The following is a 57,671-nucleotide window of genomic DNA, read 5'->3' on the forward strand; positions in this document are numbered from 1 at the left end:
TGGTTGGTGCAACCTCTAACACTTGGGTGATGCCTGCTGCTATATATCTCCCTCAATCTCCTTACCCACCAAAAGCAAACGCCCCGCACTTGGCGGGGCGTTTGTGCATGACGTATTCGTTCTTACGGGTTCACTGTCTGCGTGGCATGTGCGCCGTTGGCGACAGCAACCGCTGCGCTCGGGCGGCTGGAGGTTGCAAACGGAGTGTTCTGAATGCTCTTCAGGCTTCCGTTATGCGAGTCCAGTTGCAGACCGCTGGTGGTGTTGTCGAGGAAGTTCGCCGTGAACATGTACTTGCCCAGAGCTGGCTCGATGGTGATGCTCTGGGGGCCGGTGCCAACCGAGGTGGAACTGGAGGCTGCCGATCCGGTCAGGGCGCCGGTCGCCTGGTCAATGACAAAGGCCGAGACGTTATTGGCGCTATAGTTGGCGACGTACAGATAGTAGCCACGAGGATCGACCGTCGCCGCCAGAGGACGAAGACCGGTGGACCAGGGGCTGGAGGAGATCAGAGCCGGCACGCCGGTGGAGCCCAGCGTATAGCCGATCACCTGGCTGGAGTCGCGATCCGTTACGTACAGGAAGCGGGAACGCGGATCTTCTACGATGGCGCTTGCAGTCACACCGGAGTAGTAGCCGGAGGTAAAGGTCGTCGAGTTGTTACCCAGTGTCGTACCGGGGAGTGTTGTAAGTGCTCCGTTTGCGTCGTGCGAGAAGCCAAGCAGGTTCTTGCTGTTCGCATTGCCGTCCTGCTCTACGACGTAGACGAAGTTGTTATACGTGCTGGTCACGACACCGACCGGGTTGTTGCCGATCTTGACAGTCAGCGAAGGCTGCGCCGTGAGCGAGCCGTCCGTATCGGAAGTGATCTTGAAGACCGAGATGCTGCCCGGGCCAACGCTGGCCGGCGAGTAGCCGCTCTGATAGGTATTCAGAACATAGACGAACTTGTTGTCGGGCGTAACGCTCAACGCAACCGGGTAGGTTCCGCCGATGGCATCGTAGGAGTTCTGACCGTAGAGCTTGCCGTCCGTGCCAACCGCGTACTCCACGATCTTGGAGTCGTCACGATGCACAACGTAGACAAACTTGCCGTTTGAAGTGGCGGCAATGGCGACCGGGTTGCGGAAGCCGGTGTCGACCGGCGAGGTCGGCATCTGCACCAGAGCGCCGACCTGATAGTCGACCTCATAGGCGTTGATCAGTCCAGTGCTCGATCCGGAAGAGGCGACGTAGAGAAACGCGACGACGTAGTCGCGGCTGCAGGCGGTGATGCCCAGGCCCATGCCAAGAGATACGACAGTGGCCAGCGCGTTGCGGCCGAACTTACTCCACTTCATGCGTTTTCCCATCTTCCGGGAGCCGTTGGAGCTCCCGTCCTGCCCTTCCTGAAATTGCGTGCTGTAAGAAGAAATATTCTGCATGGCCAGATCGATTACCTCACGTTGCCGCTAGCGACGAGGCAGGTCGGATTACCAACGGTCGGGAACGTCGAACCACGGGTAAGACCTGACAACTGGCCTGTGTTCTGGTTGATGATAAAGCCCGAAACCGTGGAGTCGTTACGGTTCGAGGTGTACACATACTGGTTCGACGGATCCTGCAGCATGCAGACCGGGCCGGAGCCGACCGGATACGGATTGCTGGTATCAGCCAGGCGGGCCAGACGGCCCTGCGTATCGATCGTGAAAGCCGAGATGGTGCTGGAGACGTTCTGCACGTTCGAGGTGCCCTGGTTCAGGACGTAGAGGAACTTGCCCTTGCTATCAACCAGCGTCCAGACCGGCGTGGTTGCCGGCGACAGGTTGGCGAAAGGGCTGCCGGTGACCGGCTGCAATGCTCCGCTGCTGACCGTATAGGCATAGATCTGATTGTTGGTGACGTCGGTCAGGTAGACGTAGGTGCCGTTGCTGGTAATGGAGGAGATATTGGTACCTGGAGCGGCAAGCTGCGTCGTGCTGTTTGCAACCAGGGTGAGCTGACCGTTGGTGCTGTTCTGCTGGTAGGTCGTGATGCTGGGACCAATGGACGTCGAGTCGCCGCCGTTCAGCGTGAAGAGATAACCCGAGGAGAAGAACTTCATCATCGTCGGATTCTTGCCGACCGGGAAATAGGTAAGCTGCTGGCCGTTGCAGGCGTTTGTCGTGCACTTCGTCTGCTGGTTCTGCACCAGGGTAAGACGGCCGGTGTCGGCGGCGATGCTAAACACAGTAATGGCGCCTACCGGGTTCGGATTCGCCGCGGTGACCACATACTGGCTGCTGTCATTCTGGTTCGAGAGAGCATCGAGAACGTAAAGGTAGTTTCCGGACGAATCCATCTGTGCCCAGATGGGATTCGTTCCCTGGCTCGACTGGCTGAGCTGATAGCTCAGTACGCCGTCTCCACCAACGGAGTAGATCGAAATCGTACCGGCTGTCCCGGTGTTGGCAACCGGCGCGCCATTCTTGTCGTAGGTCGGGGCAATGCCCTTATTCACGACGTAGACCCAGCGGCCACCGGGACGAACCACGATCGAAACCGGGTTGGTACCGCCGGAGCTGAACGGTGCGTGCACGACCTTCGTCAGGTTTCCGGTGAAGTTGTCGATCTTGAAACCGTCAACCTGGTTATACTGCGTGCCCAGAACCCACATAAAACCTACGGTGCCACCGCCGCAGGCGGTCATACCGCTGATCAGTGCCAGTGACACTACACAAGCCAGCATCAGCCGGCCAGACAGACTCAACTTCATGCGCTTCCTTTTACCTCAAGAGCCCGTCCGGCGAAGCTTGCTGCCGTTCAGGCCGTCCAATCTGTGGGTTCTTTTCCTCGCTCCATTGTAAAAGGGCGGGGTACTTTGTGCCACCGGGAGTGGCTCGTTTGACGGAAAGAAAAAGCCCGGCGTTAGCCGGGCTTTTGGTGATTTCAGCAGCGAACTACCAGACGCGGCAGGCATTGACCGGCATCATGGGCTGACCCTTCCTGCACCCGAATGCCTTCCCGAACTCCTCGAAGTTCTGCACACTGCCGTTGACGCGCCACTGGCCGCTGGAATGCGGATCAGTCTTCGCCCGCAGGCGGGCGGTCGCTTCGCGGGTGTTTTCGCACCATACCTGAGCAAAACCGATGAAGTAGCGCTGCTGGGGCGTGTAGCCGTCCACCTGCTTTGACGCCGCATCGCCGCCCTGCTGCGCCAGAACGCTCATCAGCGCCGCATATGCAATCCGCAGGCCGCCGTTGTCTGCCGTGTTCTCACCCAGCGTCAGCTTGCCGTTCAGGTTCTGTCCGGGAGCGACCTCGAAGCCGTCATACTCCTTTACCTCGCAGTCGGTGCGGGCCTCGAATTTCTTGCGATCTTCATCGGTCCACCAGGAGCGCACATCGCCCTGTGCATCGAACTGGCTGCCTTCGTCGTCGAAGCCGTGCGTCATCTCGTGCCCGATCACAACGCCGATGCCGCCGAAGTTCACGGCAGGATCGATCTTCGCGTCGAAGAACGGCGGCTGCAGGATGCCGGCAGGGAAGTTGATGTCATTCTGTGCCGGGTTGTAGTAGGCGTTGACGGTGGGCGGCGTCATCAGCCACTCACGCTCATCGACAGGCTTGCCAATCTTGTCCAGATCGCGGCGATCGGTAAACGCCGCCGAACGGGCGAGGTTGCCGACCAGATCGTTCCGCTTCGTCTCCAGCTTCGAGTAGTCGCGCCAGTTCTCCGGATAGCCGATCTTGCGGCGGAAGGCATCGAGCTTCTTCTGCGCCTCTGCCTTGGTGGCCTCGCTCATCCAGTCCAGACCCTTGATGTCTTCTCCGAGAGACTTCTCCAGGGCGTCGACCAGCTTCTCCATGCTGTCCTTGGAGGAGGGCGGGAAGTACTGCTTCACCCAATCCTGTCCGACGGCCTCTCCAAGCGCGCGGTCTGTCATCGAGGTACAACGCTTCCAGCGCGGTGTCTGCTCTTTCTGGCCGGTAAGGGTTGCGCCGAAGAAGTTGAAGTTCTCCGCGGCGATGGGCTCGTTGAGATTGGCTGCATAACGGTGCAGCACATGCCAACGCATATAGCTCTTCAGCGCGGCGAGATTCTCGGCGGAGAGCTGCTGGTTCATGGACTTGAAGAAGTCCGGCGTCGCCACATTCAGGGTCGGAAGATCGCCCTCTTTCTTCGCCGCCAGGTAGACCTTCCAGTCGAAGCCCGGTGTCAGATCCTGGAGCTGCGCGATAGTCATGATGTGGTAGACATTGTTGGGATTGCGGCGGTCTACACGTGACATGGAGCCCTGCGCCAGCGCGGTCTCCACCGCGAGCACGGCTTTTGCTTCGGTAGCGGCCTGCTCGGGTGTATCGCCAACGAGTGCGAACATCTTCTTCACATGCTCCAGGTACTGCTCCCGGATCTTGGTCATGCGCTCATCGTTCTGCAGATAGTAGTCGCGGTCCGGCAGCGCGAGACCGGCCTGATCAACCTCGCCGATGACCTTTGAGGCGTCTTTCTGATCCTGATCGGAGCCGAAACCGAAGAAGAAGCCCTGCGCGTACTTGTCTTCCATCATGCCCATAAAGGAGGCGAACTTTTTCGGATCGTTGAAGGCGGCAATGGCCTTGAACTGGGCGTCGAGAGGGGTATAGCCGAGCTTATCGGCCAGCGGCTTGTCCATACAGGCCGCGAAGAAGTCGCCATATTTCTTTGCGAGTGGCGTCTTGGGCGAGTCGGCGGCAGCCTTCAGCTGCTGATAGAGCAGATAGTTATTGCGCTCTGCCAGCTCGTTGAAACGGCCCCAACGGCTCTGGTCGGCTGGGATCGGATTGTTCTTCTTCCAGTTGCCGCAAGCGTACTGATAGAAGTCCGTGCAAGGATCGGCGGTCTTGTCGATTCCCGAAAGATCGAAGCTGACAGGTTGTTTGGGCTCAGCAGTGGGGGCAGAAACCTGCGCAATAGCCGGAAGGCTGCCAAGCAGCAGCGCCGGCGCCAGAAAGGAAAGACGCATGGGGACTCCTCTAGGAAAACTGATTCCTAGAGAATACGCCTCAGTTGCGGTGCGGGTTCCCGAAAAGCGGGTCCTTCGTTTTGCTCAGCGATGACAGTGTGAGCAAGAAAGATGTATTGAGCGCTGAAGGCGCGTTCCATACCAGCCTGGGGCAACGCCCCAGGTTTTGGCGCCCACAAGAAGTTAAAGGGCTGAAGGCCCGCCCTATATTAACGGTCTTCAATCCGACCGTATTGTTCGATAGGCTACGTCGCATTCACGAACCATTTCGCTTGTGACGATTGGGGATTATAGATCGGGCCTTTCAGCCCTCTGACCGTTTTCCTATCTCCCTACCTGGGGCGTTGCCCCAGGCTGGTATGGAACGCGCCTTCAGCGCTTGATTCTTCGCATCTAGAAGACCCGCAAGTGGATCGTCAGGTACTTCTTCGGGTCGCTGCGGATGGTGTTGATCAAGCTGTTGGAGCTGGTCAACAGCGTATTCAGGTTGTTATAAGCGGCATCATCTTTCACGAGCTTGCCTGCCGTTCCCTTACCCTCATCGATGCCGGTGATCAGGTCATCCAGGCGAGTGACGGTATTGTTCAGCTTCTGCGCAAAGGCGGGATCTTTCAGCAGGAGGCCCAGGCCGCCCTTACCCGCATCCGCGTCTCCGAGAATGGAGTTCGCGTGCGCCAGGGTGGAGTTCAGGTTGTTATAGAGCGCATCGTCTTTCAGCAGCTTGCCTGCGCTGCCCTTGCCCGCGTCGAGCTCTGATGTGATGTGGTCGAGCTTGGCGACAGTGGTGTTGAGGTGGTTGTATATTTCATCGTCCTTCAACAGCTTGCCCATGGAGCCCTTTCCATTGTTCAGGTTCTCCGACAGACGCTGCAGCTCCGCAACGGTATTGTTCGCCCGGACATAGAGTGAGTCGTCATAGATCAGCTGGCCGATAGCGCCCTTGCCGCTGGCGATGGTGTCGACGATGCGGTCAAGCTTGGCAAGGATTACGTTCAGGCTCTCGATCGTTCCCTGGCTGGATTTGACGACATCCTGCAGGTTGGGCGTATCGAGGGTTTTCAAGACATCTCCGTCCTGCAACTGCGGTCCGGTCGCAACCTGGCTGTTGAGATCGATGACCGTGTCGCCAAGAACACCGACAGTGGAGAGTGCAGCCGTGGTGTCCTTATGCAACAGGGACTGATACTTGGCATCGAGCCTCAGGCTGGCTTCCACAGGCATGAGCTTGCGCGTGGGATCGTCCACGACCCGCACACCGGTCACATTTCCGATGGTGACGCCCTGCAGGGTGACCGGCGCTCCCACCTTCAGGCCGGCGGAGTTATCGAAGTAGACGCGTGCTGTGAGCTTTTTGGAGAAGATGCTGGCGCCCTGCGCACTGGTGAGCAGGAAGATGAGGGCGATCAACAGCGTGAGCGAGATCAGAACAATCACGCCGACTTTCAACTGCGACCAACGCACTTCCTGCTGGCTGGGCATATCTCTCCTTGAATTAGATGACCGCTCGTCTTTCGTGTTCTATACGGAGAATTAGACCATGCGGGGATCAGGTTTCCTTTTATGCGATGCCCTTCATCTGCTAAAGGTTTCAAAATCAGCAACCTGGACCCTCCACGATCACCGTGGCAAGGGCCATCCCGCGGGTATGCGTTAACGAGAGATGAGCTGCGGCGACTCCCATGGCTGTCGCCCGCTCGGCGGCCCGGCCGGTGAAATGAATCGTCGGCCGTTCGCCCGGTTGCCGGCGGACCTCGATCTCCTGCCAACTGATGCCGCGACTGATTCCGGTGCCCAGAGCCTTTGCTGCCGCTTCCTTCGCCGCAAAGCGGGCGGCAAAGCTCTCTTCCGAGGCTTTTTTGCGGAGACAGTAGGCGATTTCGCCAGGAGTGAAGATCCGGTGAAGGAAGCGATCGCCAAAACGGGCGATGCTGTCCCGTATCCGGTCAATCTCTGCCATGTCCGTGCCGATACCCAGAATCACCTTTCCATTCTGACACCCAGGGCGTGCCTTCGTAACCAAGAGTAACTATTCGACTGACCGGTGGTCTGATGACTTCGCGATGCAAGCCGATGAACCGGCAAGAGGTAATTGCTTTCCATGCGAGCGATTCATAGCTACACATACGAAGACCAGGGGCGTTTGGTGGTGAACCTGGCGCGCGCAATTCGAAAGAGCGGCGGCCAACTGTTGCGGGAAGAACCGTTGAGCGAACATGCCTTTGGCATGGAGCTGGAACTGCCGTTGAATTGCATCATCGACCTGTACGGTGAACTGGTGCGTTCCGGCCTGGAGTTTTCACGCTCAGGACAGTCAGCGCTCGCCGAGCTGTGCACCGTGCAGCGCCATGTCCGTCCCCGGCAGGCTCGTGACCTGGTGCACCTCCGCCTCGAAGTGAGCCTGCTGCAAGGCATCAGTCTGGAGTCGCTGCTTGCAACCAGCGGCCCTGCTGCCTGACATCACAGGCTCAGGAGTTGGATGGCGCACCCTGGAGCCTGTACACTGACCGAGGTGCCGCCCATCATTCAAGCGCAGAACCTCGGCAAGACGTACCGCTCTGGCAAACTGGAAGTCCCGGCTCTTCGGAATGTGAACTTCTCGGTAGAGCGTGGTGAGTTCGTTGCCATCGTGGGTCCTTCCGGATCTGGAAAAAGCACGTTGTTCTATCTGCTGGGCGGGTTGACGCAGGCGACGCATGGCTCCATCAAGATCGATGGAGTCGACTTCGCTCACCTTTCCGACTCCGAACGTACGAAGCTTCGGCGGTGCCACATCGGGTTTATCTTTCAGCGGTTCAACCTGCTGCCGACGCTCTCCGCGCTCGGTAACATTGAACTGGCCTACGATATCGCTGGACTGAAAGCCCCGATGGATCGTCATCTGCTGGATCATCTTTCGGAGATGCTGAACATCAAGGGACGCCTTGAGCATCGTCCGAATGAACTATCAGGTGGCGAGCAGCAGCGCGTTGCCATCGCTCGCGCTCTGATCACGCGGCCCTCCATCGTGTTGGCCGATGAGCCGACCGGCAATCTGGATACGAAGAACTCCGATGCTGTACTGGCCATGCTGCGCCAGTCCTCGAAGGAGATGAACCAGACCGTGATGATGATTACCCACAACCCCGAAGCCGCCCAGATCGCCGACCGGGTGATCACGGTGCGCGATGGCGAAGTGGTGGCGATCGATGCCGGCCGCAGTGCCACAGAGATCGTGCATAACGCCTATTAGTTGATTGGTTGAATTGTTGAATGGTTGAATAGTGCCTTTGGCGATGTACGCCGACGAATCTTCCTCGGCACACCATTCAACTATTCAACCGCTTTACCAAAGCACCCCATCGATCGGCCGTTCCAGGGCCGGGATCTCTTTTTCGGCCAGCATCTGGCGGAGATTTACTTCGATGGTGCGGCAGATAGCCGTGAGCGGGATATCGAAGATGCTGTTGCTGAAGGGGTCTTCGAGATCGGTTCCGATCTGGTTCAACGCCAGGAAGATGAGGCCCACGCCGGTTGAGCCAAAGGGCGTCCACCAGCCCAGGTTCGCGACCATGGCGATCGGCAGCAGCAGGCAGTAGAGATGCACGAAGATCCGCGGGAAGTAGTCGTACTGGCGCGGCATGGGCGTGTTCTTAATGCGCTCTGATCCGCCCTGGGCATCGCACAGGCGGCTGAGCGTGTCGTCCATGTTGGCCCACTGGCGCTCGTTGATCCAGCCATTCTCATAGGCCTCTGTGACCAGCAGGCCGATGCGCTTCTGAATCTCGAGTGCGACATTCTTTTCATGCTTGAGCAGCAGAATCTCTTCCTGAGGGAGAATGTCTTTCAGCTCCCACCACGGTTCGAGACCACGCAGCTGCTGACGCAGACAGTTGACCCACGCGATCTGTAGCAACACAATGCGTCGCTGCAGATACTGCACGTTCTGTACATCCTCTTCGGTAACGGGGCGTATGGCGGTAACGGCCTGCCGCGCGAGCGTGCGGGAGTTGTTCACAATCGAGCCCCAGAGCGTCCGCGCCTCCCACCAGCGTCCATAGGAGGAGTTGTTGCGGAAGCCGACGATCACGCCGATGGCTGAACCGAGCAGGCTAAGGGGGATCGCTGGTTGCGCGATCCACCGCAGATGCATGACCTTGAAGGCCACCACCACAATCACATCGAAGCCGAAGAGCAGCGCCAGAGGCAGACCGACGTACTTTGCCATCTGGCGCAGCGGTGGATGATTGATCGTGATCAAACGGCCACTCCAACCGTGGATTCGAACTTGTTCTTCTGGTCGTCGTAGATGCGTACATCGCCCCGGGCAATGTCATAGACCCAGCCGCCGACCGTAAGCTCGCCACGCGCCATGGCGCCGGCTACCGAGGGATGGGTCTTCGCATGGGTCATCTGCATGAGCACGTTCTGTTCCGTCAGGTCGAAGAGCATGTCGGGTCCCGCAGCAATCTCGCGGGTTACGCTTAGCGCCGCTTCGGCATTGCGCAGCCAACGGCGCACGGTGGGCATCTTCTCGGTCGACTCCGGCTTCAGCAGAGCCTTCATCGCGCCGCAGTCGGAGTGTCCGCAGATCACAAGGTGCTTTACCTTCAGGGCCGAGACCGCGTACTCAATCACAGACGAGACGCCGCCGATCATTTCGCCATAGGGGGGCACAAGATTACCGATATTGCGTGTGACAAAGATCTCGCCGGGCCCTGACTGCGTGATCAGCTCGGGATCGATACGCGAGTCAGCGCAGGTGATGATGAGCGTGTGCGGCTCCTGCGGTTTGCTGACGGCCTCCAGATAGGCTTCGCGACGCTCAGGGTAAATCTCGGTTTGAAAACGGTGAATGCCTTGCCTCAGATGCTCGCGGACGTCCATGAATACTCCTTTGGATATAGGGACAGTTTGGGCTTCCCCATCTTAACTGATGGATATTTCAAGAACTTAGAGAATTGCGGAAATGGTTTCAGGAACTACGCGAGGATGCCACAGGCCGGGTGCCCATATCTGCGAAGCAGATGTGGGAGTATCGGGCGAACTTGTTCGGTGGGGTGATTTATCGGGGTCCCCAGCGAACTTGTTCTCTGGGGTGATTTATCGAGCGAAGCTCGATCTGGTGGGAGCCGAGGGCTTCAAGCCCTCGGTCTATCGGCTCAACATGGAAATGGGCTTTAGCCCTGGGCCTTTTTCCGTTAAACAAAGAAGGCCCAGGGCTAAAAACCCATCTACTTTTACGCCTTTATCAGCGGGCTGAACACCCCATCCAGCAAAGCTGGTTGGGGACTCCGCTGCTCCCACCGGTCTCAACGAAGAGCGAGGGAAAGCAAATCCCCTATGGAGTGCGCTTACGGTAGTAGGTGCCTGCGGCGAAGAAGGTGACTGAAAGCAGAAGGCTTACGAGGGCATGCAGCCGCGAGCGGCTGTAGATCGCCAGCCAGGCGTTCCCCAGCCATACTGCGCAACCGATATACCAGATGCTCACCATCCATGGCCGCATAGTAGTGAGACGCACACGCCGTCCGCCGCGTTTTCGGACCTTGTTTTACACTGGACCTGGACTATTTCCAAGAAAAATCGCACATTTGCGAGGGAGCCTGAGCAGTTCATGTCACAGCGCACGTTCAGCATCATCAAGCCCGACGCCGTCCGTAAGGGATACGCCGGCGCCATCCTGGCCGAGATCGAGAAGGCCGGTTTCAAGATTGTTTCCATCAAGAAGATCTCGATCTCGAAGACACAGGCCGAGGGCTTCTACTACGTCCATAAGGAGCGCCCATTCTTCGGTTCTCTGACGGACTTCATGAGCTCGGGTTCCATCATCCCGATGGTGCTGGAGAAGGACAACGCGATCGCCGACCTGCGCAAGCTGATGGGAGCCACCAACCCGGCAAATGCCGAAGAGGGCACCATCCGCAAGAAGTTCGCAGGTTCGATCGAAGAGAACGCGATCCATGGATCCGACGGGGAAGAGACGGCCGCCTTTGAGATCGGCTACTTCTTCGCCGGCCTCGAGCTGGCCTAAATAGATTTTTAGAATCCGCTGAAAAAGGGCGCTTCCCTCGAGGTAGGCGCCCTTTTGGCTCTGCGCAAAGCTTTTCGGATTCGGAGAAGCCCATTTTTTATTGAGCAAGAAAGATCTGTTTAGCGCTGAAGGCGCGTTCTATACCGGCCTGGGGCAACGCCCCAGGTACCGAGATAGGGAAACAGCAAGAGGGCTGAAGGCCCGATCTATAATCCCCAATCGTCATAAGCGGAAATGGTTCGTGAAACCGTTGTACATCATGGGATGATACGGTCGGATTGAAGGCTGTTATATAGAGCGGGCCTTCAGCCCTTTAACATCATGTCGGTATAAAACCTGGGGCGTTGCCCCAGGCTGGTATAGAGCGCGCCTTCAGCGCTTTTTCAGTGGACTTAATTTCACGTTTATGCCCCCAAAAAGATTGGGCTTTTCCGATTGCGCTAAGGCACTACTGAAACATCCGCAAATCAATACCATCAGCCATCATCTGATATCCCTCATCCCCGGGATGCAGATGGTCGCCACTATCAGCCTTCTTCAAAAACTTCGACGGCGCCGCCGGATCGCGGACGATCTTATCGAAATCAATAACACCGTCGAAGACCTTACTGTTGCGGATCCATTCGTTGACGGTCTGGCGATCCTTCTCGCCTTCGGCATTGAAATAGGCTGCACCCTCGTAAGGAGTCAACGTAGCTCCGTAGACCTTGATCTGTTTTGCGTGGGCACGATCGACCAGCGTCTTCAAGCCATCAATGATCTGCTGTGCCGTGACCGCCTCTTCGCCGGGCTGCGTGCCGGGGCGCGCGAAGTAGGTGCGGCCGATATCGTTGATGCTCTCCAGGATCACGAGGTACTTCACGCCCGGAGCGGAGAGAACGTCGCGCTCGAAGCGGTCGAGCGCCTTCGGACCTGCGGCGTCGTGCAGAATGCGATTGCCGCTGATGCCCTCATTGAGGATGCTGAGATATTTGGTTTTCTTGTTCGTCGTCAACCGCGCTGCCAGAAGATCGGGCCAGCGGTGATTGCTGTTGAGCGACATGCGCGCGCCGTCGGTGATGGAGTCGCCGAAGGTGACAATCGCGGCGGACCGCTTATCCGTTGCGGGCACCAGAATGTTCTTCAGGAAGATCCAGTTGCGAATCTCCTTCGGCTCCGGAAGATCGACGACCATGGTGTGGTCGCCTGGAACCACATATGCGCTCTGGTTTGCCAGCGGATGCTCGGTCAGGGTCGTAATCGTCTGGGCCGGCACCTCCAGGCTGATGGAGAGATCCGAGAAGATGGGCAGCTTGAGCCTGATGTCGTCGCTGGTGGCAAACTGGCCCGGTGCAATAGTGACGCTGGGCGAGCCGGAAAAAGTGACCGGCTGCGCCGTGCCGTCGACGATCGTATCGCCGCTTGAAAAGAAGGCCACCGATGCCGCGGAGATGGTCAACGGCTCCGTGCCAAACTCGTTGGTCAACGAGAGACGAAATGTTTCACCGCCCTGGCTGATGTGAACCGTCTGGCGGATTGTCATCGGAGCGGAGCCCAGTGCGGTTTCATTCTTCACCGAGACGGGGGATGCGGCCCAGGTGCCGATCCAGCGGTCTTCCGCTTGTGCCACACCCGCGGTGCACCCAAACGCCAAAGCAAACAGCCAGAGGAGCGTGATCTTTTTCTGTATGAAACGCATTGGCTAAACTATAACGAGTTCGCGTGAATCCTATGCCTTCCCTGAATCCATTCCGCTTGAAACCGTCGCTTGTGGCCCGCATCTGGGGGCGTACTGACCTCACACCGTGGTACACCGATCGGCCCGCCGAAAAGATTGGCGAGTCATGGTTGACTGGTGAACAGTGCGCGGTGGAGGGTGGTACCCATGCAGGTCAAACCCTGCGTGAGCTCAGTGCCGCATACCCGCAGGAGCTTCTGGGCGAGAGCAAAGCTCTCGGCGAGTTTCCGCTGCTGCTGAAGCTGCTGTTTCCGGATGACAAGCTCAGCGTGCAGGTGCATCCGAACGACGAGCAGGCCGCGAAGAGGAACAGCCAGGGAAAGACCGAGTGCTGGTACGTCCTTGCCGCCGAGCCGGGAGCGACCGTCGCTCTGGGCTTCAAGGATCCCAAGGTCTCCATCGAACAGGTGCGGGAGGCGATTGAGCAGGAAAGGCTCGAAGACCTGTTGCACTTTGAGCCGGTGAGCGTAGGCGATCTGGTGTACGTGGACGCCAACACCGTTCACGCTATTGGGCCGGGAGTCACCTTGCTGGAGGTCCAGCAGACCTCCGACATCACCTATCGTCTGTATGACTACGGCCGTCCGCGTGAGCTTCATCTTGAAGAAGGACTGGCGGTGATGAAGGCTGCGACGGCAGCGGGGAAGCGTGCTCCGGTTCAAAAAGACGGCTTCACACGATTGGTCGAAGAGCGCTACTTCAGCGTCGATCGCGTAGAACTTGCCGCCGGAGCAACGCTGGATGTGGCGGCGCCCGGAAAGCCACAGTGCCTGGTACTGCTGTCGGGAGAAGCTACGTTGACCTCTGCAGGTGACGATGCGCTTGAGCTGACGCCGGCTGCGGCAGTCGTGATTCCCGCTGCCGCGAAGCAGGCAGTACTCAAAGCAGGCAGCGATTGCGTGGTTGTGCGCGCGATCGTCTAGCACGACAACAAGCGCTGAAGGCGCGCCCTATACCAGCCTGGGGCAACGCCCCAGGTATCGGTGCCCGCAAGATGTTAAAGGGCTGAAGGCCCGCTCAATAATTCTGCAGTGAAGGCAGATTTGCGCTGGTGCGTGAACGGGGTCAGCCATGACCTTTGGCTACGGCTGACCGTCTCGAAAAGAGGTTTGCTTTCCTTTACTCGATGGAACTCTTCCGCTATTTGGCATGAGGATTATAGATCGGGCTTTCAGCCCTCTTCTGCTTTGGCTATCTGATACCTGGGGCGTTGCCCCAGGCTGATATAGAACGCGCCTTCAGCGCTTCTTATCCCCGCTGCTCCCACCAATTTCGACCTGCTCTGGATCGCCGCGGATCCATCGAATTTATCCATACGCCTGGGTAACGTTGCCCGGCCCTTCCGACAATGCCGATTGACACGTGGGTTTTTTCGCGCGTAGGATGCGTCCGGTTTCCGGGTATCGGCTGCATGGTTATCGTTCTGGCTTGACGGCCAGAGGGAGTTCTGGAACCCACATTTCAGGGCCAATCTTGGCTCGCAGAGTGTTTCCCGGCGCCTCCATAACAGGTGACCTGTTGCGTGTTACGAGGAACCGGGAAACTGAATGGTAAACCCCAAGGTGCGCCGACAACGTTCGGCGCACCTCCTTTTTCACACTCCACGGAAATGCGGTCTTGACACCCGATTTGTGGCATGCGTAGGATGCCGTTCGCCTTCAAAAAAGGAGGCAAACGGTCGCGAATTGATTCGTCTCAATACGATTCGCTCCGCTGGAATGGTTTTACGCGGCTAAGGCCGCATTACGGCTAAGGCCGCATTACGGCTACGGCCGCATTACGGAAGATGGGGGTGCCATGCAGCTATCAGGTAAATCGGCTTCGCGGAGTTACCGGCGAGGTCTGTTCTCGTGGTGAGCGGCAGGCAGCCTTAAAACGCAGCAAAAAGTAAAAGAAAAACCCTTCACAACGATTTTTTGGTTGTGATATAAGCCCGCAGTCAAAACGAACCGAGATTTTTCTGTAGCGAAGGCATAGGCCTTGCAAGCAAGGCCGGAAGAAGAGTTCTCGATTCGGGGCGACGTCAATGAGGAAGTAGGCGCTAAATTTGAGGCGTCTCAATTAGTAGCAGTCAGGGTCTTCAGGCCCTACGTAAGAAATGATTTTGGAGGCTAACCATGATCAAACACAGCAAGCCAACAGCTTCTGCTGGCAGCGGAACGAACGCTGTTTTGCGGAAGCCGTTCTTATCTTCCAGGGGTATTACCAGCGCCACCAGGCGATCGCTGCTCGGTGTAATGCTCGCCGCAGCTCCTCTCTTCGTCCTCAACATCGCTTCGCCGGCGGCTTTCGGTCAGGCCAGCTCCAGCTCCGATGCAGCCGGTAAGGTGACGGATGCCACTGGCGCCGCCATTCCGGGAGCGACGATCCACCTGATCAACAACGGTACGGGAGTTGAACGTACAACGACCTCGAATAACGAGGGCGATTGGTCCATCCCCAACGTTCCGCCCGCCAACTACAAGATTCGCGTTGAGAAACAGGGTTTCAAGGCCGCACAGATTCCCTCGCTCGACATCGAAATCGGCAAGACTGCAAATGGTTCGGTCGTTCTGAGCGTGGGTGAAGTCACAGATACGGTCGAAGTCAGCACGCTGCCTCCGCAACTGCAGACCCAGGAAGCGACCGTCGGCCAGGTGATCGATCAGAAGCAGATCAACGATCTCCCGCTGAATGGCCGTAACGTGCTGCAGCTCGCAACCTTGGCTCCGGGCGTTTCGCCGCCGCAGAGCGGCCAGACGGGCCAGCCTGCACAGACAGGTACCCAGACGAGCAGCCGTCAACTCTACATTGCCGTCGACGGCGGACGTGCTTCGTCGACAAACTATGTGCTGGACGGCACCTATGTGCGTTCGGTGCGTTTCAACAACATGTCGATCCTGCCAAACACAGATACTATTCAGGAGTTCAACCTGCTGCGCTCGACTTTCTCGACCGAGTACGGCCAGGGACAGGCAGTGGTCTCGATGGTGACGAAGTCGGGTACGAACACTCTGCACGGTTCGGCATATGAGTTTGCGCGCAACGCCATCTTTGACGCGCGTAACTACTTCACGCCGACTTACAACACCGTGAACGGTCAGCAGGTATTCAATCCGAAGCCGGACTTCTACCGTCACCAGTTCGGTGCGACGGCTGGTTTCCCAATCATCAAGGACAAGGTATTCGTCTTTGGCGGTTACGAGGGCCTGCGTTCGCAGAGAGACAATTTCCTGGCGGCGCGCTTCCCGACTCAGAATGGGCTGAATGGAACCTGGGATTCGGTGGACGCACTCCCGGGCAATGTTACGGTCGCTGGTACGAGCTACGGCTACAGCAGGTCGAATCCCAACGGTTTCACCGTGACCAACAAGACTGCGTTGGCATTGAATCCCACATATCCATCGCTGACGAGCGACGCTCTATCGATCCTCGGCACTTCGAACTACGCGCTGACGAAGGCGTTCCAGGAGAACTACGACGAGTACACCGTACGTGGCGACGTTGTACTTACGCAGAAGAATTCTCTCTTCGGCCGCTATGTTAACTTCGACTCGTCACAGATCACACCGCTGGTAAATGGCAGCTCAACATCAAACCCGCTGCTGGGCCGCAATGCTGTGCTGGGCGATACGCACCTGTTCTCCTCGAACATCGTGAATGAAGCCCGCGTCGGCTGGAACGAGTTCTACAACATTACGCTTGGAGTCCTGCAGGACCCCAATACGCAGTGGGCGGCGAAGGAAGGGCTCACCAACATCACGGCGCTCAACTCTACTCGGCAGAACGGTCGCGCCGGCTTCACGATCCAGGGCTACAGCAGCGTGGGAGATGGCGCGGGTGATCAGGGCGGTCACGAGAACGTCCTCAGCGCCGGTGATTCGCTCTCGATCGTGCATGGGAAGCATACCTTCAAGACGGGCTTCCAGTACCAGAACCGTCGTCTCTGGCAGATTGCGGATAACAATGCCCGTGGCGCCGCTACCTTCGACAACTGCACGCCGGCAACCTACAAACCCGGCTATACGCCCACCGGTCCAGACGACACGAACAACGTCGCGAGCGCCGGCAACTGCGCCCCTGGTCAGAAGACCTACACCCTCAACGGAACCACGTACTTCTACAACAAATTCCAGAATTATGCCCGCGGCATGTGCACCTCAAGTTGTAACGGTAACGCCGGTACAACTCTCGGCCACTATCGTGACAACACGTATGGTGCGTTCTTCAACGACACGTGGCAGTTTGGCCATGGCCTGACCTTCACTCTCGGCTTCCGCTGGGAGTACAACAGCCCATTCGTCGAGCAGAACGGATTGGAAGGCACGCTTGACCCGGATACAGGTCTGGTTACATTCAGCAAGATCCCAACCAATATTCCCCAGGCCTACCAGGCTTTGGCCGTCAAGCTTGGCGGACCGGGATACGCCGATACGAATCGTACCTACCGTCCCGGCATTCTGCAGCCGAACAAGAAGGGTTTCATGCCGCGCATTGGTCTTGCGTGGGAGGCTCGTCCTGGCACGGTCCTTCGCGCCGGCTATGGCATCTACCTCGACAACCTGAACACGAATGAACTGCAGTTCACTCGTTACGCTGCTCCTCTGTACTTCCAGCAGGCATTTGCAAACGTCTTCACGAATTCACTCTGGCCCGATCCGGTGCAGGCTGCATCGCAGCTCACGCAGCTTCCTTCGCCGTTTTCGATCTTTCCCAAAAACAGCCGTCCCTATACGCAGGAATGGAATATGAGCCTGCAGCAGGACCTCGGCCATGGCCTGATGATGGAGCTGGCCTACACCGGCAGCGCAACGCACAAGTCCTGGAAACGTTACGACCAGAACATGTTCATTCAGTACCCGTTCGACCTGTCGTATACGACCGCGACGCTTGTTCGTCCGTATCCGTGGTTCGGTAACGGCATCCTGACCAGCAGCACGAAAGGTGATGCGAACTTCCATGGCGGATCGGTGAAGATCGAGAAGCGTGCGAAGGGCGGTCTCTATTACCTGGGCAGCTATCAATACTCGAAGAATATTGATAACTTCTCGGGCGAGGCGGCAGCGAACGACTCATCTTACGCAACCACCATGCGGTTCGACCGTTCGTACTCCAACTTTGATAACCGCCACAAGGCCGTTATCTCAGGAGGTTATGAGCTTCCGTTCGGAAAGGGTAAGAAGTGGCTGCAGACGGGCGTCGGCAACGCGATTGCCGGTGGCTGGTCATTCCAGCCGGCGGTTCAGCTCCGCTCGGGCTACCCATTCAACATCGCCGGTTCAGGCTGCACCTTTGCTTCCTACAACGGCTGCCGCGTCTGGCTGGCTCCAGGCAAGCAGTTGAAGGATGCCTTCTACTCCAACCCCTCACCTTTCAACTGGTTCGATGCGACAGCGTTCTCGTCGGATCCGACCAAGGCAACTGTAACCCGCTCAGGTGGTACCTACGCTTCCGCGGGCCGTACCTACCCGAATCTGCAGGGTTGGGTAACTCGTAACTCTCTCCGTGGACCCGGCACCGCGAACGTGGACTTCTCGGCGATCAAGAACTTCCAGATCTATGAGCGGTTCCGTGCTCAGTTCCGTGCTGAGGCCTACAACATCCTGAACCGCGCCATCTTCTCCAATCCGGCAGCCAACATCAATACGACGGGCTCTTTGGGCAAGGTGTCCAGCACATCGATGGATAACCGCAGCATCCAGCTTGCAATCAAGGTGCTCTGGTAAACCGTCGCAAAACCAGGGAGGGGCGAGCCGGATGGCTCGCCCCTTCTTTATTTAATCGAGAAGAGTTGCATAGACCACTTGGCAACCATGCTTGCCGGGGAGCAGTATTTCCCGTGAAAAAAGGAAGCTTCCGCCCTTACCCGGAAGCAGGAAAGGAAGGAAAACACTGTGGCTACTTCACCAGCCGTTCAGCTCGATCCAATGCATTACGGACACCCCGTTCCGTTCCGCAAACGCTATGGCAACTATATCGGCGGAGAATGGGTAGAACCCGTCTCCGGACAGTACTTTGAAAACATCACCCCGGTCACCGGCAAGGTGTTATGCGAGGTCCCGCGGTCTGGCGCTGCCGATGTGGAAAAGGCGCTGGACGCCGCCCACAAGGCCAAAAAAGCATGGGGCCGCACTTCGACCACGGAACGTTCCAACATCCTTATTAAGATCGCCGAACGAATTGAAGAAAATGTAGACCTGTTGGCCGCCGCCGAGACCTGGGATAATGGCAAACCCATTCGCGAGACCACGGCGGCCGATGTTCCACTGAGCGCTGACCACTTCCGCTATTTTGCCGGCGCCATTCGCGCACAGCAGGGCGGCATCTCCGAGATCGATCACGACACCATCGCCTATCACTACCACGAGCCGCTCGGCGTCGTCGGTCAGATCATTCCGTGGAACTTCCCGCTGCTGATGGCGGCATGGAAGCTTGCTCCGGCGCTCGCTACCGGCAACTGCGTAGTCCTGAAACCTGCCGAACAGACGCCGGTATCGATCCTGATGTTGCTGGAACTGATCGGTGATCTTCTGCCCGCCGGCGTTTTGAACGTCGTCAATGGCTTCGGCCGTGAGGTCGGTAAAGAACTCGCTTCCAATCCGCGCATCAATAAGGTGGCCTTTACCGGTTCCACCGTGACCGGACGCATGATCATGCAGTACGCGTCAGAGAACATCATTCCCCTGACCCTGGAGCTCGGCGGCAAGTCCCCGAACATCTTCTTCAGCGATGTCATGAGCGAAGACGATGACTTTGTCGACAAGGCGCTCGAGGGTCTGGCTCTCTTTGCTTTCAATCAGGGCGAGGTTTGCACCTGCCCGTCACGCGCTCTGATTCATGAGTCCATTTATGACCGCTTTATGGAACGCGCGCTGGAGCGCGTGAAAGCCATCAAGCAGGCGAATCCACTGGATGCCGACACGATGGTCGGCGCGCAGGCTTCAAAACAGCAGTTCGAGAAGATCATGTCGTATCTCGATCTCGGCCGAAAGGAAGGCGCGGAGATCCTGATCGGCGGCGATGCCGCAAAGCTGGATGGCGAACTAGCCGGCGGCTTCTATATCCAACCAACCATTTTTAAAGGCAACAATAAGATGCGCATCTTCCAGGAGGAGATCTTCGGTCCGGTACTCTCGGTGACCACCTTCAAGAATGATGATGAAGCTCTGGAGATCGCCAACGACACGCTCTACGGTCTGGGCGCGGGCGTGTGGACGCGTGATCTGAATCGCGCCTATCGCTTCGGCCGCGAGATCGAAGCAGGACGCGTGTGGACCAACTGCTATCACCTCTATCCGGCGCACGCAGCCTTCGGCGGATACAAGCAAAGCGGTATCGGGCGCGAAAACCACCTCATGATGCTGGAGCACTACCAGCAGACCAAGAACCAGCTCGTGAGCTACAGCACGAAGAAACTCGGGTTGTTCTAGATGGCAGATCTGCCAGAACAGGTAACGGCTACCCCGGCGGCCTTGCGCTTGATCGACGAGCTCAAGGCCGCGCACGGGCCGCTGATGTTTTACCAGTCGGGCGGCTGCTGTGAGGGCAGCGCGCCGATGTGTTTCCCCGAAGGCGAGTTCCGCATCGGCAGCCGCGACGTAAAGGTCGGGGAGATCGGTGGATCGCCGTTCTATATCTCACCGCAGCAGTTTGAGTACTGGAAGCACACGCAGATCATCATCGATGTGGTTCCAGGCTTCGGCGCAGCCTTCTCCCTGGAAGGTCCGGGAGGCTTGCAGTTCCTCACTCGATCACGTGTCTTTACCGATGACGAGATTAATGCCCTCCGTGAAGCTGGGCGCATCTAAAACATATTGCGAGTCGCCCATGCACCGGGTGCTCCATGTCCCGAGGGGACATGGGTATTCGAGCGAAGCTCGAATCTTTGTCATTTCGCAACGACCGGGGTCCCTGGCCAGTTTGCTGGCTGGGGTAAAGCGAAGTGGAGAAATCTGTCTCTACCAGTGACGTTCAGTATGGCAACCTTCGGGATCCCCACCGAACCTGTTCGGTTGATTCGTGAAAGACTTTTCGCCACCGAAGCGTTGAAAAAGCGGGTCCTTCACTAATCACCCCAGCGAACAAGTTCGCTGTGGACCCGAATGTTCACGAGGACAACATTTACGGCAACACCTCTGAGACACCACACTAAGATAAGCGCTGAAGGCGCGTTCTATACCAGCCTGGGGCAACGCCCCAGGTTTGGCGTCCACAAGATGTCAGAGGGCTGAAGGCCCGCCCTATATTCCCGCAATGTCACAACCTCGATCGGTGTTGCGTCGGGGCCTTCACACAAATGCGGAATTACATCCAATGAACGATACGTCTAGGACTGAAAGAGCGACTATAGAGCGGGCCTTCAGCCCTTCAACGCTGGGTGGGCACGAAACCTGGGGCGTTGCCCCAGGCTGGTATAGAACGCGCCTTCAGCGCTTACTGCCAATGGCAGGGTGCCCCACCCTCACGGAGTTAGGGTGGGAAAGGAAACCACAAAATTCAAAACTAACTCCCAGGCGCCGTTAACGGAGTCGGATTCGGCATAAGGCTCGCGATGCTCGCCGGCGTAATGGGTGTCCCCGAGGCAGCGGCATACGCTGCCAGCGCTTTGGTGACCAACGTCGCCAGTATGGCCAGGATACTTTCGGCGATTGCGGCTTCGTCCATTACCTGTGGATAGCTGGTCTTGATGATCTCCAGTACAACTGCGGCGTCACGCTGGATCTCTTCGGTCGTACTGATGATTGTTGCAACTGTCGTCTGATTGCTCATCTACTGTTCTCCGAGATAAATGTGTTTGACGCCTGCCACCGCAGGTCCCAGGCTGAAGAGTGCGCTATTCAATGCCGCCACCTGCACCGTCAGATCGGTGTTCTGATTCACGCTCAGCTTTGCTGCTTCGTACGTTTGGAAGGCCCGGACCGCTGCGGTTTGCGCGTCCTTGGCTTTGTTAATCGCGTCGTAGGAAGTTTGCGTGTGAGGGATCGTGCCTGTCTCATAGTCGATCTGGGCCTGATCGATAAGGGCTTTGGAAGCGGACAGTGTTTGAAATGTCTTGCGCTCAAAGTCGTTACAGCCGGCCAATCCGAACGAGCCCAGAAGCAGGGAGGCGACAAGGAGCGCTGCAAGTTTCGAGCCTGCCGTTCGGCTGTCCTCGACAGGCGGAAGTGGGCTTTGCTTCAGATATCCGGCGGCACTGACGATACCGGCAACCATGGCGACAAACGCAAGGTGCTGTAGTCCCAGAAGCGTGTCGATATTGAACTTTTCAGAGTCCACGAGGACCGTGGCGAGAGAAGTGGCAGCACCGCCGATAAAGGCCGCACCGAGGCCGTGCAGCCAAAGCCGCATGTTTCTTGACATAGGTTCTCCTTGATTTGCTGAGGAAGGTAAAGGGGATGGTGGCGGTTACTTACAGAAGTGACTGGCGAGGCTCGAATCGGTGGGAGCCGTGGGCTTTCAGCCCGCTGCTCCCATCCCATCCATCGCGTATCGGGGTCCCCGACGAGGTTGTTCGTTTGGGTGATTTGCGATGGATGGGCACCCAGAGTATTCGGGGTTCCCAGCGAACTTGGTCGCTGGGGTGATTAGTGAAGGACCTGCTTTTTCGACGCTTCGGATGGCAAATGCATTTCACCGTTCATTGCACGAATGAATGACTCAGGAATCTGCATGCGCGGGAGACCAGGATGTGCCGGAATGGGCTCAGTTCGGGCTCAACGAACAGTGAGCTCCGAGGAACTGGCGACCTTTGAGGCGGGTATGAAAGCTGACCGAAGCCTTCGTCGCATAACCTTCTTCAGGTCATCCATCGGCTTCGAAGCCCATATCAGGAGCGCGCAGATGCCGGTGGCCACCGCGATGTTCCGTCCCGGCACATCGCGGGAAAAAGTCCCTGAGACGATGGCGAGCGCGAACAGAGGATAGTGCAACAGATAAATACTGAATGTCCCGTCTGCAATCCTCCTTACCCGAAGCATGAGCCAGTGCTCTCGGGGAATGTGTACCCAATCAGAGAGCAGCAGCCCCAAAAACATCAGCACACCGGAGACTACTCCCACCGCAAGGAAACGCGTGTTTATGTTGCCGGTCAGTAGATGTAGTGCGCCGCCCAGTTCGATGGTTCGCGCTGCGCCCACCAAGGAGAAAGGAAACCACAGAACCCCGGGCCTGCCTGCAACCCACAGGGCTCCCCCCACCGCCGCCCAGAGTAGCGCGGCAATACGCAAGATATTCGCGGAGAAACGACCGCGAATCCAAATATAAAAATCGTAAATCCAACAGCCAAGCCACCAAATGGATAACAGAGTCGCAACCTGCGGCCCAAGCAGTAGCAGCCAGATAACGACCGCAACTACGCGGCGAACGCCGCGCAGATAGAAGACCAGACCATAAATAATGTAGTAGGGGATTTCATACCCTAACGACCAGAACGGGCTGTCGATGAGGAGCGTAAATCCATGGCCCCAAGCTTGGCTGAGAAACAGCAGATTGACCAGCACCCGTATCGGCACGTGATTACTGACGTCCCCCCAGATCGAGTTGTACAACTCTCGATTGATCGCCAGGCACAGGAGGTAACAGACCAATGTCAGAACAACAGCGGGAATCGTAACGGAATAAATTCTCGACGCTCGGTCGATCAGATATTCCTTAAGGCTATGTTCACGGCTCAGGGTGACAAATCGGATTACAAATCCGGAAAGAACAAAGAACACAGGCACGGCGTACTCGCCGGCTGCACCCCAAGATCGAACTCCAGTCTGCGAAATCGGCTGTGCGAAGTGATAGCAAAAGACCACTATCGCAGCAGAAAAGCGCACAATGTCCAGCAATAGAGATGCAGAATCGTTCAGCTTGTACTTGCTTGCACCGTATGGAGTCATGAGAGGTTAGGGACCATGCCCTCGCGAAGAAGTAGACACTCCCTGGAAGGTGGTCCCTCGATTCTAAACTAGCCCGAGAAAATGTCTCTCGCATTTCCGCGTCAAGTGTTACAGAAATCTGAAAATCAGATGTCCCGAGTGCGACGCGGAGGCCTTCTGTGACGAGGTACATCCAGGGGATACGGTCCCTTGGTGGCCCCGGTCAGTTCTATCCCTGTCATTTCTAGTAGTGATTGGCGAGTATCACTGCAGCGGTGCCGAGTGCACCGATCATCCACCAGGCACCCTTTGCGCTCTGCAGATGGTCCCAGAGGATGCCGACCTTCCGTCCAAGTTCGTCGAGCATCGCCTGGCTGGTCGCCTGTGCAGCGTTTTCGCGCGGAATGATGACCGTCTGGTCGTATTTCTGAATTGCGGCGGCGGTGCGAGCTTCGATCATATCTCCAAGTACCTCCCGATCTATCTCCATTTGGTCCCTCTGATTAGCAGTAAAAAGGCCCCTGCCATGGCCAAGATAGAACTAGTTGCGGCAAGTTATTTCCAACATGCGTAATTAAGTTATTGCACGAATGCATCGATGCGGTCTGTGCCGCTAGTAGCCACTGTGGCCGCGGACGTCGAAGTCGGAGTCCATTGTGGATAGATAATTACGCCGTCATTGTTTCCGTTCTGATGGATGATGCACGTGTAATTTGGTGTCCGCGAATGCGGTCCCAAAATTGATCTGGAAGAGGTTTCCACTCCCTCCTCCTGTCCCGCTGTATGCCAGCGTGATACGTCCTTTGGTTCCATTGCAACTTGTAGTGCATATCGCGGTCCCTGTTGAACCTAGGCCTGCTAGCTCGGTGAAGGTCACGGTTCCACCATTGACAGGTGCTCCTCCAGATGCGGGAGATCCCGCATCAATGAAATTTGCCATTGCCGTCAGTTGTGACGGCATTTCCCGCGGTAAAGGTTCCCGTCGATCGACGCCAATCGGCTCCCGTTCCCGGAGCTCCAGTAATGAGATTCGCTGTATTGTTGAATACTTCAATACCTGAAGCCTTCACGCCCCACTTGCGGGTCCCATTGAAGTCGAATAGTCCGAGATAACCTGCAAATGCTCCGTCAGAACTAACAAACAGAGCACATCCTCCTAATGCGCATGTTCCGGCGCTTCCACTTGGCCTGATTCTGAATTGAGAAACGGTTCCGGTCATCAGTGTATTTTGCGGAGCGATGTCAATATTTGGCAGTGTCGTAGTTGATGTTTGAATCGAAATGGGATTGAGGAAATTGGCGACTGCGTTTACATAGGTGCCAGCGCATCCGAAGGCCATACCGTATGTGGTACTCACTCCCACAGAAAAGCGGCAGAAATTATTGAAGTTCCCCACCGAGCGCGTCGCGACGCCGAAACCCCCAGATTGACCCGCATTGCCTCCTTCCCCAAATTGGAGATCGTACAGACCGTCCGCCGTCCGGACTGACGCCCATCCGTTATAGTCAACGGGCGGAGCGGCTCCATTTATGCGCAAATAGCCGGAAGGATTCCACTGAAATGCGGTATAGGTAGAGCCAGTCTGACCAGTGTCATTCATGCAGGAGGTGTAGCGGCATTGGTGTACAAACTGGTGTCATAAACGACGCTTGGACAGCTATAGCCTAATGTCACTTACTTTCCCAACCAAGAGTGGAACAACGGACTTCTTGGAGCAAATGGAGAGAAATTAGGTTGCCAAACCCTACGGCAGGAACCAAGGCGGGTACCGCTTTCTCAGTGAAAACTAAACTCACATTCATTTCAGCTCACCCCCTAAGAGTTCCGTAGTGCAATCGGAACGCATTGGACACCTCAACTCCTATGGAAACTGAAAAGTAAGTGACATTATGCTATAGCCTGCGGTCCGAATTAGCGCATATCTAATGGCGCCCAGAATTGGGCAGTTCAAACATACTTGTACATAGTTGGTCGTGCTTAGGGTCGTAGGTCCTGTTGTAATGTTGACTTGCGGTGTGCATCCGATGGGCTGCAGATTGTAGCCGGAGCCTCCGCAAATCATGTATGTCGCCGACGTTGATCCAGTGATCGGGATAATAGATGGTTGGATTCGAATAGGTGCCGAAAGTGCTAGCAATCGGACGCTCGCCGACGATGCCTCCGGTGCCATGAGTTGGCGAAAACCGGTACTGAAATAGATGCCTGCCCCTCCTGAGCGGACAAATGATAAAGGAAGGGAACTTGCAGAACCTTGCCCAACATGCACCGCCGTAAACTTTACTCGCGTAGAGATCCTGCGGTGGGAGTCCTCCTGTCTGCGAGTGATCGAGTTCTGCAGGGATCGCCCTCCCCCCGTCATGTGGGTGGTATCAGTTTGCGAGAACATCAGACGCCGGAACTCATCTTGCCCATTGATTCCCGAATAGCTGTCATCGACATAGATTGCATTCCCTCCGGTCCGGGTTGATCTGATTGACTTGAGCCATCACTATGAAGTCGGCGGTTCGATCCCCCGAACCATTAACCGTTGTGGTGTTGCCGAGCGGATAAGCGCTGATCCAAACCACATCTGGGGTATAGGGGCGGCACTGTGTATCCCATCCATAGCCTGCGGCGTTACATGCCGACAATGTCCCGAAGCTTGCGGATTTTACCGCATGTTGCGCAGAGGTTCGGTCATAGTCCTTTTGGAACCATGTTCCCAGAATTGCGGGCTTCGATTGTGTTATCGAGATATTTGATGTAAACCGTATCGGGCACCGGCATGGAGAGTTTGACACTATCTTTCAGATGAACGCAACCCTCTGTTATCAGGTTGTTCATGCGGGAAATGGTTTAGCCGCTGCGGATCTGCTCGCACAACTAGAGCCATCGGACGGCAGTCATCTGATGGAGCACCCTCCCGGTTTAGCTCCGCACCTGCAGCGGCAAATGATGGAGCGCATGCTCAGCTTCCGGGAACCTCACTCTGGAATGGGCCAGTCGTGTAACGCAAGCCGGCAAAGAAGCTCTGGCGGGAACATTGACTCCGCAGCAGATTCAATCAATGGAAGATCTCGCCCGCACCTGGTCTCTGGTCAACACACCAGGAAAGAACGAAAACGTACTCTTGAAAAATAGCGATCCCGTCGCCTCCGGATTGGATGGCAAAACAATCGTGGATGGTCTCGGCTCAGGAGATCACATGAAGGTAGCCCGCGGAGCTCTGATGGCAGGTATGCCTATCGCCAGAAAAGCGATTGCAAAAACGGTCACAAATCCAAATTTGTCGGAAGAGTGATGCAGGCGCTTCTGAAAGGCGAAGCGGCGTGGATTGAAAATGGCGCTAAAGCACTAGCGGACGCGATGTCTTCGACACCTGAGGGCCAGCGCGTCCTCATCAATGCCGGTGATCTCATACCGGGCACACGGGCTATGCAATCGCTGGTAACACGGATCGGCAGCAAGTCCGGGCGGTAACTTCTGCTCGCGCTGCCAAATGGCTGGAGCGCTTATACGGTTTCGTTCTCTGCCGCGATAGGCCAATTGCCGTAACTCATCTTGTCATAGCCAAGAGGTTCAATCACGACAGAAACGTATGGATTGCTGATTTCCTTGCCCGAGATCTTCATTCCGGCGTCTTTTGCCAGCTTACGGAAACGCTCTCTCTTCGTAAGCACTTTGCGATAGTACTTCTCCGTCGCGCAGATGGGAACCATGGCAAAGGTGAGTTCCACATGGTGCTCTGTCTCCTGGATGTGCATTACATCCTTGCTCACCGCCGGATTGTCTTTGCATACATTCCATTGGGACGGTTGTATTTGCAGACCAATGTGATAGTAGTCATCGTGAGGTCTGATGAAGAACCATGGATACGGCCTGGCTTCGTAATCCAGACCTTGCAGCGGGAAGATATCGATGGGAACCTCGAGCGAAAGATCGTTCGTGTAGATACCTTTCTGCGGCCAATGCACAACCTGTTCCCCGGAGGGATGGAAGGCCATGAAGTATCCACTGACACCGTCGCGCATCACCGTCTTACAGGAAAACGGCGCCTTGCTTTGCTCCAGCCTTCTTTCGATCTCATCTTCCTGCTCAGGAGGAATCATTCCGACTGCAACCAGCATCGGCCAGAGGTGTGCTCTCACCTGCACCCGGTAAGGCCGAAAATTACTTGTGGATCGAATCGCAGGCGGAAGCACCGCCCAGGCAGAGATAAGAATGGAGACCCACCATGCGGAATGCCCAACATAATGAATAAACAGAAGGGTAGCCACTGCCTTCAGCAGCAAGGAAATCACATCTCGCATATGCGCCGCAGTTTATCATCCAACGACTGAGCCACTCTCTTCACGCGTTCGATGCTCTGTAGCCCTCCGAATAATCCCCGAAAGGACAATTCATGTTTCGAAGCACAGCCTTGAGGCTGGCGCTCCTGCTTTTCGCGGGATGGCCGGCCTGCGCGCAGACCATCTATCCGCCCATCAACATGCCTGTCTTTCGCGCGCTCGATGCCAACGGCAAACCACTCTCCGGCGGCAAGCTCTACACCTACATCGCCGGATCAAGCACACCGCAGAACACCTATGCCGATTCCGGTGGTACAAGCCCTAACACCAATCCTGTGATCCTTAACTCCACCGGTGCGGCAAAGATCTTCCTCGCTTCGCAGAACTATAAGTTTGTTCTTCAGGATTCGAACGGTGTACAGCAGTGGACGGTGGACAACATCACCGGAGCTCCGCCGCAGTCCGATGTCACCAGCGTCTTCGGCCGCAAAGGAAATGTAGTTGCCGTCGCTGGAGACTACACCTGCTCCCAGATCACTGGTGCAATCTGTTCCATCCCTACGTCTATTACCAGACGATCCGCGAGTGAGCAGATGTGGACGAGGCTCTGGCCTTCCATCAGGAGAGCGCAGATGGTCTCGGCCAGCTCGTCACTGTACTTGGACGGGGGCTTTGCCATGCGAGGTGCTCCTATTGGCGCTGGAGGGAAGAAGACCGGCCTGTTGCATCTCGGCCGTGACACGGTCAGAGAAGGTGGGCGGTGGTGCGGGTGTGTGAGCGACGTATGGCCGTACGGTGCGGTTCTGGCAGCGATGCATCTGCGCAGCCTCTTCGGCGAAGCGTGCATTCAGTTCCGGGTCGACGGCCACGGGGCGGGGAATCTCAATCACCTGCCGGCAGCGTTTGCAGCGCAGTGCCTGCAGGGTGTCCATGCGTTCCAGCATTTGATGGGCTAGCTCCAATCGGTGTGGGTTGCCAGGCCTCCACCAGAGCTGCGTGATAACGGGAGCCGGCGGCGTTGAGGAAGGTCACGCTGGGTCCCATCACGGAGGAGAGGTCGTGCAGTTTGGCCTTCTCCGGTTCCACCAGCAGAAGGATGCTCTTATAGCGGTTGTTCACCCAGCGCGCAGCGCCGCAGTCGACCATCCACCTGGCTTGCTCGCGGGGAATGTGAGTGGAGGGAAGCGAGTTGGTTCTTTGGCCACGACGGAATACAGCCACGTCGCACGAGGGCGATGAAGAGACAGAGGTATTCATAAGAGTGTTGGTCGTCAAACCGAAGACTGGCGGTGACTTCCAGGTAGCCGGTGCGGTGAATCGCTCTCGGCTACTTCTTCAACATAGGCCGGTTATGGGGTGGGGACAAGCGGTATTTGGTGGGTTACTAACGGTGGTAGTAGGTGTGGTTTTTGGGTGTGAAGTTGTGGGGTTTTATTGAAGTTTTTTGACGTGGGTGGGAGCGTGTGCTTCAGCACACGGTCATCCGTCCCTAGAAGGAACGGGCTTTAGCCCTGGGAGTTTTCGCTGAGTCATAGGAAAAGCCCAAGGCTAAAGCCCAATCTTACGTAACCACAAATCAGCGGGCTGGAAGCCCACGGCTCCCACCGGATCGCGCGTTAGCGCGATATACCCACATCTGGCGATAAAGTCGCCAGATATGGGGCACCCGGCGTTCGTAGCTTGGTGCGAGTTGTTGCGCTATACGCAACGGTTGTTGATTAGTAGGGAACCTTTTTCTCTCCGGTAACGTAGCTATTACTTGTCTACGTCATGGTGCTCTCTCTGGCCGCAACGAGATGACGAAAGCGATTTTAGAAGCACTTGACAGATGTACGAATTATTTCGTATTAAAAACACATAAGTTCATAGTTCTCCACTGGACGGCTATCTGATGCGATGCAGCAGCGCAAAGGAGGGCAACGTGTCCATTCGCTTGAGTTCTATCTACTTGATAATCCTTGTCTGTTTGGGCGGAGTTGTGGTGTCATCGCTCCCTGCTCAGCAGTCGTGTCCGGGCACTGAGCTCAAAGACTCCGGCAAGGCGTTGGAGCGATCGGGAGATCGTCAGGGAGCGATCCGTCTTTATCAGCAGGCAGTGCAGGCTTACGAACGATGTGGGCAGCGTGCTGAGGCGGTGAGGCTGGCGAATGATCTCGCCGATATCTACATGGCCGCGGGAGAGATGAAGAAGTCCTACCAGGAGAAGCTGATTGCGTTGAAGGGCTTCCAGCAGGCAAAGGATGCCGCCAATGTCTTCCGCGCCTCGGTTGCGATTGCAACGATCTTCTTCACGCAGAAGAAGAAGGACGAAGCATCGCATTATCTCGACATGGCGCGAGTGGCGGCACAACAGACAACGGAACTGGGTAATGACGATCGGGCGATGCTGCTATCACTGGAGGGGGCGGAGATGCAACTCTCCGGGGCTCATGAGGCGGCGTTGCAGTGCTTCCGCGATGCGCTGCGGCTTTGGATCGTGGTGAATGGCCCCAGTCATCCGAATGTTGGATGGGCGCGTCTGCTGCTGGGGCGGGAGTTGGCCATCACGGGAAAGCCGGAAGCAGCGTTGCAGGAGCTGCAGACAGCGATTTCGATCCTGCATGCGACACAGCCGCGGAACGATCCGCATTATGTTTTCGCCGTGAAGGAATGCGCCCATGTGCTGGAGATGGTCGGAAAGAAGAGGGAGGCGAAGGGAATGATGGCTGCGGCGTTTCAGTGAGACATACCTGCACTCCACGTGATATATAGCTTGGGTTGGAAATTGCTCCGTGTACGGTCGATTCGGTTGGCCGATAGGGCGAAAGATAGCCGCAAAGGGAGAGGGTATGTTCGAGAACACGTCCCGCCGTGCGTTTCTGAAACAGGGTGCTGTGGTGGGGACAGCGATGTTGCTGCAGGATAGCCTGTCCCCAGCGATGGCGCAGAAGCCAGAGCCGGCCTGGAGAGATCAGATCGGGCTGGAGCTTTATACGGTCCGCGATGTAATGGCCAACGACTTTGAAGGCGTGTTGGCAAAGGTGGCGCAGATTGGTTACAAGGAGATTGAGCCGGCCACCGGCTTCAACAACATGGATGCGAAGGCGTTTCGGGCGCTTCTGGATCGTTATGGCTTGGGTATGCCGAGTACGCATACGGGCTATCCGTCGGCGGATGATCCCGGGATTGAGCGGAAACTCGAAGCGCTGCAGGTCATGGGCGTCAGATATACGGAGATCCGGCCCGCAGGTGTTGCGCCGGCCGCACAGGCGCAGAGGAGACAACTGGAGCCGGGAGCCTATTACGACCAGGGGACTGGCATTACGCATAACGCTTTCAAGGAGGCCGGAGCCTTCGGGCCGTATCAGCCGAAGGTGAAGCTGGATGCTGTGAAGAAGCGCGCGGCCGAGCTGAATGCAAATGGGAAGGTCGCGCACAGGTTCGGGATGAAGTTGTTTGTTCATAATCACACGGGTGAGTTTGAGAAGCTGCTGGACAGCGATCAGACGATGTATGACGTGTTGCTGGCAGAGACCGATCCGGAGCTGGTGACGATGCAGCTTGATATTGGCTGGGCGTGTATTGCGGGGATGGATCCGGTAGAGATATTCCGGAAGAATCCGGGCCGTTATGAGTTGTGGCACATCAAAGATGTCTTTGGGCTGAAGACAGTCAACAAGTCACTCTCACCCAATGAGAGGGTGAGCAGTATGTCGCTGGTGCCGGTGGGTACGGGGCAGATCGATTACAAGCCGATCTTTGCGCAGGCGAAGCTGGCGGGGTTGAAGCACTTTGTGGTGGAGCAGGATAATGCCGCGGCATATGGGGATTCCGTGGCGGCGGCGAGGGTTTCGCACCAGAATCTGAGGGCGATGTTGTAGGGGATAGTTGTCTTGTGGTGGGAGCAGCGGGCTTCCTCAACCACAGATCAGTGCTACGGAGAATCAAGCGCTGAAGGCGCGTTCTATATCAGCCTGGGGCAACGCCCCAGGTTTTGGTACCCACAAGATGTTAAAGGGCTGAAGGCCCGCCCTATATAACAGCCTTCAATCCGACCGTATCGTTTCGACAGGCATACAACGGTTTCACGAATCGTTTCGTTTGTGACGATTGGGGATTATGGATCGGGCCTTCAGCCCTCTTACCGTCTCACTGTCTCCGTACCTGGGGCGTTGCCCCAGGCTGATATAGAACGCGCCTTCAGCGCTCAACACATCTTTCTGGCTCAATAAGGAATGGGCTGAAGCCCACGGCTCCCACCCGATTCGAGCTTCGCTCGAATGGTCCACCCCAGAGAAGCAAGGTCGCCGGGGACCCCGAACATCCCACATCTGGCGATGAAGCCGCCAGATATGGGGCACCCAGTCATGGGTTGGTTACAGTTGGGTGCCCCATATCTCGGCGTAGCCGAGATGTGGGTTTGCAGCTTCGCTCAGGATGACATGCCTATTGTTCTGTGCTATCAATGCAAGTTCTGCTGAGGGATGATCTGTCGCAAGCGGCATGGATACGGAGAACTCGCTTCCGTGGCCTGGGGTTGAGGTGGCGGTGATGGTGGCGCTGTGGACTCCGGCGACCCATTGTGCAATGGCGAGACCGAGGCCGCTGCTGCCTTCTTCCTGGGTTCTGGAGGGATCGACGCGGTAGAAGCGGTCGAAGATGCGTGGCAGAGCCTCCGGCGCTATGCCGATGCCGTTGTCCTGAACCTTCAGATGGATGTGGTGCAGGTCTGAAGTGAGAGAGACTGCGATGGCGCCGTGTTCGGGCGTGTACTTGATGGCGTTATCGAGCAGAATACCGACCATGCGTCGCAGCAGCGATGGATCGCCCATAGTCCAGGCATCGGGAGCGATGCTGGTATGCAGTGTCTGCTGTTTGAGGCCAGCCTTGGCGCGAAGGTTATCTGTGACCTCGCTGACCAGTTCGGACAACGGAACGAGCTGCATGTCGATGTGCTGCTGCACCATGTCGGCTCGGGTGACGGCGAGCAGATCCTGCAACAGGCGGGATGTAGCTTCGCACTCGGTGGTGATGGTGCGAAGCGCCGCGCGATACTCTTCGGCGGTACGTTTGCGATGCAGCGCGAGAGAGGCCGTGGTGAGCATGACGGTGATGGTGGTTCCCAGGTCATGCGAGATATCTTCGGTGAACTGCGTCAGGCGGCTGACGGCGATGTGGAGGCGTTCGAGCAGTTCGTTCCAGGTTTCTGCCAGCACCTGCAGCTCATCGGACGTGTTAGGTACGGGAAGCCGTCGTTGCAGATCGTGAATGCCGATGCTGCGGGCTTCGGCGGTCATCTGCCGAACCGGGCGAAGCGCGCGGTCGCTGAGAAGGAAGCCGCCGGCGGCGGAGGCGATGAGCAACAACGGACAGAAGAGCAGATAGGAGTTGCGGACGTTCTCCATCATCTCGGCGTGCTCATCGATCTTGCCGGAGAGTGAGAGCCGCAGCTTACGCCCGTCCATCGTGACGACGTGGTTGAGGGTGCGTATGGAGTGTCCGTACTGCTTTACCAGACCGAAGCAGCGTTGGATACAGGGTTGATTGGGCCACGGCACCTTGAACTCGGCCGCGCCGGGCGAGGAATAGATGGGAGTGCCGTCGAGCTCGTAGACCTGGATGATGTCGGTTGCGGCGATAGCGATGCTCAAGCGATCGAGCTTTTCGGTGAGCGAGAGAGTCTGGTCCTTCGCCGGCCAGGTCTCGATAAAGCGAACGAAACGTTCCTCGCGGGCCCGCATGGTGACCTGCCTCGACGTCTCGAGGGCATAGTTCATGTAGACGTACGAGAAGCAGCCGAGGCCGACCATAGAGATCAACGCGAAGACGGTGTAGAGCACCGCCAGCTTGAGACGCAGCGATCTCAGCGTGAGCCTCATCGGGAAGATGTCAGCATGTAGCCGAGCGAGCGCGCCGTGCGGATCATGCTCTCCTCTCCCTTGATGTCGATCTTTGAGCGCAGGCTGTGGATGTAGAAATCGACGCTGCCGTCGCTGACATCGGCATCGAAGGACCAGCCTGCTTCGCGAAGCTGATTGCGGGTGACGACTTTGTTGGCTCGCCGCATGAGCAACTCCAAGAGAGCATATTCCTTGCGGGTGAGTGTTATTTCGCAGTCGCCACGGCGAACGGTGTGGCTATCGCTGTCGAGATGCAGGTCGCCGACTGAGATGACGTTCGACTGCAACTCGGGGTGGCGCCTGCCTATGGCGCGGACGCGCGCGAGAAAAACGGGGATTTGAAAGGGCTTGGTCAGGTAGTCGTCAGCGCCGAGGTTGAGGCCATGCACGATGTCGGGCATGGAATCCTTTGCCGTCAACATCAGGATGGGGACAACACATTTGGACGAGCGCGCTTCTTTCAGTACTGAAAAGCCATCGAGACCCGGAAGCATGACGTCGAGCACGGCGACATGAAATGACACACCGAGCAGCAGGTCGCGGCCTTCATCACCGCGTTCTGCAACCGTGACCTGATGGCCGTCTTCCGCCAGGCTTTGCCGCAGCACACCGCACAGACGCCGATTGTCTTCCACTACCAGGACATTCATCGCTGTTTCTTGATTACACCTTCCGCCTGTGTGAAGGCCGCACGAATGTGTGAATTCCCTGTAACAGAGCAGGGTTTCTAAGGCTGATCTAAGAACAAGCCGCTTGAATCGGGTCTATCGGCTGACAGGAGAAGAGCTTTGCATGGAGCGGAAGTACGCGCTCTGTCTGTCAGCCGACAGGACTATTCCTTTTCATGCCTATTCAGGAGAGCAGAATGCAAACGTTTGTTCGTAAGGCAGTTGTCGCTATCGCTTTGGCCGCGGGAGTCTCGTCCGTGTCTGTCTTTGCCCAGTCGCAGGATCCCAGCACCTACATGCATGTGCATGCGCCGTTTGCGCAGTCGCTGGTGATGAAGGTAAAGGCAGCGCACGATGCCGATCTCGTGAAGCTCGGGCTGCATGCCACGCCTCCGGGAGAGACCGATAACGTCATCATCGCCAACATCACCGCGGCGAAGGTTGGCAAGAAGTCATCGGCTGCCGACATGGAAAAGCTTGCGAAACAGCAACCGATTGCGGTGCGCCTGGACAAGGACAAGACCTTCGATCTGTTGATACCGATTACGGATGCCAAGGGGCGTGATCTGAGCGGCGGCTTTTTGGTGATGGAAGTTCCGTATACCAAGGCGGCGAGTGAAGAAGAGGCGATCAAGATCGGTCTTGCCGTTCGCGACGATATGCAGCGCCAGATTCCCAGCAAAGAAGCTCTCTACAAGTAAAGCGGGCGATTACCCGCGGAAGGATGAAACGCGATGAAGAGAATGCTGACGTTGTTGCTCCTGTTGCTCCCGGTACTGCATCTTCAGGCTCAAACTGACCGGGCGACGTTGACCGGTGCGATTACGGACGCTTCGGGTGCGCGAATCGCCGGTGCAAAGATTGTGCTCACATCGATCAATACCGAGACGCGGCGTGAGACGGTGACAAACAAAGCCGGTGTATACACCGTGACCTCAATCTCCACCGGAACGTACACGGTGGAGGTTGAGGCGCGCGGATTCGCGAAGTATCAGGTAGAGGATCTGACACTCGATGTAGGCCAGACGCGCACGCTTGATATGAAGCTTGCCGTTGCCGGCGAGTCGACGCAGATTGACGTGAGCCCTGATTCGGGGCTCTCAAAGTCTTCCGCGGAGATCGGCGGCGTGGTTCATGGCAAGCAGGCGACGGATGTGCCGCTGAATGGCCGCAACTACATTGGCCTGGTCTCGCTGGCGCCGGGTGTGATTGATGGCGGCACGGGAACGCAGCAGGATATGCGGTTTGCAGGTCTGTCGGATGAAGACAATACCTGGCATCTGGATGGCGTGGATAACTCCGGCATCAATCACCAGTATCAGAAGGTGGATCTTCATCTGCAGGTGTCGACGGAGGCGATTGCGGAGTTTCGCGCAAACGGCGTTGTCTACAGCGCCGATCAGGGAGGAACGGCCGGCGGTCAGGTTGAGGTGGTGTCGAAGACCGGCGGCGATCAGTTTCACGGAGCGTTGTGGGAGTATCTGCGCAACGATGTTTTTGACGCTGCGCCATGGGGAGCGAACGGTCTGCTGCCTCCGCTTCGTTTGAATAACTTTGGTGCGAACCTGGGTGGACCCATTCTTCGCAAGAAGCTGTTCTTCTTTGCAAATTACGATGCTCTCCGTCAGGTCATTGATCAGACGTTGACTGGTACGGTGCCGAGCCGCAGCTATCGTGCGCAGGTGGCCACACAGCAGCCGGGACTGGCCGCGCTGATCAATGCGTTTCCGCTCGGGCAGAAGAGCATCAGCGCTGTCAGCGATACGTGGTTCGGCAGCGGACGCCAGGTGACGCATGAGGATGCGGGCATTCTGCGTGTGGACTATCACGTCAATGACCGGATGAATGCGTTCGTTCGCATCAACACCGATCACTACACGCAGATTGCTCCGAACGGACTTGCTCCGTCGACGGGGTTCAATAACCTGAACACGCCGAATGCAACTATCGGTTCGCAGAACACCTTCACGCCGCGTTTCTATAACGACTTCCGTTATGGATTCAATCGTGCCGAATTCCTGCAGGGGCAGACGACTCCGTTTCCGTTTGCGCTGTCGATCAGCACGTTTACCAATATTGGTAACCCCGCCGGATCGATCCGTAACGACAACTCGTTTACGGCACTTGACGATGCGACTTTTCTGTATGGAAGGCATACGTTGAAGGCCGGTATCACGGTGCGCCGGGTGCAGGAGAACAAGGCTTCGCCGAATAGTCCGGACGAGACGATTGCCTACGTGGATTACACGACCTTCCTGCAGAACAAGATCGACTCTGACACGTATAACGGCAAGGTGCCGGTAACGGGCCAGCGTATGACCTCGTACTTCGGGTATGTGATGGATCAGTTCAAGCTGAGCCCGACCATCAATCTGAACCTGGGACTTCGCTATGAATACTTCGGTGTGAATCATGAGGTGCTGGGCCGCGGACAGCTTGTCGATCCGCTGCACTGTGCTGCTGTGATCTGCCCTGCGGGGACGGCATGGTATGACCCGAACCTTGCCGATTTTTCGCCCCGTATCAGCGGCACATGGTCGCCGGCGGCGGTGCGTGGCAAGTTTGTGGTGCGTGCAGGCTTCGGTATCTACTACGGCTTCGGTCAGTTCGGCGGACTGAGCGCGCCGATCTCGAATCTCGCAACCAAGTACACGCTGAATCAAAAGCAGGTGCCTGGTCTTAGCTATCCGATCGCTCCGGGGCTGGGGGTGGCGACGGGAAGCGCCAGTCCGTCGGCCTCGTCGATCAAGCGCAGAGACACTGCTGTGAACGAATGGACGCTGTCGGTCCAGCAGGAGATTGCGAAACAGACCATCTTCCAGGTTGCTTACTTCGGAACCAGCGCGGCGCATACCTTCTCGGACACGACACTGAACGGCATCAATCCGGCGACGGGCGCGCGGCCGTATGCGAACTTCTCCACCATCGACTATCGCGCTACGGACGCACATGCGAGCACGAATGCATTGCAGACAAGCCTGCAGCGCAACATCAACAGCAGCCTGTTGGTGTCGGCCAACTATCAGTACTCTCATCAGATTGACAATGGCGGTATTGGCGGCGGCGAATCGGATGCTCCGCAGAATGTCGCCTGCCGTGTGTGTGAACGGGCTTCGGGCGACCAGGACCTGCGGCACTACTTTGCGGCGAGCGCCGTATGGCAGTTGCCCTTTGGTCGTGGCCGCGCGTATCTCAACAGTGTCTCGCGCCTTGGAGATTTCTTTCTTGGCGGCTGGCAGATGAGCGGCATCGCCTCGGCACGCAGCGGCCAGCCGTTGAATATCACTGTCAGCCGCAGTGCAACCACACTGCCGGATCAGTTGAACAAGGGGCAGCGCCCGAATCGCGTGCCGGGTATCTCGATGTATGCGAATCCCCGTACGCCGGCGCTATGGCTCAATCCGAATGCGTTCTCCATGCCTGCCAACGGCACATGGGGCAACCTGGGACGCAATGCGGCGCGTGGACCTTCGCATTGGCAGATCGATCCGGCGCTGCGCAAGCGCTTCCCGATTACCGAGCGTATCGGTCTGGACTTCAAGGCAGAGGCGTTCAACATCTTCAACGTGGCTCAGTATGGCAAACCCGTTACAACGTGGTCGCAGCCTGCGGGTTCGGGTACATCGACTCCGACGAACTTTGGTGTCATTACCAGTTCGTACAACAACAACCCAACCGGAAGGGGAACACCGCGCGAGCTGCAATTCAGTCTCAAGCTGGCGTTCTAGTTGTTGGGTAGTATGTGGCCCCGTTCACCGAGGCGGGGCCACATTTTTTTGTCGATGAGGGGATTGCTTTGTGTTGTGTGATTCAGCTTCTGCGCCTTGTGAGGCTTACTGCGGTTGCGTTCGCGCAGCAGAACGTCCGCGGAAGTGTAGTCGACTCCGGCGCGGCAATGCGGTACAAGTTTTAGACTAAAGCGCTGAAGGCCGGGTCCCCAACGAACGTGTTCGTTGGCGGGGAGACACGTTCTATACCAGTCTGCGGCAACGCCCAGATTTGCGTGCTATATCGAAGTCCGCTCCTGTTTTGCTTAAGGGCACGGCTTCAGCCGTGCCGTATAAAGTTGGTAAGACACGCGGCTTTAGCCGCTGAGGTCATGATTTGGTACCTCAGCGGCTAAAGCCGCATATTTTTCGGGGCTCGGTATGGGACGGCTGAAGCCGTCCCCTTAAGCAAGGCATTCGCGCCGCAGGCGCGAACTAGAACTGTTCTCCATGAACTATAGAGCTGAAAAAGGGACTCTGCACCAAGCAGTTGCGTCGTTTAGTGTGATGGAAGGGAACATCCGGGTCCTCGCAAAGAATCGAGCTCTATACCTCAAATAGGACAGCTCTAAAACAAGAGAAGGGCTTCCTGTCCGGAAGCCCCTTTGGGTTGCGGTTACTTCGCCTTGATCTCGAAGGTGTCTTTCACCTCCCAGGTAACCTTTTCGGCTGCGGGATCGGCGAGGCGGTACATCTTGCCTGTGAGGGTGTCTCCCTTCAGGGTGAACTCGACGAAGTGATAGTTGGGGAACTCGTCATTCTGGTACAGGTCTTCCGGCTTGCGCTCGACGCGGACAGGAGATGCTGCACCGCCGCCGGAGACGAGATAGGTGACTCCATTGCGGGAGAAGCGTTCGTAGTTGTGGATGTGGCCGGCGCTGAGGACGATCTTTGCCTTCAGTTGCGGGGCGACGTTTTCAAGATAATCGCGCAGCTCAATCTCATTCGGACGCGGATTGTGGCTGACGTTGATGTGTGTCTGAAAATCGGCGACCGGCGGATGATGCAGGCTGATGAAGACAAAGCGCACCGACGCAGGCAGATTTGTGAGCTGATTGCTCAGCCATTTCCTCTGGTTACTGCCGGCCATGAGTGAGGTATCGCTATCCAGTGCGATGGTGTAGAGCGACTTGCCAAGCTGGACGGAGTACCAGCGGCGATTGCGGAGATAGGGAAAGGCACTCCACCAGTGCTCCAGGGCCTCCTGCGGATCACCATGAAACTCATGGTTTCCGAGTGAGGGATAGATGCGCAGTTTTTCATCGCGCCAGATCTTCGTCTCGTCATGAAAAACCTGGTAGTCATTGATGACGTCGCCGCTGTAGGGAACGTCGCCGTTCATCAATACAGCGTCGGGATGCTTTTCGGCGATCTTGCGGACCAGAAGGCGGCGGGCCTGCGGGTTGGTGACCCTGATGTTGGTGGGATCGGTAAACCGCTGGTCGCCGTAGACGATGATTCTTGGCGATCGGCTGACCTCGCTGTCGGAGATGGTGAAGCTCGGTCCGGGCTGGCTGATGAGGGAATCGGTCGACAGGCTTTCAGGAGGCGGGAACTTCCGCTTGCTCTCTTCTTCTTGAGCATGAAGGGCGAGCGTGAAGATCAGGCAGCACGAAAGCGCTGAGAGTGCGTGTCGCATGAAGATGTGCCTTTCCATATGGATGGTGCATTTCTAAGCGATTGAGCTTAGGGAAGCCTTAGTCGGCACGATCTGTCACCGAACTTTCATTTGATTGAGCGCCGATAGAACGCTTTGTATTGAAGAACTATAGAGTGGGCCTTTCTTCTCTTGAGCAGAAGCGCCAACGGCGGTTTGTTTTGCAAGGGTGCGGCTTTCTCATGCCGGCCACAGATCGGCCCTACGAAGAGTCAAGCGCTGAAAGCGCGTTCTATACCAGCCTGGGGCAACGCCCCAGGTAACAGTCCGCACAAGAAGTCAAAGGGCTGAAGGCCCGCGGTTTCACCCACTGTTTCGTTTGTGACGATCGGGGACTATAGATCGGGCCTTCAGCCCTCTTACGGTCTCGATATCTCCGGTACCTGGGGCGTTGCCCCAGGCTGGTATAGAACGCGCCTTCAGCGCTCAACACATATTTCTTGCTCAATATGAATGGGCTTTAAACCCGCCGCCATGATAGCGGTCTGGAACGGCATGGCTAAAGCCATGCCCTTAAGCAAGGCATTCGCACCTGCGGTGCGAAGAGAAGGATGCAATCTACGAAGAGCGCTCGATGAAATACATGGGAAGTGTCGGCCCCCGGCCTTCAGCGCTTAGAGCTATGAGCAGCCCAAGTGTAACGAACCTGTGACAAATCATTACAAAACAGCAGGGTAGTAACACAGGGTCTTCGTGACACACTGCATTCACTCAAAACCAATCGAGCAGTGATGGAAGTGGCTCAGTCCGCTTCCGGGTAGATCCCTATCCGGGGATGCGGCGGACGTGTCTCTTCATGCCGGGTTCCAGACGTACACAACGGATTTCAACTTTGTGAGGCATTTGTTATGCGTCATCTTCTCCTTGCAGTCTTCGTGTCTCTTCTCGCTAGTGTCGGTGTGGCTCAAAGTACCTTTCGCGGAGGCATCTCCGGTATTGTCACGGACACGTCCGGAGCTGTAATTCCGGGCGCCACGGTCTCCGTAAAAAACGAAGCGACCGCGCAGACCTATGGCACCGTTTCTTCCAGCGCCGGCACCTATTCCATTCAGGATCTTCCACTCGGTGACTACACCGTGACCATTGCCTTTCCCGGCTTCGCCAGCATGAAGATCGATAAAGTGCGTGTCTCTGCCGGATCGATCTTCGACCTGCCGGCGAAGATGACGGTTGCACAGAACACAACCGTGGTGGAGGTGGACGCCGCAGCACTGACGCTCGATACCACCACGCAGGTGCAGACCTACACCATCCCGAAAGAGGAAGTGCAAAACATTCCTTTGAATGGGCGCAGCTTTACGGCGATGGTGAATCTGCTGCCGGGAGCGACGGGCACCAGCAGCGTGAACGGGCGCGCGGGCATCAACTACATGATCGAAGGCGTGGATAACAACGACCCCGCAAACAACGGATCGGCGGCGAACCAGGGCGGCGTCGGCGGCATTCCCGGAACCCTGATTCCGATCGATGCAGTGGAAGAGTTTTCGGCACAGACGCAGGGCGGTGCAGAGACCGGAAAATTTGCCGGAGCCTCAGTGAACCTCGTCATCAAGTCGGGCACCAATCAGCTTCATGGAAGCCTGTATTACTACGACCGCAACGAGTTCTTTGCGGCGATGAATCCATTCCTGCGGGCGACGAATGTATCGCGTGTGAACTCCGGTCTGGCGCCGTATGGCAAGTCGAAGGTTCGCTTTCACGAGTTCGGTGGATCGCTCGGTGGCCCCATCTTCAAGGACAAGACCTTCTACTTTTTGACGTATGAGCGGCAGGGCTACATCCTGTCGCAATCGACCAATACCTTCACTGAGCCTTCGACGGCGTATGTGGCAAAGGCGACGGCGTTGCTGGCAACCAAGAATATCGCGCCCAGTCCGATTGCGCTGGGGCTGATCAATACACTGTGGCAGCCCTCGATGCTGACGGGGCCTGCAAGTGCAAACAATTATCTGCCGACCAACGCAGCGCAGCATGGTTACAGCAACAACCTGATGCTCAAGCTCGACCAGAGCATCAATGCCAAGAACAAGCTTTCGGCACGCTGGTACTGGGGACAGGGCAGCCAGACAGCGCCGAAGGGCAGCCAGAACCCCTGGTACTACCAGGTGGCTGGTATGCACGTGCACAACATTGCGGTGATTCTCAACTCCCAGGTCAACGCAAAGATTACCAACCAGATTGTTGCCGGTGTGGACTACTTCAACCAACCGTTCAGCGATGCAAATCCAAACGTGGATGCATCGAAGGCCGGCTTCATCGTTGGTCTTGGGCCCGGAAATGTTCAGGGTGCACCTACGCTGAGCATCTCCGGGTTTGATTCCACGGGACAGAGCCCGTTCTCGTCTCGTCATGACTTCAGCGGACATCTCTCGGATCTCGTGTCGATGTCCTTCGGTAAACATCAGATCCGTACCGGCGGAGAGTATCGCCGCACACAGATCTACGAGGTTGGTAACGGAGCCGGCGGTAACGGCGGTACGCGCGGCAACTTCAGCTTCAGCGGCAATCGCGGATTCGCGGCTGCCAATGGAGCGAACGTCGGCACCGCGTATCCCTCGATGTTTACCTATAACGGTGTTTCCACTGCGGTGGACAGCAGTCTCCGCGCGCTGGCGGACTTTCTGCAGCTTGAATCGAATACCTCAACGCTGGTCAACGGTGTGATGGACCGTATCGCCAGCGTCAACAACTTCAACCTGTATGTGCAGGACGGTTATCAGGTGACAAGCAGCTTGAACCTGACCTTCGGTCTGCGCTGGGATTATCTTTCACCGATCGGCGATGACCAGAAGGACCTGACGGTCTTCCGGCCTAACATCGCGGCGAATGCGCTCGCTCCGACCGGCGGGCTTGCCGTAGTAGGACAGGATGTCTCAGAGCCGTACAAGGCCTCGTCGTTGCAACTTGCTCCGCGCGTGGGCTTCTCCTGGCAGGTGCCGGGCCTGACGGATACGCTGGTGCGCGGCAGCTTTGGTTTGTACTACGACACTCCATCGACGAATACCTGGCTTTCAAGCACGGGTCTGCTCGGCAATCCAGCTGGAACCAAGCCGCTGTACAACCAGTCGCTGACGAATCCGAACCTTGGCGAACTGATTGCGTCTTCACAGGGATCGATCTTCCCGACGAGCCCGAAGCTTCCCGGCGCATGCACGGGCTCGACGGCTGCGACGTGTCCGGTGGCAAGCATCGCGGCGGTTGATCCGAACTTTACGACCGCGAACACGGCGAACTATTCGCTCAATGTGGAGAAGGCGATCGGCAAGAATATGGTGGCGCAGGTGGGTTATGTGGGAACTCAGGGTAAGCATCTGTTGAATGCCTACGACCTCAACCAGACTCAGCTGGGCGCGGGCCTGAGCACCACGCCGATCGTGAATGGGTTCCTGCCGATTCAGCAGAAGCGGCCCTACATTAGCAAGTTTCCGAACTTCGGACAGATCCGGCAGATCACCAGTGCCGGCGGTGAGAACTTCAACAGCCTGCAGGCATTAATCAAGGCGCGCAACTGGCATGGGCTGATCTCGGAGTACTCCTACACGTGGTCGCATAACCTTGGCAGCAATACGGCGCTGCCGACGGATAACACCAATCCGAATCTCGATTACGGCAATCTGGCGAATGATATCCGTCACCAGTTCAAGGGCTTCTTCACCTATGACATTCCGGGCATGAAGCGCGGGCCGAAGTGGCTGACGCATGACTGGCAGGCGACCAGCGTGCTATGGCTCCATGGCGGCAAGCCGATTACAGCAAGCAGCTCGGCGAACAACTCCGGCCTGGGACTGGGCGAGGGCGCTGACCGTGCCAGCCTGAGCGGCAATCCGCTGACCTGCGATTCGGGTTCGACGTGCGTCAGCGGCGGCACGAGCAAGTCGATCAACTATGCGCTCAGCAAGGGCGTGCCCTACATCCAGTGGTTCAACCCGCTGGCGATTGTCTCGCCGGCAGCGTTGACTGTTGGAACGACGCGGGTAGGCCAGTTCTATGGACCGGGATATGCTTCGGTGGATCTCTCGATCTTCAAGAACGTTCCGCTGCGCGAGGGCATACGGGCGCAGTTCCGTGGTGAGATGTTCAATGTCTTCAACCGCTACAACTACTCCAATCCGACATTCGCGGCCAACTCCCTGACCTCGAATACGCAGACAACAGGACAGGTCACGGCAACTGCCGGCGGTTCCAGCGCTCCCGGCATCGGAGCGGGCGAACCGTTCAACGTGCAGCTTGCTTTGAAGATCCTGTTTTAGCAACTAAGGTGCGGCCGTTGCAGAGGCTGGTGGCGGCCGCACCATTTTTCGGAGTGTGATGATGAAGTGCTATCGCAACGTACGATTCCTGCTGATTCTGACTGTCCTGGTTCTCTCTCGTTATTGCAGCGCGCTTGATCTTTCAGGTGAGTGGGTGGGGAAGATCAGTGGTCCCTTCGACTCGCAGTATACGGCCCAGTATGCGCATGTAACGCTGGCTACCGACGGAACGAAGCTGACCGGAGCCTGGGGAAGTTTTACGGTGCAGGGAACCGTGAACAGCGGCAAGGTCGAGCTTACATTTCTGGATGCGGGTGGAAAGGCTGCCGGCAACCTGAAGGGTGCGGTCAGCGGAGAGACATTGGCTGGTGATGGCAATGTGACGCCGGCCCGACGTCCAGGTGGACCGGTGCAGCCGCCGATGGATGTGACGTGGTCTCTTGCGCGGCCAGTGAAGGCTCCTGCGGCGGCCAAGACATACGACTACGAGCCGAAGGTCTTCTATTCGATTTACTCTGCGGCTGAGCCGCCGGTGCTGCACATCTTTCCCGGCGATACGGTGAACACGCGCACGATGGATACGGCCGGCCGCGATGCGAATGCAACACGGCATGGAACCGGTGGCGATCCGAATGTAGGACCCTTCTATGTTGAGGGAGCGCTGCCCGGCGATACGCTGGTGGTGAAGTTCAGCAAGATCCGCGTCAATAAGCCGATCGGCCGCCAGGGAAGCCGGTTCAATCAACATGCGGTGACGCAGGCGTATGCCGTAGCGGCGAAGTATGATGCGAACTTCAATGGCAACTGGAAGCAGGATCCGGAGAAAGGTACCGCGACGCTTCCTGCGACGCCGGGGCTGCCACATCTGACGATTCCGTTGAAGCCGATGCTGGGATGCATTTCGGTTGCGCCTCCGGGAGAAGAGGCGTATCGCGGCACGGACCTTGGTGTCTTCGGCGGCAACCTGGACTACAACGACAACGTCGAGGGCGTGACGATGTACATGCCCGTCTTTCATCCCGGTGCGCTGCTTGGCTTTGGCGATGCGCATGGAGCGATGGGAGACGGCGAGGTGGTTGGCACCGGGCTTGAGACATCGGTGGATGTGACCTTCACGGTGGATGTGATTAAGGGCTACCAGACGCCGCAGGTCCGCGCGGAGACGAAGGATTATCTGGTCTCGTTTGGCGTGTCGGGTTCGGTGCCGGAGTCGATCCAACTGGCCACGACGCAACTGGCGGAGTGGATGAAGAAGGACTACAAGCTTACGGATAGCGAGATCGCGTTGTTCTTTGGCGATGTGCTGAAGTACGACATTACTGAACTTGTAGATCCGCACTTCAATGTCGCGGCGAAGGTGCCAAAGAGCGAGGTCGCCTTGCTGAATAAGTAACGCCCATTGACGGCAACAAAAGGAAAGAGGAGTTCGTGATGGTGAAGCAGTGGATGCGGATTGCAGCGGTTGCCGGTGCGGTGCTGTGCGGACGTCTGGCCATGGCCGCGGATGTCTCCGGTGAGTGGGTTGCGAAGGTGGCAACACCGGGCGAGCCACAGTACGCGCACGTCTCGCTGCAGGTGCAGGGTGAGAAGGTGAGTGGAAGCTGGGGCTCGTCGAAGGTGGAGGGGACGCTGGCCGGCGACAAACTGGAGCTGGCTTTGACCGATGAGGATGGCAAGGCGGCGGGCAAGCTGAGCGCGACACTGAATGGAGCAAGCTTCGCGGGTAACGGAACGATAGCGATGCGGAATCGCTTCGGCACCGGTAACGGCTTTGGCAACAGCAGAGGAGCAGCCGAGGCCACGGTGAGCTGGACGATGGATCGCGCAGCGACACCGCCCGCGGCCCCGCGTTCGATCAAGTTCGAACCGAAGGATCTGTATGCGACTTACTCGGGATCGGTGACGCCCGCGCTGCATATCTTCCCCGGCGATGTTGTTCACACGTGGACTGCAGACGCGGGCGGTGTGGATGCCAAGGGCATTCGTCATCGCGGCGGTGATTCAAACATCGGTCCCTTTTATGTGGAGGGAGCGTTGCCCGGAGATACGCTGGCGCTGCATCTGCTGAAGGTGCGCACCAATCGTGCGACAGCGCGGCAGGGAACCAGGATCAATGCGCATGCGGTAACCGCCGCGTATCTGGTGGGGGCGAAGTACGATCCTGATTTCAGCGGCGAGTGGACGCTGCTGCCGGAGAAGGGAATCGCGGTTCCGGCGCATCCTTCGGAGCATATGAAGAACTACAGTGTGCCGTTGAAGCCGATGCTGGGCTGTATCTCGGTCGCTCCTCCAGGAGACGAGCAGTATCGCGGCGGCGATCTGGGCCCGTTCGGTGGCAACCTGGATTACAACGACAACGTGGAGGGCACAACCGTCTATCTTCCCGTCTTTCACGCAGGCGCGCTGCTGGGCATGGGCGATGGCCATGCTGCCATGGGAGACGGTGAGCTGACGGGAAGCGCCTTGGAGACATCGCTCGATGTGGACTTCTCGGTCGAGGTGATCAAAGGCGATTCAAGCGGACAAGTGCGCGCTGAGACGAAGGATTATCTGATTGCGTTCGGCGTCACGGGGTCTGTCCCCGAATCGATCCAGGTGGCTACTTCGCAGCTTGCCACATGGATCAAGAAGCAGTACGGCCTGAACGACAGTGAGGTCGCGATCCTGTTTGCCTCCACACTGAAGTACGACATCACGGAACTGGTGGACGCGAAGTACAACGTCGCGGCGAAGGTACCGAAGAGCATTCTTTCCACAATGAAGTAGAAAAACAGGTGCGGATTCATTCGTTTCGGGATACATTAACCACAATCTCGTTCCCGGAATAGAAAAAGTCTTCGAAAACTCCGGGGATACGTGTATCGCACGCCCAGGGCTGATGAGCCGGATTCGCCTTTTTTGATCCAGCAGGGTCGTTGAAGCTTTCTCTGCGCGTTGTAATCGCTTTTGTTGTTTCGCCCATAACGGTTCTTACGAACCGCACGGTGGGCTCTGTCCGCAAACATAGAGCATTTTCCCTGTAGGTGTAGAGTAGGGCTTTCGCATCCATGGGCGTTTTCCGCAATGAAAACGCCGCTGCACACCGCTTCCGGGATACCCAACAACAGGGAAAATGCTCTAAATCGGTTCATCCGTTTTCAGGAGCGTCTGCTTATGAGACCGGTGTTGATTATTGATGACGACGTGGAGCTGTGTTCCATGCTCCGCGACTATCTAGCGATGCATGGCTTTGATCTGTGCATGGCGCATACGGGCCGTGATGGGCTGGATGCGATTCGCCGCGGCAATCATGATGTCGTGCTGCTGGATATCATGCTGCCCGATATGAACGGATACAAGGTGCTCTCTGCCTTGCGCGAGTTTTCGACGGTGGGCGTGCTGCTTCTGACCACCCTGAAGGAAGAAGCGGACCGTGTTGCCGGGCTGGAGTGCGGGGCGGATGACTTTGTTCCCAAGCCGTTCAGCACACGTGAGCTGGTGGCGCGCATCCGTGCGATGGTGCGGCGCCAGGAGAGACTGTCGGCGGTGACCATTCCTATTCAGGGTAACGAAGGTCTTTCGCTCAACCTGTACAAACGGGTGGTCTCGTATCGCGAGAGCCAGCTTGCCTTGACGGATGTTGAATTCGCTTTGTTGAAGGCGCTCTTTGAGGCTCCCGGCGCAGTGCTAAGCCGGGAGGACCTTACCAATCGTGTTCTGGACCGGCCCTTCCATCCCTTTGACCGCAGCGTGGATATGCATATCTCGCGTTTGAGGAAGAAGCTTGAGAGCCTGCATGCTTTGCCGTACACCATCAAGACGGTGCGAAGCTCCGGATACGTGCTGGTCTCAGAGGCCGCAAGCCACTAAGCAAGCCACTTCCCGATCATGAGGGCCCAGGATGAGAAGTCTCATTATCAAAATTTTTCTTGCGTACTGGCTGGCGGCCGGTGTGGTCATCATCATCTCGGACTTCGAGCCGCATCGCCATATCCATAACCCCGAGCTGATCGATGCCTTGAATGCCTCGCTGCAGATGAACGGCCGCGAGATGATTGCGCTGCACGAGAAGAATGCCTGCGCGGCGCGTGCGAGTGCTCTGAATAACTCTGACGACAGAATGTCTTTGGCGACCGCCGATGGGGCGATTGTCTGCGGCAGCAAGGACGTTGAAGGCGCCAGGCAGCTTGTTGCTGAAACCTTGAAGAGCGGCAGGCGAATGACGGCCAATAACGCCGTCTATCAAGTGATTGCGATGCCGGTGCACTCTGACAGCGGTGCGCCGTATGTGCTTCTCTTTGAGAACCGCTATAAGACGGCGCTGCAGCTCTATGGCCTGCTGCCTGGCTATACGACCATCTGCATCTCCGGTGTGGTGACGCTGTTTCTTGCGGTCCTGGTGGTGCTGCCCATCCGGCGGCTGCGGCAGGCAAGCACGCAGATCGCTGAAGGAGCCTTGGACACGCGAGTCAGTCAGGGCCGCATCACACGCAAACTGGTGAGCGTCTTTCATCTGACGGACGATCTTGATGGGCTGATGGTGGACTTCAACAGCATGGCTGACCGTATTCAGTCGCTTGTGGTCGCGCAGCGGATGTTGCTTCGTGATATCTCGCATGAGCTACGGTCGCCGTTGGCGCGGCTGAACCTCGCGCTGGGGCTGGCGCGTGAGGGACGGAAAGAAAGTATTGATCAGCATCTCGGCCGGATCGAGCTGGAGTCGTCCCGCCTGAATACTTTGATCGGGCAGATCCTCTCGCTTGCCTATGTCGAGAACCTCGACAACCTGTCGCCGCGTGAAGTGTTTTCTCTCGGCGGGTTGGTGGAGGAGCTGCTGCCGGATGTCTGCTATGAAGCTGAGGGAATGGGTCGAGGGGTAGAGCTTTTGGTGGAGCAGGATTCGATGGTGACGGGCGATACCGTGCTGCTGCGCCAGGCGCTGGAGAATGTCGTGCGGAATGCGATCCGCTATTCGCCGCCGGGAAGGATGGTACAGATTGAACTTACCCGGCAGGAGAGCGCAGCAGGAGCGATGGCTGTGTTGGGCGTGACGGATAGTGGACCGGGAATTCCGGAGGACCAGTTGGAGACGGTCTTCAAGCCGTTCTATCGAGTCGGCAACCAACGGCACAACACGCAGGACGGTTACGGGATTGGGCTTGCGATCGCAAACCGCGCGATGGCATTGCATGCTGGTACGATCTCAGCGAGAAATCTGGCGGAGAGACCCGGCCTGTGTGTGACCTTGACGTTGCCTATCGCAGAAAGCCGCGACCCGGCGACGAAACAGCGAGGTTTCGAGTATCTGAAGCAAGCTTCGGCGTTGGGAGATTGACGGGAGTTCGGAGCAACGAAGGCGTATCGACAGATCGGGAAGCAGTAGACACTCGTTACCCCATTCTTCTTGGTTTCATTGGAAGCAGATTCTTCTACGCTCCCTAACGACGAACAAACACGGACCTCAGCGGCTAAAGCCGCGTGCCGTTCAGCCTTAGTACGGCATGGCTGAAGCCATGCCCTTAAGCAAGGCATTCGCACCTACGGTGCGAACTGGTTGCGCCGTGCGCAACGGCTGTTGAGCGTACGGCGTGACCTCTCACTGCGAGGTCATATTCCTTGTCCCTGTCATGGGATGGTTTTGATTAAGGGCACGGCTTCAGCCGTGCCGTTCATGCGTCGAACTGGATGCGGCTTTAGCCGCTGAGGGCTGTGTATTAGAGCATTTTTCCTGTTGCTGTGTCTCCCGGAAGAGGAGTGCAGCGGCGTTTTCATTGCGGAAAACGCCCATAGATGCGGAATCCCTACACTATACCTACAGGAAAATTGCTCTAGCGAAGCGAATTTCTCATTTGGTATCTCCTTCTCCTCGACAAAGCCCAAGCGTCCACGTCAAAGAGCTATGATTGGGCGCGGAGGAGATCATGGCCAAAGACATCGACGTACTTCTGCGAGAGTTTGCCGATGGGCGCACAGACCTGGTATTTGAGTTGATCGAAGCAGGCGTTGCTGCAGATCGACAGGACGATGGTGGTATCTCTCTTCTGAGTTGGTGCGTGTACTACGGTGATGTCAGTGCAATCAGATTCCTTCTGTCGAAGGGCGTTCCCTTAGCTTCTCTTGGAACTAACTTCGGTCTGAATGGAGTCTGCTTTCATGGTCATTGGCGATTGTGCAGGTTCCTGATCGAGCAGGGAGCGGATGTCAATGCGGCTGATCCCGAGACAGGTGAGACGCCTCTCCACAGTGCACTCTGCACCACAGATCGCGTTTCATACGACCGAGTGCTTGAGGTGTTACTTTCGGCGGGAGCGAATCCAAACATAGCTACGACGAGTGGCGCTGAAACTGGAGGCTTCATGCGGGACGCTCGGACCAGAGGTGAAACCCCGCTTCACCGCGCCGCTGCGTTTGGAGGAGAAGCTACGATCGAGTTGCTTTTGAAGCATGGGGCGAAACTTGATGCTCGCGATGATCGTGGAGATTCTCCGCTAAGTTGGGCGAGCTGGCATCTCCGTCCTGATTCGATTTTGCGTTTGCTTTGCTATGGCAATTTCAGAATCCGACCGGAGCGGCAATCGATGCGGGCGAATCTGGTAGGAAGGCCATAGGGTCAACGATTCATCGTGCCCAGAGCACAGTTTAGTGAATAGAGCTGGGTGGGAGCAGCGGGCTTCAGCCCGCTGACATAAACCTCATCAATCGATGGGCTTCAGCCCTGGGCCTTTTGCTTCGGTTCATAAAGAGCCCAGGGCTAAAAGCCCGACATCTTTGTAGCCCAATGTCAGCGGGCTGGAAGCCCGCTGCTCCCACCGGTTCGCGCGCAGCGCGAATGTCCTGTTGCCTTGCGATGGGTGCCTGCTGCCTCCCTGGCTGTGTCACGCATCAGACGCAGGGAGAACGCCTCCTAATATAAGGATGCGCTCTAAAAAAATGCCCTGAATAGTGACCTATCCAGGGCCCAATGGAAGCTTGTCGATCGGACAAGAAGTCTTGCCCGAGATTGGAGAACGCGGCAGAATGGCCGATCGGACGCGCCGTGAGCCAAGAGGGGTGGCCGGCAACCGCGATCGAACAGGAACGAGTAACGCAGCCCACCAGCCAGCTACACCCTAGCTGCCGGGCTGCGAGACTTCCAGACAATTCACCGAAACAGAAAATTCTCCTTGTCTTTTCAGAGAGATGTGCGATGTTAAATCACCCGATTTGGAAACTGGCGCAGACGTGAAACCGTTTATTTAACGGGTCGGCGTAGGATTAAAGGTGTCGCCGAACAGTTATCGCCTAGACAGGATTTGCTAGACGAGGGAAGGGCCGATTGCCTGGTGCAAGATTACGAAGCAGTACCGCCGCTTGCGAAGCGTGAATTGGTCCACCGGATTATTGCTTCGAAGTACTTCCATCGATCCGAGCGGCTCTCAAGTTTTTTGCAGCACATCTGCGAGCTTGAGATCCAGGGCAGGGTCTCGGAGATTAACGAGAAGGACATTGGGCGGACAGTCTTTCAGTTGCCGACCGACTACGACCCGAGCATTGACGGCATTGTGCGATCGCATGCGAGCCGTCTACGCCGCAAGCTGGAGATGTATTACCTGCACGAAGGCCGTGAGGAGAAGATCCGGCTTGTGATTCCGCGGGGCGCCTATCAGCCTCGCTTTGAGTTGTGCGTTCCAGAATGCCTCGGAGACGGTGCAAAACCCGTTTCCGGAGAAACAGGGCTCCCCTCGGAGGCGCGCGAGATCGAGGACGTATCGGCCGACGACGCCTGGGAGAAAGCCGCGGCTCCCGGCCGGAGAATGCTCTGGATCGGTGGCGCGGCCATTGCCCTGTTTTTGGTGCTATCGCTTGCCGGTGTCTGGTTCTACCGCGCCCACCGTGGAAATCTCGCAATGGAGCGCGAGTTCTGGCCGCAGATCTTCAACCGGCAGCGCCCGACGATCCTGGTGCCGAGTGATAGCAGTCTCTCCGTCTGGCAGGAGTTCAAGCATACGAACCTCACTCTGGCGGACTATCTGACCTTTGCTTATGGGAAAGACGAGGGACCTTCCAGCCCGGAGCAGCGCCTGGCGACGACCGTGCTCTCCCGGCGTTACACCTCCGTAGTGGATCTGGAGATCATCCAGAAGCTTTCGCATATTGCGCGGGCACTCAATGTTGAACCGTCGGTGCGTTTTGCACGCGATGTCAGGCCAAACGATCTGAAGCAGAATAACGTCGTGCTGATCGGCAGCAGTGAAACCAATCCATGGGGCCTGATGTTCCAGAGCGGCATGAACTTCATCCTGAAGAAAGACCAGGAGAAGGGGATCTACACGATCGAGAACCGGAAGCCACTGCCGGGCGAGGCCGCGGAATGGATCTCAGATCCCAACGAGCGAACACGTACGGTCTACTGCAAGGTCTCGTATCTGGCCAATCCAAGTGGGGCGGGCAACATCCTGATTCTGGAAGGAACCTCGATGGCGGCGACAGAGTGTGCCTGGGAGTTTGTCTCGAATCAGCAGCACCTCAGGCAGTTCTGGCATCAGGCGAAGTTGACGAGTGGTGGAACGTCTCATTTTGAGGTTCTGCTGAAGACGAATAATCTTGCGGGCGATGCGGCCGCGAGCTCCATTGTCGCCTGGCGTGTAATTCCTTAGGGTGGCCGGCGGGAGCAGCGGGCTTCAGCGCTTGATTCTCCGTACCATGTCACGGATCGCTTACAGGGCATTCTGACGCAATCGTTTTTTTTGCTTTTGAAAATCGACTTTTCCGCAGCCTCTTTTTAGCCGCTGAGGCATCAGTTCTTATGGGTGGTAATCAGCCCGCTGCTCCCGCCCGGTACGAGCTTCGCTCGAATAGTTCACCACAACGAAACCAAGTTCGCCCGGCCCCAATATGCCACCCATTCTTAGTTACTTCAGCAAACAAATTCGTCGATGATTGCGCAGATTAGAAAAGCTCATGTATCCGGATTCATGCATCGGGGCGAAATGCTTCAAAAACCGTGCAATGAGGAACTTCACGTGAGATGTAAGAGCTTTCATTCGAGCGGCTTGCGACGAGTTCACGGTGAAACTTCGCTATCACAGTGAAATACTTTGCCAATCCATTTTTTACTGCCGATACTCCCTAACACCTCGCCCGCAGAGCATCACGGCAAACCGGAGGTTGTACATGAACGGGAAGGCAAATCTAATCAGGCGGGTTCTCGAGCGCATGGCCCTCAATCCGCTGAGTCTGGCATTTCTGAGCGGAAAGCATCTGCTGTCGCACGATATGACCGCAGCGTTTGCTGCAAGCCTGACAGGTCCCAGTGGTGTAAGTGTTACCGATGCGACTGTGACCATGACGCGGACTGGAACCAAAATTGCAGGCGACCGGCACCACCGTCACGGTCTATGGATACACGACTTTCATCGCGCTGCCGAACGGGAAGTCATTGCTTCCACGCATTTCGTTGCGAAGGATAGTCACTGTTTCCTTCGAGCTGCACTCCACACAGCGTTCGACATGCAATCGCCACAGCTCAAAGGCGTTACGTTGCTGATGGGCCAGGCGCGGGAGTTCGTCACTTTTCCCGTTCGCAATACGATCGAGGTTACGCCGGCTATTAAGTAACAGCTTGCGAACCTCCGCTCCTGCACGGCAAGACATAAGTGCACTATAGAGCAATTCTCCTAATACGGTAGCGTTGGAAAATCTGCGAATGCCTTTTTCCTGGCAGGGAACGGCGCAAACAGCCAAAACTCCGCTCTACGCCTTTAGGAGAAATGCTCCAGCGGATACACATAAACATTTTTCTCATTGTTTCAATCTGGAAGCGGCCCTATGACTCGAAAGAATAGAATTCGCAATAAAGCTGCCGATTGGTACGCCAACGGCAACTCCTCGAAACTAACCAAGGTAATGACGAGACTCCATGTCTTGCACGATTACGAGCTGCAGATCTTCCATAACGATCGAGTCTTTGCTCACGAAGGCCCGGATGACTGCACTGCATGGATCGTAGAGACATTGCCGGATGCGATCGCTTGCAAGGCAATCGCCAGTTTCGAGGCCATCCTTAACACCCTGGAACATAAGCTCGGAATCCCAGACTCCTCACTCGTGCGGGTGATGGATGACTATGTGAGATTTGGATGTTCCAGCCTGCGACTCAAGACCACGCCAGCCAAGCTGCACGATGCGGGGCTTCTCGTCATACATTGATGGTGAGCGCCGGGGTATCCAGGGTGTGTCGAGATATTCGGAAGCAGTAGACACTCCTTGCACCATTCTTCGCGGTTGTATGGCGAAGGATAGGGCACGAATGCCGTAGGCGGAGAGAATGATTCGTCTACGGTGCGGGGTTCTATAGATCGAGCACGTAAAGCCCATTTACTTTGTGATCTTCTCAGCGGGGTGATGCCCGCTGAGAACCCGGCCAGCAAAGCTGGCCAGGGACCCCGCTATTCCCACCGGATTCGTGTTGTGCTCGAGATATGGATGACTACTCCCCCGGTTTGACCGTAGCCGTCGGCGTCGGGGTCGGAGCAGGAGCAACCGGAGCCGTAATCATCATCGCCATCCGCGGAAACGTAAACGTCCCGCCCGCATCGTCAATCACATTCACCTGGCAGATATAACTTCCCGGAGCAAGCTGCGCCAGCGGTACATCGAACTGGAAGCCAACCGCATTGCGATCCGGAATGTTGACTGCATTCGCCTCTATCAGAGGCGTCTCAAAAACCTTGCTTCCCGCCGCGTTCAAAAACTCAATCGACGTCAACACATGCGCCGCAGGATCGGGTCTGCGCTGCAGACCCGCAGGAGTCGGCGGAGGGGTCGCAGCCGCACCACTCGCAGGCTTGGCCGGGTCATAGACCTCGTACAGGAAATAAAGATGCTGATCCTGCCGGAAGACATGCGGAATATTCGGTACATACTGCTGCCCATCCCGTACCAGCAAACTCTGGTTCCGCAGATTGTTATTGGGTGTCCGCTGATTCGACACCAGCACCGACGAAAGCTTCAGCGGAACCTTCTTCATGTCAGGAACGTTGATGTCGGTCTCGAACGATCCCATGTTGCCGGTCTGATTCTCACGCACCACGAACTTCAGGTGATACCGTCCCGGAGCCAGCGAGAATCCGGTGGAGTACTGAATGTTCTTCCGCTGCACCTGCTGATTCGCATCGAGCTGTAGCTTCACTGTCTCTCGCGCCGAACCGACCACGATCTGCTGCGCGTTCTTCACGTTGCCGATAATGTCGATCGTCGCCTTGGACTGATCTTTTACCTGGGTGAACGGGATCTGCGAGCCCGGCACAATCAGCGATACCGGAACGAAGAAGCGGTTGTCGTTCTGCCGGAAGTACAGCGCCTGCAGATAAACAGCGACATCCACTGCCGGAGCATCCGAACGGAGCTGCTCATTCAGGGCCAGCTCGCGGTCTTCATTCTTCTGGTGCTGGAAGTCGGCAGGCGCGTAATAGCCCGGACGATATTCCAGCTTGATATCCGGACGGTTGATCTTAACCTGCAGCTTGCGGAAGCTGCCGTCGCGCCGCTGATCCGTCGAGCGGAAACCGATGATGTAGTAAGCCTCAGTATCGTGTTGGATCGCCTGGAACGCCGGACCGAAGTCATTCGAATCGAAGAAGGCCTTACCGCCCGTATCCGAGGACAAGGAAGCCAGAGTCTCCTGCGAGCTGAAGTTCGAATCCAGCCGCGACTGCATCGCCGCTCCGTTATAAGCCGACGTACCGCGGGTCGATCCGGTAGAAGCATCGCCCACCGGCGGCAGAGCTTGCAGCCCACGCGTATCAACCGAGTAGATACTCATATTGGCTTTCGTCGCCGCATTGGTCGCTGCCCGCAACGACGCCTGGTTCTCAATACCATTGCGCGTTAAACCGCCGGAGAAGTACAGCAGCGACTTGCGCTGATCCACACGTTCCAACGATTTCGCGACCTGCAGAATCGCATACAACGAACGGTCCGTATTCAGTGAGTTGTACTCAGAGTCGTCCGCGACAAAGGACGAAGCATCATCCGCCGTGCCTTCGGAATCGCCATTACCCCCGTTGGCAAAGCCTTGTCCTTCGGTGCCGTTGAAGCTGCCCACTGCACGCAGCAGTGACTGCCTATCGGAAGTGAAGTCCTGCACAAGCTTCAGAGAAGTATCCAGCGAGACCACGGCAACCAGGTCCGCCGGAGCCATCTTCTTGTCGATGTACTCCTTCGCCGAGTCCACACCTCGATCGATGTCAGACTGCTGCATCGATGAGAGATCGAAGAAGATCACGATCAGCCGGTGATCGCGAAGCGCCTGTTTGTCTTCGCCGATCGAGCGCTCCAGCATCTTGGCGATGCTCGTGGTTCCGGCAACCGTCGTCTGTTCTTTCAAAGCAGCAGCGAGATCGACATTCTGAAAGTCGAAGGAAGAGATCTTCTGCGGCTTCCCGTTCTCGAAGACAGTGAAGTCGCTGGACTTCAGGTCCTTCACCACGTTGCCTTGCTTGTCGCGAGCCACGACATTCGTCAGCACGATCTCTGAACGTACTGAGATGGTAAAGACCGGCGCCTGTCCCGGCTGCTGATTGGGAACCTGGCTAGCCGTCTGCGCCACCGTGCTCGCGCCCAACAGCATGGGCAGCATGAGTGCCGCCGTAAGCTTCATCGATCCGGAGTGTCTCTTCATCGTCTCTGTCTTCATCCGCGACTTCTCGCCCTAGAACCGGTACCGTGCCATGAAGGTGATGCGCCGCATCGCGGCCACGCTGGTCACCTGCCCGAAGGTAGGTGAGTTCACCGTGCTGTTAATGCCGGAGTACTGCACGGTGTTGAAGATATTCGTCGCCGAGAACCTCGTCTCCAGACCGCGGGTATCTCCGAAGCTGAAGTTGCGCGCCAGCGCCATATCGTTGGAAACCGTCCCAGGACCACGGATTGAGTTTCGGGAAGAGTTGCCGAAGTGGGTCGGGTTCGATTCAGCGATAAACGCGGCCGTATTGAACCAGCGCGATACGGTTCCCGGACCGGCAATCGACTGCGCGAAGTCACGGTCAGGGCGCAGCGTATAGTTGCCGCCCGTTGCCGTCTGCGCCGTGGTGCCTACATATTGCGGCGTGAAATAACCGCCGGTAGCGAAGGTGAAGTTCCCCGAGATATTCCAGTTATTCAGAATGTGCGACCACGTTCCGCCGCTCGCCAGGAAGGCGCGGTTCGGTCCAAAGGGAAGCTCGAAGACATAGTTGCCCGTTACCTTATGCCGTACGTCGAAGCTCGAGTTGCCTTCTTCCAGATCAAGCCGCTGATCGTTCTGCGCAACGGTCGCCGAGCTGCCGCCAATCGAGCTGGCGTTGTCGATCGAGTGGCCATACTGATACGTCGCTCCCAGACTGATGCCTTTCTGCATGCGCTTGCGCAGGTTCACACTCAGCGCATTGAAGCGCGAGTAACCCGAGGAGTCTTCATATGTAAACGCCTGCGCCCCGGTTGTTGTCAGGCCCGTCACCGTGCGGTTCGGCGCGCGCCGCATATCCAGGTCGCCTGCCGAAGCTCCGTTGTAGCCGACATTCATTACGATTCCCAGACCGAAGGTGTGCTGAATGTCGAGGTTCCAGATATTCACCCGCGCCAGCCGGTAGTCGCGGTTGACGGCGAAGTTGTTTTGCACGGTCGCAGTCGAGCAGTTGAAGGCGTTCGCCAGT

General features: G+C 57.0%; 43 protein-coding genes (1 of these 43 only partly in view). 22 read left to right on the top strand and 21 right to left on the bottom strand.

All coding sequences use genetic code 11. The annotated features are described in order from the left end of the window. Window positions 1–122: 122 nt before the first annotated feature. The 5 genes from OHL21_RS00750 to acpS all read right to left on the bottom strand — a co-directional run bounded on the left by OHL21_RS00750 (window position 123) and on the right by acpS (window position 6,945). A complete protein-coding gene (locus OHL21_RS00750; protein ID WP_263415332.1) occupies window positions 123–1,340 on the bottom strand; it encodes a lactonase family protein in 1,218 nt (405 codons plus the stop codon). Window positions 1,341–1,435: 95 nt separating this feature from the next. Then, entirely contained in the window at window positions 1,436–2,734 is a 1,299-nt protein-coding gene (locus tag OHL21_RS00755) for a lactonase family protein (protein WP_263415333.1), read from the bottom strand. Window positions 2,735–2,918: 184 nt separating this feature from the next. Continuing rightward, a complete protein-coding gene (locus OHL21_RS00760; RefSeq protein WP_263415334.1) occupies window positions 2,919–4,964 on the bottom strand; it encodes a M13 family metallopeptidase in 2,046 nt (681 codons plus the stop codon). 393 nt (window positions 4,965–5,357) lie between these two features. Next, window positions 5,358–6,443 (bottom strand): MlaD family protein, encoded by a 1,086-nt coding sequence (locus OHL21_RS00765; RefSeq protein ID WP_263415335.1) that lies wholly within the window; start codon window positions 6,441–6,443, stop codon window positions 5,358–5,360. Window positions 6,444–6,558: 115 nt separating this feature from the next. Then, a complete protein-coding gene (acpS, locus tag OHL21_RS00770; RefSeq protein WP_263415336.1) occupies window positions 6,559–6,945 on the bottom strand; it encodes a holo-ACP synthase in 387 nt (128 codons plus the stop codon). Window positions 6,946–7,062: 117 nt separating this feature from the next. On the opposite strand from acpS, the gene OHL21_RS00775 reads away from it, so the two are divergent. Continuing rightward, window positions 7,063–7,419, top strand: a complete 357-nt coding sequence (locus OHL21_RS00775; protein WP_263415337.1) for a hypothetical protein — start codon at window positions 7,063–7,065, stop codon at window positions 7,417–7,419. 21 nt (window positions 7,420–7,440) lie between these two features. Beyond that, window positions 7,441–8,193: an ABC transporter ATP-binding protein gene (locus OHL21_RS00780; protein WP_263415338.1), complete on the top strand. Its 753-nt coding sequence runs from the start codon at window positions 7,441–7,443 to the stop codon at window positions 8,191–8,193. Between the two features lie 93 nt (window positions 8,194–8,286). Here OHL21_RS00780 and OHL21_RS00785 read toward each other — a convergent pair whose 3' ends face one another. The 3 genes from OHL21_RS00785 to OHL21_RS00795 all read right to left on the bottom strand — a co-directional run bounded on the left by OHL21_RS00785 (window position 8,287) and on the right by OHL21_RS00795 (window position 10,461). Then, entirely contained in the window at window positions 8,287–9,201 is a 915-nt protein-coding gene (locus OHL21_RS00785; protein WP_263415339.1) for a bestrophin family protein, read from the bottom strand. Further along, window positions 9,198–9,827 carry a carbonic anhydrase gene (locus OHL21_RS00790; RefSeq protein WP_263415340.1) on the bottom strand — a complete coding sequence of 210 codons (630 nt, stop codon included), beginning with the start codon at window positions 9,825–9,827 and terminating at the stop codon, window positions 9,198–9,200. Before OHL21_RS00790 ends, OHL21_RS00785 begins: the two co-directional genes overlap by 4 nt. A 454-nt stretch (window positions 9,828–10,281) precedes the next feature. Beyond that, window positions 10,282–10,461: a hypothetical protein gene (locus tag OHL21_RS00795; RefSeq protein WP_263415341.1), complete on the bottom strand. Its 180-nt coding sequence runs from the start codon at window positions 10,459–10,461 to the stop codon at window positions 10,282–10,284. Window positions 10,462–10,554: 93 nt separating this feature from the next. On the opposite strand from OHL21_RS00795, the gene ndk reads away from it, so the two are divergent. After that, window positions 10,555–10,971: a nucleoside-diphosphate kinase gene (ndk, locus tag OHL21_RS00800; RefSeq protein WP_263415342.1), complete on the top strand. Its 417-nt coding sequence runs from the start codon at window positions 10,555–10,557 to the stop codon at window positions 10,969–10,971. A 448-nt stretch (window positions 10,972–11,419) separates the two neighbouring features. On the opposite strand, the gene OHL21_RS00805 is transcribed toward ndk, so the two are convergent. Next, complete coding sequence (locus tag OHL21_RS00805; RefSeq protein WP_263415343.1) at window positions 11,420–12,649, bottom strand: SGNH/GDSL hydrolase family protein; 1,230 nt, start codon at window positions 12,647–12,649, stop codon at window positions 11,420–11,422. A gap of 32 nt (window positions 12,650–12,681) precedes the next feature. Between OHL21_RS00805 and OHL21_RS00810 the strand changes: the two genes are divergently transcribed. From OHL21_RS00810 to OHL21_RS00825, 4 genes are all read left to right on the top strand, one after another. Then, the gene (locus OHL21_RS00810) at window positions 12,682–13,611 is read left to right on the top strand and encodes a type I phosphomannose isomerase catalytic subunit (protein WP_263415344.1); all 930 of its coding nucleotides are present in this window, start codon (window positions 12,682–12,684) and stop codon (window positions 13,609–13,611) included. A gap of 1,194 nt (window positions 13,612–14,805) precedes the next feature. Continuing rightward, a complete protein-coding gene (locus OHL21_RS00815; RefSeq protein ID WP_263415345.1) occupies window positions 14,806–18,393 on the top strand; it encodes a TonB-dependent receptor in 3,588 nt (1,195 codons plus the stop codon). Between the two features lie 168 nt (window positions 18,394–18,561). Then, complete coding sequence (gene exaC, locus OHL21_RS00820; protein ID WP_317889948.1) at window positions 18,562–20,097, top strand: acetaldehyde dehydrogenase ExaC; 1,536 nt, start codon at window positions 18,562–18,564, stop codon at window positions 20,095–20,097. Next, a complete protein-coding gene (locus tag OHL21_RS00825; RefSeq protein WP_263415346.1) occupies window positions 20,098–20,475 on the top strand; it encodes a DUF779 domain-containing protein in 378 nt (125 codons plus the stop codon). A 694-nt stretch (window positions 20,476–21,169) separates the two neighbouring features. Here the strand turns inward: OHL21_RS00825 and OHL21_RS00830 are convergent. From OHL21_RS00830 to OHL21_RS00850, 5 genes are all read right to left on the bottom strand, one after another. Beyond that, complete coding sequence (locus tag OHL21_RS00830; protein WP_263415347.1) at window positions 21,170–21,436, bottom strand: hypothetical protein; 267 nt, start codon at window positions 21,434–21,436, stop codon at window positions 21,170–21,172. After that, complete coding sequence (locus tag OHL21_RS00835) at window positions 21,437–22,027, bottom strand: hypothetical protein (protein WP_263415348.1); 591 nt, start codon at window positions 22,025–22,027, stop codon at window positions 21,437–21,439. A gap of 353 nt (window positions 22,028–22,380) precedes the next feature. Beyond that, window positions 22,381–23,550 carry an acyltransferase family protein gene (locus OHL21_RS00840; protein ID WP_263415349.1) on the bottom strand — a complete coding sequence of 390 codons (1,170 nt, stop codon included), beginning with the start codon at window positions 23,548–23,550 and terminating at the stop codon, window positions 22,381–22,383. 223 nt (window positions 23,551–23,773) lie between these two features. Continuing rightward, window positions 23,774–23,989: a hypothetical protein gene (locus tag OHL21_RS00845; protein ID WP_263415350.1), complete on the bottom strand. Its 216-nt coding sequence runs from the start codon at window positions 23,987–23,989 to the stop codon at window positions 23,774–23,776. Window positions 23,990–24,452: 463 nt separating this feature from the next. Further along, a complete protein-coding gene (locus tag OHL21_RS00850; protein ID WP_263415351.1) occupies window positions 24,453–25,130 on the bottom strand; it encodes a hypothetical protein in 678 nt (225 codons plus the stop codon). Between the two features lie 1,446 nt (window positions 25,131–26,576). On the opposite strand from OHL21_RS00850, the gene OHL21_RS00855 reads away from it, so the two are divergent. Continuing rightward, window positions 26,577–26,810: a hypothetical protein gene (locus OHL21_RS00855; RefSeq protein ID WP_263415352.1), complete on the top strand. Its 234-nt coding sequence runs from the start codon at window positions 26,577–26,579 to the stop codon at window positions 26,808–26,810. Window positions 26,811–27,021: 211 nt separating this feature from the next. On the opposite strand, the gene OHL21_RS00860 is transcribed toward OHL21_RS00855, so the two are convergent. Continuing rightward, window positions 27,022–27,819, bottom strand: coding sequence for a hypothetical protein (locus OHL21_RS00860; RefSeq protein WP_263415353.1), 798 nt, complete (start codon window positions 27,817–27,819; stop codon window positions 27,022–27,024). Window positions 27,820–27,911: 92 nt separating this feature from the next. On the opposite strand from OHL21_RS00860, the gene OHL21_RS00865 reads away from it, so the two are divergent. After that, the gene (locus OHL21_RS00865) at window positions 27,912–28,754 is read left to right on the top strand and encodes a hypothetical protein (protein WP_263415354.1); all 843 of its coding nucleotides are present in this window, start codon (window positions 27,912–27,914) and stop codon (window positions 28,752–28,754) included. Here OHL21_RS00865 and OHL21_RS00870 read toward each other — a convergent pair. After that, window positions 28,681–29,055, bottom strand: a complete 375-nt coding sequence (locus tag OHL21_RS00870; protein WP_263415355.1) for a hypothetical protein — start codon at window positions 29,053–29,055, stop codon at window positions 28,681–28,683. The two genes, OHL21_RS00865 and OHL21_RS00870, sit on opposite strands and share 74 nt — an antisense overlap. A gap of 724 nt (window positions 29,056–29,779) precedes the next feature. Between OHL21_RS00870 and OHL21_RS00875 the strand changes: the two genes are divergently transcribed. Together OHL21_RS00875 and OHL21_RS00880 are read left to right on the top strand one after the other, a co-directional pair. After that, window positions 29,780–30,520, top strand: coding sequence for a tetratricopeptide repeat protein (locus OHL21_RS00875; protein WP_263415356.1), 741 nt, complete (start codon window positions 29,780–29,782; stop codon window positions 30,518–30,520). 106 nt (window positions 30,521–30,626) lie between these two features. After that, window positions 30,627–31,658 (top strand): sugar phosphate isomerase/epimerase family protein, encoded by a 1,032-nt coding sequence (locus OHL21_RS00880; RefSeq protein WP_263415357.1) that lies wholly within the window; start codon window positions 30,627–30,629, stop codon window positions 31,656–31,658. 495 nt (window positions 31,659–32,153) lie between these two features. Here OHL21_RS00880 and OHL21_RS00885 read toward each other — a convergent pair whose 3' ends face one another. Together OHL21_RS00885 and OHL21_RS00890 are read right to left on the bottom strand one after the other, a co-directional pair. After that, window positions 32,154–33,656 (bottom strand): sensor histidine kinase, encoded by a 1,503-nt coding sequence (locus tag OHL21_RS00885; protein WP_263415358.1) that lies wholly within the window; start codon window positions 33,654–33,656, stop codon window positions 32,154–32,156. After that, window positions 33,653–34,327 carry a response regulator transcription factor gene (locus tag OHL21_RS00890; protein ID WP_263415359.1) on the bottom strand — a complete coding sequence of 225 codons (675 nt, stop codon included), beginning with the start codon at window positions 34,325–34,327 and terminating at the stop codon, window positions 33,653–33,655. Before OHL21_RS00890 ends, OHL21_RS00885 begins: the two co-directional genes overlap by 4 nt. 215 nt (window positions 34,328–34,542) lie before the next feature. On the opposite strand from OHL21_RS00890, the gene OHL21_RS00895 reads away from it, so the two are divergent. Next, window positions 34,543–35,046: a hypothetical protein gene (locus OHL21_RS00895; RefSeq protein WP_263415360.1), complete on the top strand. Its 504-nt coding sequence runs from the start codon at window positions 34,543–34,545 to the stop codon at window positions 35,044–35,046. 33 nt (window positions 35,047–35,079) lie between these two features. After that, window positions 35,080–38,073, top strand: a complete 2,994-nt coding sequence (locus OHL21_RS00900) for a TonB-dependent receptor (protein WP_263415361.1) — start codon at window positions 35,080–35,082, stop codon at window positions 38,071–38,073. Between the two features lie 655 nt (window positions 38,074–38,728). Here the strand turns inward: OHL21_RS00900 and OHL21_RS00905 are convergent. Continuing rightward, window positions 38,729–39,751, bottom strand: a complete 1,023-nt coding sequence (locus OHL21_RS00905) for a metallophosphoesterase family protein (RefSeq protein ID WP_263415362.1) — start codon at window positions 39,749–39,751, stop codon at window positions 38,729–38,731. 866 nt (window positions 39,752–40,617) lie between these two features. Between OHL21_RS00905 and OHL21_RS00910 the strand changes: the two genes are divergently transcribed. The 9 genes from OHL21_RS00910 to OHL21_RS00950 all read left to right on the top strand — a co-directional run bounded on the left by OHL21_RS00910 (window position 40,618) and on the right by OHL21_RS00950 (window position 54,186). Beyond that, window positions 40,618–44,019: a TonB-dependent receptor gene (locus tag OHL21_RS00910; RefSeq protein ID WP_263415363.1), complete on the top strand. Its 3,402-nt coding sequence runs from the start codon at window positions 40,618–40,620 to the stop codon at window positions 44,017–44,019. 58 nt (window positions 44,020–44,077) lie between these two features. Further along, window positions 44,078–45,412: an acetamidase/formamidase family protein gene (locus tag OHL21_RS00915; protein WP_263415364.1), complete on the top strand. Its 1,335-nt coding sequence runs from the start codon at window positions 44,078–44,080 to the stop codon at window positions 45,410–45,412. Window positions 45,413–45,450: 38 nt separating this feature from the next. Next, the gene (locus OHL21_RS00920; protein ID WP_263415365.1) at window positions 45,451–46,785 is read left to right on the top strand and encodes an acetamidase/formamidase family protein; all 1,335 of its coding nucleotides are present in this window, start codon (window positions 45,451–45,453) and stop codon (window positions 46,783–46,785) included. 387 nt (window positions 46,786–47,172) lie between these two features. Further along, window positions 47,173–47,868, top strand: a complete 696-nt coding sequence (locus OHL21_RS00925) for a response regulator transcription factor (protein ID WP_263415366.1) — start codon at window positions 47,173–47,175, stop codon at window positions 47,866–47,868. Between the two features lie 31 nt (window positions 47,869–47,899). Further along, the gene (locus OHL21_RS00930) at window positions 47,900–49,333 is read left to right on the top strand and encodes a sensor histidine kinase (protein WP_263415367.1); all 1,434 of its coding nucleotides are present in this window, start codon (window positions 47,900–47,902) and stop codon (window positions 49,331–49,333) included. Between the two features lie 586 nt (window positions 49,334–49,919). Then, complete coding sequence (locus OHL21_RS00935; RefSeq protein WP_263415368.1) at window positions 49,920–50,606, top strand: ankyrin repeat domain-containing protein; 687 nt, start codon at window positions 49,920–49,922, stop codon at window positions 50,604–50,606. Between the two features lie 714 nt (window positions 50,607–51,320). Next, window positions 51,321–52,634 (top strand): hypothetical protein, encoded by a 1,314-nt coding sequence (locus tag OHL21_RS00940; protein ID WP_263415369.1) that lies wholly within the window; start codon window positions 51,321–51,323, stop codon window positions 52,632–52,634. Window positions 52,635–53,151: 517 nt separating this feature from the next. Beyond that, complete coding sequence (locus tag OHL21_RS00945) at window positions 53,152–53,595, top strand: hypothetical protein (RefSeq protein WP_263415370.1); 444 nt, start codon at window positions 53,152–53,154, stop codon at window positions 53,593–53,595. A 210-nt stretch (window positions 53,596–53,805) separates the two neighbouring features. Beyond that, a complete protein-coding gene (locus OHL21_RS00950) occupies window positions 53,806–54,186 on the top strand; it encodes a hypothetical protein (RefSeq protein ID WP_263415371.1) in 381 nt (126 codons plus the stop codon). A gap of 280 nt (window positions 54,187–54,466) precedes the next feature. Here the strand turns inward: OHL21_RS00950 and OHL21_RS00955 are convergent, their stop codons facing one another. Beyond that, entirely contained in the window at window positions 54,467–56,674 is a 2,208-nt protein-coding gene (locus tag OHL21_RS00955; protein ID WP_263415372.1) for a VWA domain-containing protein, read from the bottom strand. A gap of 15 nt (window positions 56,675–56,689) precedes the next feature. Continuing rightward, window positions 56,690–57,671, bottom strand: partial view of a TonB-dependent receptor gene (locus OHL21_RS00960; protein WP_263415373.1) — the final stretch only. The gene runs 2,543 nt beyond the window's last position; 982 of the gene's 3,525 nt are visible here — the last part of the coding sequence; its start codon lies off the right edge, out of view; its stop codon occupies window positions 56,690–56,692.

The sequence above is a fragment of the Terriglobus albidus genome (assembly GCF_025685425.1).
Taxonomy (GTDB): domain Bacteria; phylum Acidobacteriota; class Terriglobia; order Terriglobales; family Acidobacteriaceae; genus Terriglobus; species Terriglobus albidus.

Bases quoted from the DNA above. Each gene is read 5' to 3' on its own strand.
- OHL21_RS00750 (WP_263415332.1), bottom strand. From the start codon at position 1,340: ATGAAGTGGAGTAAGTTCGGCCGCAACGCGCTGGCCACTGTCGTATCT.
- OHL21_RS00755 (WP_263415333.1), bottom strand. From the start codon at position 2,734: ATGAAGTTGAGTCTGTCTGGCCGGCTGATGCTGGCTTGTGTAGTGTCA.
- OHL21_RS00760 (WP_263415334.1), bottom strand. From the start codon at position 4,964: ATGCGTCTTTCCTTTCTGGCGCCGGCGCTGCTGCTTGGCAGCCTTCCG.
- OHL21_RS00765 (WP_263415335.1), bottom strand. From the start codon at position 6,443: ATGCCCAGCCAGCAGGAAGTGCGTTGGTCGCAGTTGAAAGTCGGCGTG.
- OHL21_RS00775 (WP_263415337.1), top strand. From the start codon at position 7,063: ATGCGAGCGATTCATAGCTACACATACGAAGACCAGGGGCGTTTGGTG.
- OHL21_RS00780 (WP_263415338.1), top strand. From the start codon at position 7,441: ATGGCGCACCCTGGAGCCTGTACACTGACCGAGGTGCCGCCCATCATT.
- OHL21_RS00790 (WP_263415340.1), bottom strand. From the start codon at position 9,827: ATGGACGTCCGCGAGCATCTGAGGCAAGGCATTCACCGTTTTCAAACC.
- ndk (WP_263415342.1), top strand. From the start codon at position 10,555: ATGTCACAGCGCACGTTCAGCATCATCAAGCCCGACGCCGTCCGTAAG.
- OHL21_RS00805 (WP_263415343.1), bottom strand. From the start codon at position 12,649: ATGCGTTTCATACAGAAAAAGATCACGCTCCTCTGGCTGTTTGCTTTG.
- OHL21_RS00810 (WP_263415344.1), top strand. From the start codon at position 12,682: ATGCCTTCCCTGAATCCATTCCGCTTGAAACCGTCGCTTGTGGCCCGC.
- OHL21_RS00815 (WP_263415345.1), top strand. From the start codon at position 14,806: ATGATCAAACACAGCAAGCCAACAGCTTCTGCTGGCAGCGGAACGAAC.
- OHL21_RS00825 (WP_263415346.1), top strand. From the start codon at position 20,098: ATGGCAGATCTGCCAGAACAGGTAACGGCTACCCCGGCGGCCTTGCGC.
- OHL21_RS00830 (WP_263415347.1), bottom strand. From the start codon at position 21,436: ATGAGCAATCAGACGACAGTTGCAACAATCATCAGTACGACCGAAGAG.
- OHL21_RS00835 (WP_263415348.1), bottom strand. From the start codon at position 22,027: ATGTCAAGAAACATGCGGCTTTGGCTGCACGGCCTCGGTGCGGCCTTT.
- OHL21_RS00840 (WP_263415349.1), bottom strand. From the start codon at position 23,550: ATGACTCCATACGGTGCAAGCAAGTACAAGCTGAACGATTCTGCATCT.
- OHL21_RS00845 (WP_263415350.1), bottom strand. From the start codon at position 23,989: ATGATCGAAGCTCGCACCGCCGCCGCAATTCAGAAATACGACCAGACG.
- OHL21_RS00850 (WP_263415351.1), bottom strand. From the start codon at position 25,130: ATGAATGACACTGGTCAGACTGGCTCTACCTATACCGCATTTCAGTGG.
- OHL21_RS00855 (WP_263415352.1), top strand. From the start codon at position 26,577: ATGGAAGATCTCGCCCGCACCTGGTCTCTGGTCAACACACCAGGAAAG.
- OHL21_RS00860 (WP_263415353.1), bottom strand. From the start codon at position 27,819: ATGCGAGATGTGATTTCCTTGCTGCTGAAGGCAGTGGCTACCCTTCTG.
- OHL21_RS00865 (WP_263415354.1), top strand. From the start codon at position 27,912: ATGTTTCGAAGCACAGCCTTGAGGCTGGCGCTCCTGCTTTTCGCGGGA.
- OHL21_RS00870 (WP_263415355.1), bottom strand. From the start codon at position 29,055: ATGAATACCTCTGTCTCTTCATCGCCCTCGTGCGACGTGGCTGTATTC.
- OHL21_RS00880 (WP_263415357.1), top strand. From the start codon at position 30,627: ATGTTCGAGAACACGTCCCGCCGTGCGTTTCTGAAACAGGGTGCTGTG.
- OHL21_RS00885 (WP_263415358.1), bottom strand. From the start codon at position 33,656: ATGAGGCTCACGCTGAGATCGCTGCGTCTCAAGCTGGCGGTGCTCTAC.
- OHL21_RS00890 (WP_263415359.1), bottom strand. From the start codon at position 34,327: ATGAATGTCCTGGTAGTGGAAGACAATCGGCGTCTGTGCGGTGTGCTG.
- OHL21_RS00895 (WP_263415360.1), top strand. From the start codon at position 34,543: ATGCAAACGTTTGTTCGTAAGGCAGTTGTCGCTATCGCTTTGGCCGCG.
- OHL21_RS00900 (WP_263415361.1), top strand. From the start codon at position 35,080: ATGAAGAGAATGCTGACGTTGTTGCTCCTGTTGCTCCCGGTACTGCAT.
- OHL21_RS00905 (WP_263415362.1), bottom strand. From the start codon at position 39,751: ATGCGACACGCACTCTCAGCGCTTTCGTGCTGCCTGATCTTCACGCTC.
- OHL21_RS00910 (WP_263415363.1), top strand. From the start codon at position 40,618: ATGCGTCATCTTCTCCTTGCAGTCTTCGTGTCTCTTCTCGCTAGTGTC.
- OHL21_RS00915 (WP_263415364.1), top strand. From the start codon at position 44,078: ATGATGAAGTGCTATCGCAACGTACGATTCCTGCTGATTCTGACTGTC.
- OHL21_RS00920 (WP_263415365.1), top strand. From the start codon at position 45,451: ATGGTGAAGCAGTGGATGCGGATTGCAGCGGTTGCCGGTGCGGTGCTG.
- OHL21_RS00925 (WP_263415366.1), top strand. From the start codon at position 47,173: ATGAGACCGGTGTTGATTATTGATGACGACGTGGAGCTGTGTTCCATG.
- OHL21_RS00930 (WP_263415367.1), top strand. From the start codon at position 47,900: ATGAGAAGTCTCATTATCAAAATTTTTCTTGCGTACTGGCTGGCGGCC.
- OHL21_RS00935 (WP_263415368.1), top strand. From the start codon at position 49,920: ATGGCCAAAGACATCGACGTACTTCTGCGAGAGTTTGCCGATGGGCGC.
- OHL21_RS00945 (WP_263415370.1), top strand. From the start codon at position 53,152: ATGAACGGGAAGGCAAATCTAATCAGGCGGGTTCTCGAGCGCATGGCC.
- OHL21_RS00950 (WP_263415371.1), top strand. From the start codon at position 53,806: ATGACTCGAAAGAATAGAATTCGCAATAAAGCTGCCGATTGGTACGCC.
- OHL21_RS00955 (WP_263415372.1), bottom strand. From the start codon at position 56,674: ATGAAGACAGAGACGATGAAGAGACACTCCGGATCGATGAAGCTTACG.